48 protein-coding genes (1 of these 48 running past the window's edge) are annotated in these 57,671 nt (G+C 33.6%); 2 read left to right on the top strand and 46 right to left on the bottom strand.

The window, feature by feature from the left end; translation table 11 throughout:
- The 5 genes from DFR80_RS09405 to DFR80_RS09385 form a co-directional block, all read right to left on the bottom strand.
- Positions 1-2,043, bottom strand: the 5' portion of a protein-coding gene (locus DFR80_RS09405; protein WP_114489832.1) for a TIM-barrel domain-containing protein. 360 nt of this gene lie to the left of the window's left edge; only the first 2,043 of its 2,403 coding nucleotides appear in the window; it begins with the start codon at positions 2,041-2,043; its stop codon lies beyond the left edge, outside the window.
- A gap of 23 nt (positions 2,044-2,066) precedes the next feature.
- On the bottom strand, positions 2,067-2,888 hold the full coding sequence (locus tag DFR80_RS09400; RefSeq protein WP_114489831.1) for a carbohydrate ABC transporter permease: 822 nt from the start codon (positions 2,886-2,888) through the stop codon (positions 2,067-2,069).
- Positions 2,881-3,756: a carbohydrate ABC transporter permease gene (locus DFR80_RS09395; RefSeq protein WP_114489830.1), complete on the bottom strand. Its 876-nt coding sequence runs from the start codon at positions 3,754-3,756 to the stop codon at positions 2,881-2,883. The genes DFR80_RS09400 and DFR80_RS09395 overlap by 8 nt, the downstream gene beginning before the upstream one ends.
- Before the next feature lie 62 nt (positions 3,757-3,818).
- Complete coding sequence (locus tag DFR80_RS09390; protein WP_114489829.1) at positions 3,819-5,072, bottom strand: sugar ABC transporter substrate-binding protein; 1,254 nt, start codon at positions 5,070-5,072, stop codon at positions 3,819-3,821.
- A gap of 121 nt (positions 5,073-5,193) precedes the next feature.
- Positions 5,194-7,650, bottom strand: a complete 2,457-nt coding sequence (locus DFR80_RS09385; protein WP_114489828.1) for a hypothetical protein — start codon at positions 7,648-7,650, stop codon at positions 5,194-5,196.
- Positions 7,651-7,879: 229 nt separating this feature from the next.
- On the opposite strand from DFR80_RS09385, the gene DFR80_RS09380 reads away from it, so the two are divergent.
- Positions 7,880-8,752, top strand: a complete 873-nt coding sequence (locus tag DFR80_RS09380; RefSeq protein ID WP_114489827.1) for an AraC family transcriptional regulator — start codon at positions 7,880-7,882, stop codon at positions 8,750-8,752.
- 58 nt (positions 8,753-8,810) lie between these two features.
- Here DFR80_RS09380 and DFR80_RS09375 read toward each other — a convergent pair whose 3' ends face one another.
- From DFR80_RS09375 to DFR80_RS09310, 14 genes are all read right to left on the bottom strand, one after another.
- Positions 8,811-9,953 (bottom strand): amidohydrolase/deacetylase family metallohydrolase, encoded by a 1,143-nt coding sequence (locus DFR80_RS09375; RefSeq protein ID WP_114489826.1) that lies wholly within the window; start codon positions 9,951-9,953, stop codon positions 8,811-8,813.
- Positions 9,954-9,973: 20 nt separating this feature from the next.
- Positions 9,974-10,948, bottom strand: coding sequence for an ABC transporter ATP-binding protein (locus tag DFR80_RS09370; protein ID WP_114489825.1), 975 nt, complete (start codon positions 10,946-10,948; stop codon positions 9,974-9,976).
- Positions 10,948-11,976, bottom strand: a complete 1,029-nt coding sequence (locus tag DFR80_RS09365) for an ABC transporter ATP-binding protein (protein WP_114489824.1) — start codon at positions 11,974-11,976, stop codon at positions 10,948-10,950. The genes DFR80_RS09370 and DFR80_RS09365 overlap by 1 nt, the downstream gene beginning before the upstream one ends.
- 14 nt (positions 11,977-11,990) lie before the next feature.
- Positions 11,991-12,452 (bottom strand): RidA family protein, encoded by a 462-nt coding sequence (locus DFR80_RS09360; protein WP_114489823.1) that lies wholly within the window; start codon positions 12,450-12,452, stop codon positions 11,991-11,993.
- A gap of 3 nt (positions 12,453-12,455) precedes the next feature.
- Positions 12,456-13,577 carry an aminotransferase class V-fold PLP-dependent enzyme gene (locus DFR80_RS09355; protein ID WP_158537705.1) on the bottom strand — a complete coding sequence of 374 codons (1,122 nt, stop codon included), beginning with the start codon at positions 13,575-13,577 and terminating at the stop codon, positions 12,456-12,458.
- Positions 13,578-13,589: 12 nt separating this feature from the next.
- Positions 13,590-15,185, bottom strand: a complete 1,596-nt coding sequence (locus DFR80_RS09350; RefSeq protein ID WP_233493805.1) for an amidohydrolase family protein — start codon at positions 15,183-15,185, stop codon at positions 13,590-13,592.
- Positions 15,186-15,199: 14 nt separating this feature from the next.
- Positions 15,200-16,042 carry an ABC transporter permease gene (locus DFR80_RS09345; protein WP_114489820.1) on the bottom strand — a complete coding sequence of 281 codons (843 nt, stop codon included), beginning with the start codon at positions 16,040-16,042 and terminating at the stop codon, positions 15,200-15,202.
- Positions 16,043-16,058: 16 nt separating this feature from the next.
- Positions 16,059-17,006 carry an ABC transporter permease gene (locus tag DFR80_RS09340; RefSeq protein WP_114489819.1) on the bottom strand — a complete coding sequence of 316 codons (948 nt, stop codon included), beginning with the start codon at positions 17,004-17,006 and terminating at the stop codon, positions 16,059-16,061.
- Between the two features lie 58 nt (positions 17,007-17,064).
- Complete coding sequence (locus DFR80_RS09335) at positions 17,065-18,609, bottom strand: ABC transporter substrate-binding protein (RefSeq protein WP_114489818.1); 1,545 nt, start codon at positions 18,607-18,609, stop codon at positions 17,065-17,067.
- A gap of 121 nt (positions 18,610-18,730) precedes the next feature.
- The gene (locus tag DFR80_RS09330) at positions 18,731-19,747 is read right to left on the bottom strand and encodes a LacI family DNA-binding transcriptional regulator (protein WP_114489817.1); all 1,017 of its coding nucleotides are present in this window, start codon (positions 19,745-19,747) and stop codon (positions 18,731-18,733) included.
- Positions 19,748-20,035: 288 nt separating this feature from the next.
- Positions 20,036-20,920: a nickel transporter permease gene (gene nikC / locus DFR80_RS09325; RefSeq protein WP_233493803.1), complete on the bottom strand. Its 885-nt coding sequence runs from the start codon at positions 20,918-20,920 to the stop codon at positions 20,036-20,038.
- 41 nt (positions 20,921-20,961) lie between these two features.
- On the bottom strand, positions 20,962-21,966 hold the full coding sequence (locus DFR80_RS09320; RefSeq protein WP_114489816.1) for an ABC transporter permease: 1,005 nt from the start codon (positions 21,964-21,966) through the stop codon (positions 20,962-20,964).
- 56 nt (positions 21,967-22,022) lie between these two features.
- Positions 22,023-23,588, bottom strand: a complete 1,566-nt coding sequence (locus DFR80_RS09315; protein WP_199505800.1) for an ABC transporter substrate-binding protein — start codon at positions 23,586-23,588, stop codon at positions 22,023-22,025.
- A 210-nt stretch (positions 23,589-23,798) separates the two neighbouring features.
- Positions 23,799-24,512 carry an SDR family NAD(P)-dependent oxidoreductase gene (locus tag DFR80_RS09310; RefSeq protein WP_158537704.1) on the bottom strand — a complete coding sequence of 238 codons (714 nt, stop codon included), beginning with the start codon at positions 24,510-24,512 and terminating at the stop codon, positions 23,799-23,801.
- A 169-nt stretch (positions 24,513-24,681) separates the two neighbouring features.
- Here DFR80_RS09310 and DFR80_RS09305 point away from each other — a divergent pair, with 169 nt between their 5' ends.
- A complete protein-coding gene (locus DFR80_RS09305; protein WP_114489814.1) occupies positions 24,682-25,455 on the top strand; it encodes an HD domain-containing protein in 774 nt (257 codons plus the stop codon).
- 131 nt (positions 25,456-25,586) lie between these two features.
- On the opposite strand, the gene DFR80_RS09300 is transcribed toward DFR80_RS09305, so the two are convergent.
- The 27 genes from DFR80_RS09300 to DFR80_RS09170 all read right to left on the bottom strand — a co-directional run bounded on the left by DFR80_RS09300 (position 25,587) and on the right by DFR80_RS09170 (position 57,585).
- Complete coding sequence (locus DFR80_RS09300; RefSeq protein WP_114489813.1) at positions 25,587-26,324, bottom strand: glucosamine-6-phosphate deaminase; 738 nt, start codon at positions 26,322-26,324, stop codon at positions 25,587-25,589.
- A 31-nt stretch (positions 26,325-26,355) separates the two neighbouring features.
- The gene (locus tag DFR80_RS09295; protein WP_114489812.1) at positions 26,356-27,639 is read right to left on the bottom strand and encodes a TRAP transporter large permease; all 1,284 of its coding nucleotides are present in this window, start codon (positions 27,637-27,639) and stop codon (positions 26,356-26,358) included.
- Complete coding sequence (locus DFR80_RS09290; RefSeq protein WP_114489811.1) at positions 27,624-28,124, bottom strand: TRAP transporter small permease; 501 nt, start codon at positions 28,122-28,124, stop codon at positions 27,624-27,626. The genes DFR80_RS09295 and DFR80_RS09290 overlap by 16 nt, the downstream gene beginning before the upstream one ends.
- 70 nt (positions 28,125-28,194) lie before the next feature.
- Positions 28,195-29,163: a TRAP transporter substrate-binding protein gene (locus DFR80_RS09285; RefSeq protein ID WP_114489810.1), complete on the bottom strand. Its 969-nt coding sequence runs from the start codon at positions 29,161-29,163 to the stop codon at positions 28,195-28,197.
- A 133-nt stretch (positions 29,164-29,296) separates the two neighbouring features.
- Positions 29,297-30,469, bottom strand: coding sequence for an N-acetylglucosamine-6-phosphate deacetylase (gene nagA, locus DFR80_RS09280; RefSeq protein WP_199505799.1), 1,173 nt, complete (start codon positions 30,467-30,469; stop codon positions 29,297-29,299).
- A 26-nt stretch (positions 30,470-30,495) separates the two neighbouring features.
- On the bottom strand, positions 30,496-30,891 hold the full coding sequence (locus DFR80_RS09275) for a cupin domain-containing protein (RefSeq protein WP_114489808.1): 396 nt from the start codon (positions 30,889-30,891) through the stop codon (positions 30,496-30,498).
- Positions 30,892-30,896: 5 nt separating this feature from the next.
- The gene (locus DFR80_RS09270; protein WP_147270183.1) at positions 30,897-32,084 is read right to left on the bottom strand and encodes an ROK family protein; all 1,188 of its coding nucleotides are present in this window, start codon (positions 32,082-32,084) and stop codon (positions 30,897-30,899) included.
- Between the two features lie 276 nt (positions 32,085-32,360).
- Entirely contained in the window at positions 32,361-34,868 is a 2,508-nt protein-coding gene (locus DFR80_RS09265; protein WP_114489857.1) for a glycoside hydrolase family 2 protein, read from the bottom strand.
- A complete protein-coding gene (locus DFR80_RS09260) occupies positions 34,858-37,110 on the bottom strand; it encodes a glycoside hydrolase family 3 C-terminal domain-containing protein (protein ID WP_114489856.1) in 2,253 nt (750 codons plus the stop codon). The genes DFR80_RS09265 and DFR80_RS09260 overlap by 11 nt, the downstream gene beginning before the upstream one ends.
- 27 nt (positions 37,111-37,137) lie before the next feature.
- Positions 37,138-37,980, bottom strand: coding sequence for a carbohydrate ABC transporter permease (locus tag DFR80_RS09255; RefSeq protein ID WP_114489806.1), 843 nt, complete (start codon positions 37,978-37,980; stop codon positions 37,138-37,140).
- A gap of 17 nt (positions 37,981-37,997) precedes the next feature.
- Positions 37,998-38,876, bottom strand: a complete 879-nt coding sequence (locus DFR80_RS09250) for a carbohydrate ABC transporter permease (RefSeq protein WP_114489805.1) — start codon at positions 38,874-38,876, stop codon at positions 37,998-38,000.
- A 60-nt stretch (positions 38,877-38,936) separates the two neighbouring features.
- Positions 38,937-40,202: an extracellular solute-binding protein gene (locus tag DFR80_RS09245; protein WP_114489804.1), complete on the bottom strand. Its 1,266-nt coding sequence runs from the start codon at positions 40,200-40,202 to the stop codon at positions 38,937-38,939.
- Between the two features lie 112 nt (positions 40,203-40,314).
- Positions 40,315-41,337: a LacI family DNA-binding transcriptional regulator gene (locus DFR80_RS09240; RefSeq protein ID WP_158537703.1), complete on the bottom strand. Its 1,023-nt coding sequence runs from the start codon at positions 41,335-41,337 to the stop codon at positions 40,315-40,317.
- Between the two features lie 397 nt (positions 41,338-41,734).
- On the bottom strand, positions 41,735-42,742 hold the full coding sequence (gene ebgR / locus DFR80_RS09235; RefSeq protein WP_114489802.1) for a transcriptional regulator EbgR: 1,008 nt from the start codon (positions 42,740-42,742) through the stop codon (positions 41,735-41,737).
- Positions 42,743-42,842: 100 nt separating this feature from the next.
- Positions 42,843-45,161 carry a glycoside hydrolase family 65 protein gene (locus DFR80_RS09230; RefSeq protein WP_114489801.1) on the bottom strand — a complete coding sequence of 773 codons (2,319 nt, stop codon included), beginning with the start codon at positions 45,159-45,161 and terminating at the stop codon, positions 42,843-42,845.
- Between the two features lie 40 nt (positions 45,162-45,201).
- Positions 45,202-48,177, bottom strand: coding sequence for a glycoside hydrolase family 2 TIM barrel-domain containing protein (locus tag DFR80_RS09225; protein ID WP_147270182.1), 2,976 nt, complete (start codon positions 48,175-48,177; stop codon positions 45,202-45,204).
- 26 nt (positions 48,178-48,203) lie between these two features.
- The gene (locus DFR80_RS09220) at positions 48,204-49,028 is read right to left on the bottom strand and encodes a carbohydrate ABC transporter permease (protein WP_114489799.1); all 825 of its coding nucleotides are present in this window, start codon (positions 49,026-49,028) and stop codon (positions 48,204-48,206) included.
- Entirely contained in the window at positions 49,028-49,918 is an 891-nt protein-coding gene (locus DFR80_RS09215; RefSeq protein WP_114489798.1) for a carbohydrate ABC transporter permease, read from the bottom strand. Before DFR80_RS09215 ends, DFR80_RS09220 begins: the two co-directional genes overlap by 1 nt.
- 50 nt (positions 49,919-49,968) lie before the next feature.
- Positions 49,969-51,243 (bottom strand): ABC transporter substrate-binding protein, encoded by a 1,275-nt coding sequence (locus tag DFR80_RS09210; RefSeq protein ID WP_114489797.1) that lies wholly within the window; start codon positions 51,241-51,243, stop codon positions 49,969-49,971.
- Positions 51,244-51,345: 102 nt separating this feature from the next.
- A complete protein-coding gene (locus tag DFR80_RS09205) occupies positions 51,346-52,272 on the bottom strand; it encodes a lysine exporter LysO family protein (RefSeq protein WP_114489796.1) in 927 nt (308 codons plus the stop codon).
- A gap of 50 nt (positions 52,273-52,322) precedes the next feature.
- The gene (locus DFR80_RS15585; RefSeq protein WP_114489855.1) at positions 52,323-52,433 is read right to left on the bottom strand and encodes an ankyrin repeat domain-containing protein; all 111 of its coding nucleotides are present in this window, start codon (positions 52,431-52,433) and stop codon (positions 52,323-52,325) included.
- 339 nt (positions 52,434-52,772) lie between these two features.
- Entirely contained in the window at positions 52,773-53,423 is a 651-nt protein-coding gene (locus DFR80_RS09195) for a bifunctional 2-keto-4-hydroxyglutarate aldolase/2-keto-3-deoxy-6-phosphogluconate aldolase (protein WP_114489795.1), read from the bottom strand.
- A 44-nt stretch (positions 53,424-53,467) separates the two neighbouring features.
- Positions 53,468-54,400: a phosphotriesterase gene (locus DFR80_RS09190; RefSeq protein WP_114489794.1), complete on the bottom strand. Its 933-nt coding sequence runs from the start codon at positions 54,398-54,400 to the stop codon at positions 53,468-53,470.
- 1 nt (position 54,401) lies between these two features.
- Complete coding sequence (locus DFR80_RS09185) at positions 54,402-55,178, bottom strand: SDR family NAD(P)-dependent oxidoreductase (RefSeq protein ID WP_158537702.1); 777 nt, start codon at positions 55,176-55,178, stop codon at positions 54,402-54,404.
- Positions 55,171-56,169, bottom strand: a complete 999-nt coding sequence (locus DFR80_RS09180; protein ID WP_114489792.1) for an ABC transporter permease — start codon at positions 56,167-56,169, stop codon at positions 55,171-55,173. The genes DFR80_RS09185 and DFR80_RS09180 overlap by 8 nt, the downstream gene beginning before the upstream one ends.
- A gap of 7 nt (positions 56,170-56,176) precedes the next feature.
- Positions 56,177-57,136 (bottom strand): ABC transporter permease, encoded by a 960-nt coding sequence (locus DFR80_RS09175; RefSeq protein WP_114489791.1) that lies wholly within the window; start codon positions 57,134-57,136, stop codon positions 56,177-56,179.
- On the bottom strand, positions 57,133-57,585 hold the full coding sequence (locus DFR80_RS09170; RefSeq protein WP_114489854.1) for an ATP-binding cassette domain-containing protein: 453 nt from the start codon (positions 57,583-57,585) through the stop codon (positions 57,133-57,135). The genes DFR80_RS09175 and DFR80_RS09170 overlap by 4 nt, the downstream gene beginning before the upstream one ends.
- Positions 57,586-57,671 lie beyond the last annotated feature (86 nt).

Below are 57,671 nucleotides of genomic sequence, written 5' to 3'. Positions count from 1 at the left end.
AAAAAGTGGGATAGTGTCAAGCGAAACATCAACAGCTATTTGTTCTCCACCCTGGTAAATCTTATTTGTATTATAATCATACCAGGCAGTATTTTGGGGTAAATAAAGCTCTCTTTTTTTTGCGCCCTTTTCAAGTACATTAGCCACCAGCATATATTCCCCGAGCATAAACTCTAAATCCTGCTGATAGGTTTTTTGATCATCAAATTCATAGAAAGTTGGTTTAACAATCGGAGTATGCTCCACATGTGATTTATATAAAAGATTATATAAGTACGGTTTAATTTTTTCTCTAAACTTAATTGCCTTTCTAATTGAATCAACACTTTCTGGATACATCCAGGGTGTATTTACAGTCTGATCTTCATTCCAGGAGTGAATAGTAAATCTGGGATAAAAAATCCCATTTTGAACCCATCTGACAAGCAGTTCAGGCTCAGGTGCCGGTCCAGCAAAGCCACCCACATCATGACCAAAATTATAAACTCCAGACATCGTAAGTCCAAGCCCCATTTTTATATTGTATTTTAAAGTTTTCCAGCTGGTATAATTATCTCCGGACCAGGTCTGAACATATCGTTCCATTCCCGGACAGCCTGAGCGTGAAATTAAATAGGGTCTCTTATTGGGAGCATGTTCTCTTTGAGCTTCAAATGATGACTTCATCATCAGTAGAGATTGCAGAGGTCTGATAAGCTGCATATTAATTTTACTGCCAAAACCATCCGCATAAGCATTATCTGACCAGATCTCATATTCATTATTATCATTCCAGGTAGAATCAATTCCGAAATCAAGCAGCTGGTTTTTTACATTATCTTTCCACCAGTCTACTGTGTCCTGGTTAGTAAAATCAAGATAAGAACCTAAATTATCCCAAAACTGTGATACTTCCGGCTTATCATCTGTATTTTTAATAAAAAGCCCTTTTTCTTTTGCTTCCTCATATTTGGGATGATCTATCAACAAACATGGTTTTATATTGGCACAGAGTCTAATTCCATTCTTGTTAAAAGTCTCCGCCATTTTTTCTGGATCAGGTATTTTAGAATAATTCCAGTTAAAAACATATCTTTTATCATCAATAGAAGTATAACCAGATGATAATTGAAAAGAATCACAGGGAATATCGTGCCGATCACAGTCTGCAATAAAGTTCATTAATTCTTCCTGGGCATTGGGAGAATCAGTATAGCTCATTGTTGAACCTGAATAGCCCAGACTCCATTTTGGTTCAAAAATATTTTCACCGCTTAACCAGGAAAACTTTCTGGTCACATCTTTCATTTCAGGCCCTAAAATCATATAATAATCTAAATCCCCGGCTTCAGCAAAATAATATCTGTAATGGCCGTGATAGTTATCTTTTTCTTTAGCAAAATCAAATACTGCCTCACTCAGATTATCATAAAAAATACCATAGGAAATTTCACTTTTAGTATTTCTCGTAATATAAAATGGTATGTATTTATAAAGTGGATCTGATTTTTCTGCATCATATCCCATAGCATCAATAGTAGTCATTCGATAGCGCTTATCATTTTTTTCTATCTCTCCTGCTTTTTCTCCCAGACCATAATATATATCATTTTCATCTTTTTCTAGATAATGATAAATTCCTTTACCAAAATGCTGATTTAGATTATAACTTTGAGTTTTTCTATCAGCTGCAATTTTGATCCATTTATTATCCCAGCTGGCATACCAATTTACTTTAAAACCATTTAAATTTATTTTAGCTTTTAGCAGATCAGTTTCAATTACAAAAAAATTTTTCTGCTGATAATAATTATATTCCGGAAGAGAAAAAGGAGAAATATCAAGTCTGTCCCTACCCTGATAAGGAATGTCCTCTAAATTAGGTGCTACCATCCATGTTTTCTCTAAAGTTAATTTATCTCTGATAAACATTATTCTCATCATATCTTTTTCAAGCACAAATACTTTAACTTTTAAATTGTTTTGTTCTTTAAACTGATCTATAAATGTTATTATATTATTTTCAACTTTATCCATTTTAAATGGATATTCTTTTAAAATCATAACAAACCTCCAGACACCATTATTTACATTTTCATACCTGACATAGCAATTCCTTTAACAAAATATCTCTGGAAAAATAGGAATACTAATAATACGGGAATCATGGCAACAATATTCATTGCTAAGAGACTATTCCAGTCAACAGAAAATTGACCGACAAAATTGGCAATTGCTACCTGAATAGTATATTTACTTTCATTACTTAAGACTACAAAAGGCCAGAGGAAATCATTCCATCTCCACATAAATGAAAATATTGTTAAAGCTGTTAAAACAGGTTTGGATAAAGGTAAAATAATCATCGAGAATATTCTCCATTCAGATGCTCCATCAATTCTGGCCGACTCCAATACCTCATCTGGAATTGTGGTCATATACTGTCTAACCAGGAAAACTCCTGTAGGTGTAGCTGCTGGTGGTATTATAATTCCCCATAGTGAATTATATAAACCTAAATTTCTCAGTACTATAAATATTGGAACCATTATAACCTGCAGTGGAATCATTAAAGTTGCAATAAAAAGAAAAAAGATAAGCTTATTACCTTTAAAATCAAATTTTGCTAAAGCATATCCTGCCATTGAATTGATTAGCAAAGTTAAAGCTGTTGCCGCAACTGCTACAAAGATACTATTTTTAAAATAAGTAACAAAATTTCCTTTATTGAAGGCAGTAATATAATTTGAAAAAGTTACGTTATTCGGCAGAATAGTTGGTGGCCAGGAAAAAATTTCATTACTGGTTTTTAAAGAAGATATAAAAATCCAGATTATAGGTAGAACAAATATCAAACTAAATAACAATAAAACTGTATACCATAAAATATTTTTCAACTTATTATTCATATGCATTACCCCCTCTGTTGGATACTTTAAATTGAACTATAGTTAATAAACCAAGAATAATAAATAACATAACTGACATAGCAGAGGCATAACCCATATCTCCAACCTGAAAAGCCTGCTGATATATTTCCTGAACCAGATAAGTTGTGCTATCTCCGGGTCCTCCTGTAGTCATAACTTTAATTAAACCAAACATTTTAAAAGCCTGAATGGTTGATAAGACTACAACAACTAAACTGGTAGGTTTTAGAAGTGGAAAAGTAATATGTCTAAACTGCTGCCACTTGCTGGCTCCATCAATTTCTGCAGCTTCATAATATACCCCAGGAATACCCTGCAGTCCTGCAATAAACATGACCATAAAATATCCAACTCTGGCCCAAACAGTTGCAAAAATAACCATAATGGTTGCTGTTCTTGCATTGGTAAGCCAATTAACAGGTGCCATTCCGGCTAAATCTAGTAAATAATTTAAAATTCCAAAGTTATTACCAAGTATCCAGCGCCAGGAAACACCAATAACTATAAATGATAACATGGTAGGTAAATAAAAAATTGCTCTAAAAAATCCTTTTGCTTTAATATTTCTATCTAATATAATTGCTAAAACCATACTCAACCCAAAAGTAATTGGCACTACCGAAAAAACATAAATTAAAGTTCTGCTTAAAATAGTCCAAAATTCTGCACTCTGAAAAAGCTTGATAAAATTTCCCAGACCGATAAATTCAGGAGATGTAAGTACATCCCATTCTGTAAAAGAAACATAGAAGCCAAATAAAGCTGGGAAAACTATAAATATACCGAATATTATTAGATTGGGTAAAATAAATAAATATGGTGCTATCTTCTTTTTCCACCTGTACATAAAATACCTCCTTATTAGTTATCCTGGCCTGTTTAAAAACAGGCCAGGAAATATAATCTATTTTAATTTTCTATGTCTTCAATTTCTGATTTTGCAAGTTCTTCCATGTTTTCTACAGCTTCTTTTGGTGTTATTTTATGCTGAATTGATTTAACAATATTTTGTCTAATATCATCATAGATTCTTGACATAGCTTCGTTATATGCCCAGTCAGACCCTGCTTCTGGAGGAGATACTGCTAATTCATTACTGAAAATCTCAAACATATCAGAACCAAAAGAATAATTAAGTTTGCTGTTATCTTTTCTGGCACTTAAGAATAAAGAGTCTTCACAGAACTTAGCATTTACATCCTGGGAACTGAAATATTTCAAGAAATCTACAGCAGCTTCTTTATTATCTGAATCTTTAAACCCGGCGACAAATTTACCTCCAACTACTGAAGATCTAATCTTACCCTTAGGCATATAAGCTACTCCCCAGTCGAAATTCTCTATATTATCACGATAATTTGTCAGCATCCAATTTCCTGCAAAATGCATTGCTGTTAAACCTGAACGGAAAAGTGTATTGGGATTTTCTCCTCCCAGCCAGATAGATTCAGGTATTATATTTCTATCATGTAATTCAACAAAAAATTCTACTGCTTTTTCACCTTCAGGTGAGTTAATTGTAACTTCACTCCAGTCTTTGGAGAAGAAGGAACCTCCCGCCTGATAAAGTAGTGTAGACCAGCGATGAGGACTGTAATCATAAGCCAATCCATATCGTGCATTTGAGTTTTCAACAACTTTTTCAAGTGCGTTAGCCCATTCTTCCCAGGTCCATAAATCATCTAATTCTTCTTCAGTATCTGGCACATCGATTCCAGCAGCTTCGAAATAATCTTTATTATAAATAATACCATTTGCTGTTACGTCAATTGGTATAGCTAACATTTTACCATCTACCATTACGTAAGGATGGGTAGATTCGACAAAGTTATCTAAATAATCCTGACCAATACTATCATTAAGATTTAATAAGGCTGATGATAATTCACCTGGATTCGAGACTCTAGCAAGATCAGGAGGATTTCCACCGGCTACCATAGTCTTTATCTTAGTATTTAATTCATTATATGGCACCTCAATAATATTAAAATCAATATCAGGATGTTCTTCTTTATAATCTGCAATTATATCTTTTAATACTTCACCCTCTACTCCATCACTAAACCAGACGAAATCTAAAACAGTTTTTTGAGCAAAAACAGGAACAGCCATTAAACCAACTAAAAGCAAAGCAGTAATTGTAATAAATAATCTTTTTCTCATTAAATATAACCCCCTAAATTTTTTTGAAAACAAAAAGCTAAACCAGTATCCCTCCCTTCATTAAATTAATTTTTATAATAAATGGTTTCAACCATTTAATTAACATAATCTAAGCAGATAACTAAAGATTCTTCTCTATAATTAAATCTCCCATTGGATCTGTATGCTTTATTTTTATATATTCATCATTTAAAAGCAAACTTTCCCCCCAGTTAAAATAAAACTTACCATGCTCGGGATCATAAAATTCAATCTCTTCAGCCTTTATATCTAAATAAGCATTACTTATCTTATCGATAAAATACTCAAATGATTTAAATTCATCTCTATTCCCCACTCTAATCATCCAGCTATTTTTTCTGCCATAAGATTTTAACTCTCTATTCTGATTAATTCCTTTCTCTACCAGATTTAATTTACCGGCAGCAGTGATTGCAAAGAAGGCTTTATTCTTCCGAGCAAAATAATAATTATCTTTTTTTAAATACTCATCAAAAGCATAAGTGGGAAAATAAGCATGAGTGAAATCAACCGGATGCTCTTTTTTAATATCAAAAAGTAAGAACTGGATATTTTTATACTGAGCCACTCTGGGCAAATAACCATTTCCGGCCCAATACGATGGTCTTCCAAAACCAACTTTAACATTTTCACCTGGATGATTAATCCAGCATAATGCTTCAGCATCTATAGTTAATTGATTTATATGTTCTTGATAACCTTTTCCACCTGCTTTAAAATCTACGGCGGAAGTTAATAAGTAATCACTATTTTTATATAAATATAAATCTACAAAATTATCTTTTCCCTGAGAATTTTCAAAAATAATTCCAGCTGTATCATTCCAATCAACATATTTTTTTAATTCAGGATCAGGTTTATAGTCAGAAAGACAGAAAAGAACCTGAGCATTAGTAGCTTCATTTAAATAACCTACACCCCAGGAGACTCTACTAATTGCATTAGTATAATTAACATATCTTCCTTTAAGCTCTTTTTCATAACTTCTACCATGAGAACAGGCCATCAAACCGTGATGGCTGTTATAAGCAATCAATTTAAATGTCATATCTATAGCTTTTTTTGCTAGTTTTTTTAAATTTTCATCAGCAGCTAATTCATAGAGAGCAAAAAAACCGATTAAATCAATTGGAAAATAAGCAGTCGAATTCCACTCGGAAAATCCTTCAGCAAAAAATCTTTCAAACCAATCTTTCAGTCTTTTTTTTGCTTTTTCATAATGGTTTTTCCCTTTAATACCGGCATTAGTAAATTCTTTTTCCGGAAAAATTTGACCAGCAAGTAGTTCAGAGACATGAAAAAGCAGGGCGTGATTCTCACTGAAATACCACATAACATCACTGCCTTTTTCGTCTATCCAGTACCTAAAATCTCTTATGACTTTTTCAGTATAATTCCAGAAATCCGCTTCAAAAACATCATCTCGATATTTAATCCACAGCCATAAAATTGGTACCAAGTAAAAATCACTACAGTCCTTTCTTTTTTCTATTCCATTTAATTCAGTTCTTAATATCTTTTCTGCCTGATCAAGTTTTGTTTTTTGAGATACCATAGCCAGTGCTTTCTGGGCAATTGTTTCTCCATGTTCAATAATAAACTTTAGATTATTTTCTTTTCTCTTTTCTAGATTATCTGCCGGAGAATAAATAAGTTCTTTTTGGTAGATTTGTAAAGTTAGATACCTGCTTATTGTTATATTTTCAGCAATAGAAACCGTAATTTTAAAATGATTAAACCCCATTGGATATTCTAAAACATTACCAAGCTCAACAACTTTTTTATTTTTGGCCAGAACTACTTCTTTTTTAGCTCCATCAATAAAATCTATAAAATCACCACCAGCATTAATCTCAAGGTTTAAATCTTCGGCAAAAGACTCTGAAAAATATAATTTAATTTCTCTCTCTCGATAAGTATCAACTTTAAAATAGGCTGAATCTAAAAGATTTTCAATATCTCTTACTTTTGATAAATCTTTTTCTGTTTCTAAGAATTGTTTAATTCTGATATTACTTTTTAACTGCAGTGAAAAATAATATAGGGTGTCTCTTTCTGCTAAATCATTAAAAAACAAGCTTAATCTATGAGAACCTTTTTTAAGTTTAATTGTAAATTCCTCTGTTTTTTCAATATTTCTGGTATATGGTCTAAAATCAATAACTTCTTTTTCATCAATCCAGATTTTAACTCCTCCGCAGGTTTTTAATATAAATTTGTATTCTCCAGTTTTAGGAACATCAATCTGAGATTCAGCCCAACTTTCTAAATAGGTTGGTAGAAACCAAAAACCTGATCTTTCAACCTTGGGATTTTCAAAGGGAAAATAAATATTTTCTGCTGTTAAATCACTCTTAAAATCAATTTTCTTATTTCTATATTCAGCTAGAAATTCCTTTCGACAGGGATACTGATGAATAGAAAAGCCTTTATCCAACCATGAATTATCTATTTTAGCTTCCATTGTGTCTGATTCTGATTTATAATATCTTTCTTTTAATTTTGATATTTTCCAGTGATTTAAATAACCACCTTTTTCGATTATATACTCTAACAAGCTTATAGATTCTCCTTTCTCTGAATTAATTTATTAGTTTAGCTATAAATTAACCCCTATTAATTATCCAAATATTATTTCAAAAACTTATATCTATAATTATCCGAAAATTCATTCTGTAAATAATTATATAACAATAATTATGATTCCGCTTTGGGTTTTCTGCTTTAAATATTGCAAATCTTTAGGTATAATATAAATAAGATGGAGGAAAGCTGGTGAGATTAAGATGAATAACAAAGATTGCTATTTGAGCAACAGCCTTCTGGAAGTAACCTATAAAAAATCAGAAGAGATATCTGATTCTGATAAGTTTAATATGCATCTGCATGATTTTTATGAACTATTTTATTTTTTAGAGGGTGATGTAACTTATTATATTGAAGGGCATGCTTATAAATTAGAAAAAAATACTCTTTTAATTATGAACAACCGAGAACTACATAAACCAATCTTCAATCAGGATCTACCCTATAAAAGAATTGTTATCCATTTTTTCCCCTGGGTATTATCAAAATATGACTCATATGATTTTAATTTGTTGGAGTGTTTTGAAAACCGCAAAGAAGCACATCATAATAAAATATATGATAGTGATAAAAAAATTTTTAACTACTTTAAGCAAATAACTAAATACGCAGGTCAGAAAAACAAAGAATCGGAAATAATGATTGAAACAATCTTTGTTCAACTCTTAATATTGATCAATAAACTCTTTACTAAAAAAGAAAAAAATGAAAACAGTACTATAAAATATAATGAAAGGATTTTAGATATAATCACCTATATCAACGAAAATATTGACAAATCTCTTTCCCTGGATTTTTTATCAGATAAATTTTATTTAAATAAATCTTATTTATCTCATATTTTCAAAAAACATACCGGAGTTTCAATTATTCATTATATCCATTATAAAAAAATTATGACCGCTAAAAGACTATTGCTGGATGATAATAGCTGTAGTGAAGTTTCTTGTCAATTAAATTTTGGTGATTACTCAACTTTTTACAGAGCTTTTAAAAAAGAAGTTGGGATTTCACCTCAAGAATATCAAAAGGAGCGTTCATCCATAGATAGATATCAATTCTTTAATGATTAAAAATAAGTAATAATTATTTCAAAAAAATAACCCACATTTAAATGTGGGTTAAATTATTTTATTCAATTTTAAATCGAGTATCTGCTTCAATTATTTTAGATCCAATTATCGTCTTAACTGGTCTTAAATAATTATGCAGAATTAGCCTGTTATTATTTGAATCAAAAACTTCAAGTTCACACTCTTCTTTTCTAAAAACTGTAAACCTGGCCTGAGAATTATAAAATTTACTTTGAAAAGAATCAATTTTTAGGATATCAGCAGCATTAACTGTTACAGCTGCAATAACCTGTTCTAGATTCATTCCCAGTTCCAGTAATTTAGACATAGTTAAACTTAAATCCCAGACAGGACCATCGATATTTTCCGTGTGCAGATCAGTACTAATCGTATCAGGAAAATAGCCGGCAGCAAGAGCTTTTCTGGCAACTTCATAATTAAAACTCGCCACCCCATGTCCTACATCAAACTTTACTCCTTTATTTATTGCCTCCTTATATTCATCTAAAAATCTCCCGCTGCGGTAAATTCCCCAACGTTTACCGTGATAAATATGAGTTACAATATCTCCGGGATCTAGATATGGTAAAATATCTTCTAATAAGGGGAGTGGCTCTCCAACATGAACCATTAAAGGAAGTGAAACTTCTCTGGCAGCTGCTTTAGCAAGTTTAACAATATCAGAATTCATCCCTTTTAAAATCACTCCACTTGCCCTTAACTTAATCCCTTTTATATATTCTCTATTCTCTACAATTTGCTGATATAAATTATCAAGATCAATCATATTCAAACTATTAAGCTCACTTATTTGATTTGATTTAATAAGGCCGGTTGAACCCAGATTAATAAAAGAATAGATCGGATAAGCACGCGGCTCAATAATGTATTTTTTAAACCCCAAGAAGTTAGCTTCTCCAGCACTTCCGGTATCATTTAAAACTGTTACTCCAGTTTTAGGGCCAATTAAGTCAGGATTCAAACCCAGATTTGAAACTCCATAATAGATATGGGTATGCAGATCAATCCAGCCAGGAGAAAGGTAATCACCTTCAAGATTTAATATATTTAATTCAGTTTTAGCAGATTTTAAATTTTCTCTAACATATCCCTGTTCATCCAGATAAAATTCTTTTGATTCCTGCTGTTGAGGACCAAAACCTATTAACTTGAAGTTTTTTATTAATTTAATTTTCTTCACCTCCAGAGGCCTGCTTTTAACTACTTATCTAATAAATGACAGGCTGCAAAATGACCATCTCCATAGTCCTTATAGTCAGGTTCAATTTTGGGACAGGGTTCAAAGGCTTTGGGACAGCGGGGATGAAATCTACAGCCTGAAGGTGGATCTACTGGGGAAGGTACATCTCCTTCTAAAATTATCCTATCCTTTTTCTTTTTTGGATCTGCCTCTGGTATAGCAGATAAAAGTGATTGGGTATAGGGATGCATTGGGTTTTTAAATAATTCCTTTTTGTCAGTTAGTTCCACTATTTTACCAAGATACATTACTGCTACTCGATCACTAATGTGTTTTACTACACTTAAATCATGGGCAATAAATAAATAGGTAAGCCCAAATTCTTTCTGTAAATCCTGCAGCAAATTAATAACCTGAGCCTGAACTGATACATCAAGGGCAGATACCGGCTCATCAGCTATAATTAATTTGGGATCAACCGCTAACGCTCTAGCTACACCTATCCGCTGGCGCTGCCCTCCAGAAAATTCGTGAGGATAGCGGTTCATATACTCTTTCGCCATCCCCACATTTTCTAAAATTTCTTCTACTCTTCTATTTTTTTCTTCTTTACTCTCAACCAGCTTATGAATAACCAGTGGTTCTCCTACGATATCAGCTACAGTCATCCTTGGATTTAAAGAAGCATAAGGATCCTGAAAAATGATCTGCATGTCACGTCTGATTGCCCGCATTTCTTTTGGACCTAAATCCATTACACTTTTTCCTTCAAAAATTACCTCACCCGAAGTTGCTTCTAAAAGACGAAGGATAGTTCTGCCAGTTGTCGATTTACCACAACCGGATTCTCCAACCAGACCGAGTGTTTCTCCTGCTTCTACTGCAAAGGAAATATCATCGACAGCTTTTACCTGAGCAACTGTTCTTTTAAAAATACCTGCTTTAACGGGAAAGTATTTTTTTAAGTTCTTTACCTCTAATAAATTCTCAGCCATTAGTCTAAAACACCCCGATCCTCGTAAATTTTTTCTCCTCTTTTTTTAATCTCCTCCAGATCTTTGTATCTCCAGCAGCGAGCCAGATGCCCCCCACCTGTATCTTCTAATGGAGGCTCCTGATCAAAGCATTTATCTGCAGCTAAAGGACAGCGAGTATTAAACTTACAGCCTTCCGGAAAATTAAGAGGTGAAGGTACACTACCCGGAATTGCCTCCAGCCGGTCAACATCCTTATCTAATTTTGGAATTGAGTTCATTAAGCCCCAGGTATAGGGATGCTTAGGATCATCAAAAAGAGTATTTACCTCTGAATACTCTACTACTTTACCGGCATACATTACTGCTACTCGATCTGAAACCTCTGCAATCACACCTAAATCATGGGTAATCATCATAATTGCCATACCATAACTTTCTTTTAAGGAGTTCATTAACTCCAGTATTTGAGCCTGAATAGTTACATCAAGAGCAGTTGTTGGCTCATCTGCAATTAAAAGCTGTGGATCACAGCTTAAGGCCATCGCAATCATTACCCGCTGCCTCATACCACCTGACAGCTGGTGAGGATATTCGTCTACACGCTGTTCGGGAAGAGGAATACCTACTTTCTGCAGCATTTCAATCGCCTGGCGTCTTGCTTCCTTTTTATTCACACCTTTATGCAGTATAATTGCTTCCATAATCTGATCTCCAACAGTATAAACTGGATTTAAAGAAGTCATTGGTTCCTGGAAAATCATTGAAATATCATTACCGCGAATTTTTCGCATTTCTTTTTCAGATATTTTAATTAAATCTTTCCCTTTAAAAATAATTTCGCCAGCCTCTATTCTTCCAGGCGGAGACTCGACCAGCCTCATGATTGATAATGAAGTAACACTTTTACCACAGCCAGACTCGCCTACAACACCCAGAGTTTCGCCAGGATAAATTTCAAAATCAACTCCATCCACAGCCTTGACTATTCCTTCTTCTGTATAAAAGTAAGTTTTTAAATTTTTAACTTCTACCAGTTTTTCAACCATTTTTTACACCTCGATCATTTTTTTACTTTAACAATCATTTCTAATTCAACCGGAATATCATCAGGTAAAACAGAAGTCCCCAGAGCTGCTCTGGCATGACGTCCTTTTTCCCCAAAAATCTTGACCAATAATTCCGAGGCTCCATTAATTACTGCTGGCTGTTCTAAAAAATCAACTGCACTATTAACAAAACCTCTCAATTTAACAATCTCCTCTATCTCATCAAGTGAGCCGACAACTGATTTTACTGCTGCTAGAGCATTAAGACAGCACTGCTGAGCACACTGATAACCCTCATCCAGGCTTACACTATCTCCTACTTTACCTATATAAATAAACTCTCCCTTACTGATTGGCCCCTGACCGGAAACATAAACCAGATTATTTACCTTTTTTGCCGGTATATATTCTGCAATGGGGGTCGGAGTTTCCGGTAATTCTAAGCCGAGTTCTTTAATTTTTGTTTCAACAGCCATTGATTATCCCTCCTCGATGATTTCTTTTATTTTCTCTACAACAATTTGTTCTTCCCCTGGTTGAAGCATATGTGGATTAATCAGAAGGTGCTTTCTGTCGGATTCTACAATTACTGATGGTTCAGCCTGGGCCAACATATCTCTTAGCTCTTCCTTAGTGAATCCCAAAATTTCTTTATCAACTAAAATAAAAAGTCTGGGAATTGTAGCTGGTTGAGTCAGAGGTTGATCGGGATAACCAAGTTCTATTTTAAAGCCAGCGGTGTTTTTTAAATTTTCGTAAATATATTCTGCCTGTTTTTGCCACTGTTCCCTTCTTTTATTCTGATCTTCTTTTAAATAAAGTTCAATAGCTGTTGTTAACCCAATAATAGTTTCTTTATCCAATTTCATTGGCCTGCCTAAAGCGTGATTGGGATAACCATTAGAGCGACATTTATTAAGAAGATCTCGTTTACCAAGCATCAGCCCAGAAGATTGTGGCCCTCTTAAATCCTTGCCACCACTAAAAAGAACTATATCGGCTCCCAGTTCAACAAATTTAGTCAGATTCTCTACTGGAGGTAGTTCAGCTGCAGCATCGACTATAACTGGTAAGTCAAAGCGATGTGAGATTTCTATAACTTCTTCCAGCCCCAAAGATGAACGAAACATATCAGACTGAACAAAGAAAAACACACCAGCTGTTTTTTCTGAAATAGCTCCTTCCAGCTCCCAGCCAAAGGTCTCGATTGCATTTCCGATTTCCACAAATTTTCCACCGGCTGTAATCACCGCCTGATCATAGGGATTACGATGAGATTTCATTAGAATAAACTCATTTTTTAATCCTTCACTCAAAGGCAGCTGTCTAGAAATATATTTATTATCACCAGCAATACAGGCAGCTGTAGAAAGAGCCAGACCCGCCGCTGCTCCTGCAGTGATTAAGGCTGCTTCTACTCCCAAAAGATCGGCAATATACTCTCCACTTTTGCTCAGCAGTTGATCAATATCAACAAACTGTTTCGAAGCTGCTTTCATGGCAGCTAAAACTTCTGCTTTCATTAATGAACCACTGTATTTTGTATAGGTTCCAGCCGCATTAATAATTTTTTTAACGCCCAATTTATTATAAGTTACCATAATCATTCTCCTTTAGCTTAAGATTATTTTGCCAGCTCTAAGCTGCTGGTATTTACCATCTAAAACAGCAATTTTGCCATTAACTATTACTGTTAAAATTCCTTCAGGATATAAATCCGGTCTGGTAAAAGTGGCCGATTTTATTTGTTCCAGATCAAAAATAACGAGATCTGCCACCTTGTTTTGATCGATAATTCCTCGATTTTTCAAGTTAAATTTCTGAGCTGGTAGAGAGGTCATCTTTCTAATTGCCTCTTCCAGATTAAGAATTTTTTTATCCCGCACATAATTACTTAAAACTTCCGTATAACTGCCATAATTTCTTGGATGAGGATTGCCAGATGCCAAAACTCCAGAATTAGATAATGAAACTCCATCACTGCTGATCATCACTGCATAATACTGCATAAAGTTTAGCACATCTTCTTCATTTAAGGCTCTGGAAATCCAATCTCCGGCCAGGTATTCTGTCAGCATTTTAAATAAAGCATCTGCCGGCTCTAATTTCCAGTTGGCTGCAATTTCTTTTAAAGTCCGCCCCTCCAGACTGTGATCGGCCGGATAATTAGCTATAATCTGGTTTTCAGCTCCCCCTCTTCTCCTAATATTTAAAGCCACTGTATCTCTTAATTCTGACTGCACCTTTTTATCTTTTAGCTCGTCCATCGCCTCCTGATTACTTTTATTACTCAAAAATTCATTAGGCAGTACATCACTGGCCATTAATCCACCGGTAGCAAGATAAGGATACTGATCTGCTGTTAGCTCTACTCCCCTCATTCTTGCTTTTTCAATTAAATCCAGCACCTGTCTGGAGCTTCCCCAGACATCAGGTCCAAAAGCTTTAAGATGTGAAATTTCCAGGGAAACTTTTGCCTTCTCTGCAATATTAATGATCTCCTTTACCGCCCCGATAAAACCAATACTTTTAACTCCTTCATCCCTAATGTGACTGGTTAAAACTCCATTTTTAGAACTGATAACCTCTGCCAGCGCAATTAATTCTGATTGAGCTGCAAAATTACCCGGAGAAAAATAAAGACCTGTAGACATCCCCCTGTAACCTGACTCTAATGCCTGAGCCAGAATTTTTTTCATTTGTGCCAGCTCTGCAGCTGTAGCCACCCTATTTTCCATTCCCATTACATAGGCTCTCAGAGTACCATGACCTAAAAGCGGAGTTAAATTGACAGTTTTATCTACATTTTTTAAGGCAGTCAAAAATTGTCCCACACTCTCCCAGGTTGGATGATAACCATAGCTAAAACTCTTAACCTGATCAGCCGACAATTCATTATAAGGGGCTCCACTAATCCCACAGTTTCCAATCACCTCAGTTGTTACCCCCTGACGTAATTTGCTCTGGGCATCAGAATCAAGAAAAAAAACAAAATCCGAATGACTGTGAACATCAATAAAACCAGGACTTAAAAATTTATTTTGAGCATCAATTGTTTTCAATGCTTCGTAATTTTTCAATTTTTCAGGGCTGTCACCTCGAATAATACTAACAATTTTATCGTCCTTAATAGCTAGTCCCCCGTAATACCAGGGGTTTGAAGTACCATCAATTATTTTAGCATTTTTAATAAGCAGATCAACTTTCATATTTTTCATCTCCATTAGAGTTCATCTTTAAATTTAGGATCCAGTCTATCTCTTAAAGCATCACCAAATAAGTTAAAAGAGAGAACAGTAATTACAATAAAAATCCCGGGAAATAATAGCAGCCAGGGCGCTCTCGTAATATAATCCTGACTTGAGCTCAGCATGTTTCCCCAGCTTGGGATCTGAGGGGGAATGCCAACACCTAAAAAATCAAGAGCTGCCATCTGTAGTAAAGCAAAAGCAAAGGTAAAGGTGGCCTGAACAATGATTGGAGAAATTAAATTTGGAATAATATGCAGAAATAAAACTCTACCATTACCCGCTCCCTCTGCAACTGCTGCCTCCACAAAAGCATCTTTTCTAATTTTTAAAGTCAGACCATAGGTTATCCGGGCAGTTCGGGTAAGATAAACAGCACCAACAGCAACAATTACATTGATCAAACCCTGCCCCAAAATTGCAACTAAGGCCAGGGCCAGCATTATAGGAGGAAAAGCCATAACTACATCGATAACTCTCATAATAAACATCCCAAGTGTGTCAAAATAACCGGAAAGCGAACCTAAAACTACTCCAAAAACTATAGAAAATATCACTACCCCAAATCCACTGAGCACTGTGATTCTGGCTCCATATATTATTCTGCTAAAAATATCCCGCCCAAAATTGTCAGTTCCAAACCAGTGAGTAGAATTGGGTTTCTGCAGCCGGTCAATAGGATTAATTTTCATTGGATCATATGGTGCAATCAGGGGTGAAAGCAGAGCCATAGAAATTATAACAACCAGTATTACTGCTCCAACTATAGTTATTTTCCTTCTAAATAATTTTTTGAAAAAACTTTTACTCAAACGCATTTTTACACCACCTTAATTACTCATAACTTATTCTGGGATCTAAAAAAGCATAGGATAGATCAGTTAATAAGTTAATAAAGACATATAAAATTACTACCACAAATATTATTCCCTGAATCACCGGATAATCTCTTCTTAATACTGACTGAACAACCAGCCTGCCTACTCCGGGCAGAGAAAATACTGTTTCGGTAACAACTGTTCCGGAAAGCAGAGCAATAAAGGTAAATCCCAGAGCAGAAACAATGGATATAATAGCATTTCTAAAAATATGCTTTAAAATTACAATAGATTCCTTTAATCCTTTGGCTCTAGCTGTTTTAACATATTCTTCTTTCATAACATCAAGCATGCTGGAGCGAGTCAGCCTGATAATCAGGGCCGAATTAGGTGCTGCCAGGGTGACACAGGGTAAGATTAAATACTTTAGATTATTTAAGTTTCCACTTTCCACTACCGAGGGAAATCCTGATGAAGGCAGCCAGTTTAAATTTACGGAAAAAAGAATCATTAAATTAAGCCCCAGCCAGAAGGTTGGAATAGATGCTGCCAGCATAGCAAAGCCCATTGTCAGCTGATCAAGTACAGTATTATATTTAACAGCAGAAATAACGCCAATCGGGATCCCCAGAATTAAAATTATGAGCATCGAAAAAGTAGCAACAAAAATGCTGGTCTCTGCTCTGTTTTGAATAACAGAAAGCACAGGACTCTGAAAAAAAATTGAATCTCCCAGATCCCCTCTAAAAGCATCCTTAAACCAGGTAGCAAATTGGATATAAATTGGGCGATCCAGACCCAGCTGAACTCTTAGTTTCTCGACCTGTTCTGGAGTTGCATTTGTACCCAGCATTACTGCTGCCGGATCACCTGGCATGAGGTGCATAAATGAAAAAATTAAAATAGAAGCAATTAAAAGTGTTGGAATAATGGTCAGTAAACGTCTAAAAGTATATGCTAACATAATTCTTCCTCCTTGTAATTATAGGACTCCCAAAAAGGGAGTCCTATAACAAAGATAACTATTCAATCCAGACATTCCAGAATTTAGGCCAGATTAAAGAAGTTTGACCAAAACCTTTTACATTTGGACTTGTTATATCATAGGTATAAGTGTCTCCAGTTTTAGCAATAGGCACATGAGTATAAATCTGTTCCTGCAGTTGTGACCAGATTTCTGCTCGCTGTTGCTGATCCATTGTCTTAGTAAATTGTCCTACCAGATCACGTTTTTCCGGGGTATCCCACCAGCCGGGATAGGTTGGACTTAAGAACGTATAAAGAATAGGATCAGGAACAAATCCGTGCCAGGTATAGAAAAAGTCCCAGACTTCAGGATCATTTCTTCTGGTAGCCACTGTTGCCCAATCATAGATCTGTAAGTCAATATTAAATCCAGCTTCGGATAACTGCTGAGCTATTACAACACAGCTGTCATACATTGTTTGATAGGAAGTTGTGGTCATAAATCTAATTCTTTCATTATTATAGCCTGCCTCTTGAGCAAGTTTTTTAGCTAATTCTGGATCTCCCTGACTGTATTTATCAATACCTGCTTCTGAATACCAGATAGTACCCTCTGGCATAATTGAGCCATTTTGATCCCAGAGATCTGGATGACCATGAGCAGCCTGCAGTACTGGCTCCATATCAAGAGCAGCCAGAACTGCCTGTCTTAATTTAGTATTGGTCATCAGTCCTTCTTTCTGATTGAAAAATAGCTCCCCAAACTGAGCACCCTGATTTACTAAAACTTCAACTCTTTCGTCCTCTTTTAGACTCTCATACATGTCTCCCTGCATTCTTTGCGCATAATCATAATCTCCAGCTTTAACTCCATTAACTCTTGTTCCTGTTTCCGGTACAGGAATAAATCTCAACTCATCCAGATAAGCCATTCTCTGGCCGGCAAACCCATCTGATTCCTCTTCTCGCATTGCATAATCATCATATCTAGTCAGAGAAATATAACGACCAGTATTCCACTCATTAAACTGATATGGTCCTGTTCCAATATATTCTTCAGGACTAATCGGCTGTTCATTTGCATTTTCCATAATTTCTTTGGGAAGGATTACTGGTCCACCATTGATAAAAGCCAGCATTGACTTCCAGGGAGAAAAAGCTTCAGAAAAATAAAGATTTACTGAATACTTACCATCTGCTTCTACCTTATCGATATATTCAAATAAAACAGGTCCTCTAACCCCAAATTCTCCCCATCTTTCCAGAGAAGCAACTACATCTTCTGAAGTCATTTCTTTTCCATTATGAAAAGTAACTCCTTCTCTTAAGTTAATAGTAACCAACTTACCATCATCACTCACCTCTGAGCCACTGGCCAGCATTGGAACAGGCGCATACTCTGAATTAAAAGTATATAGTCCTTCAAAAATATGCTGAGCAATAATTGTGGCCAGGTCAGAAGTAATAACCTGTTGGTCTAAAGAGGGTGGTGTATCAATCATTGCAAAACGGAGAGTGCCACCTTTTTCCTGGGCCATCACCATAGAACTTCCGATCAATAAAAAAGCCAGCAACAGTATTAGAGTTACATTTTTACGCATTTTTTACCTCCCATGCTATTTAGAGATCACAAACAACAAATAAAAATCATTCCTCCTTCCTTAAATTTATTAATGAAATAAACAAAATTTGTTTGAAATATAATTTTCTTAAATTATAATATTAAATACTAGCTGTTGACTCTCTAATAACTAATTTTGGATTAAATATTTGTTGCTTTTTATATTCCGCTTTTTCAGCTTCAATTAAATCTACCAGCAGATTGATAGCAGCTCTTCCCATCTCTCTTCTTGGTTGAGAAACCGTCGTTAAACTGGGAGTGGAGTATCTACTCTGAATAATATTATCAAAACCAATTACAGAAATATCTTCCGGAATTCTCACCTTCATTTCATAAGCTGCTTTTAAAGCTCCCAGTGCCATCTGATCCTCAGCAGCAAAAACTGCTGTCGGTAATTCTTTTCTTTGCAGTATTTTTTTCATCTTCTGATAACCGCTGTGATAGGAGTAATTGCCTTCATAAATATAATCTTCTTTTAATGATATCAGGTTATCTGCCAGAGCCTTTTTATATCCCATTAAACGCTGTCTTGAATCTTTTCGATTTTGATAGTCAGGTCCGGTAATAATAGCAATTTTTTGATGGCCCAGTTCTATAAGGTGCTCTACTGCCAGATATCCTCCTTTAAAATCATCAATATTGATACTGGGAATGTCATTAAAATAATGAGCAATTAAAACTATTGGTACATTTAATTTTTTTAATTTATTGAAAATCTTATTTTTCTTAATCAATTTTTTAGTTCCACCAATTAAAATCCCTTCAATAGAACTCTGATACAGCAGGTTATTTATAATTTCTTCAAAAGACTTATTATTGAGCATTGATAAGATTAAATTATAATTTTTTTCCCTTGAACTTTTTTCTATACTATTAACGATATCGCTGAAATAGGGATCAAGATAGTCAAGTATTAAACCAAGGTTGTAGGATTTTTTGGTAGAAAGTGATCTGGCATTAATGTTGGGTCTGTAGTTTAATTCTGATGCTATTTCTAAAACTTTATTTTTAGTGTCTTCTTTAATTGGAATAACAGAGTCTTTATTATTAATAACTCGCGATACTGTAGTTATGGAGACTCCTGCTTTTTTAGCTATGTCTTTTAAAGTGACTGCCATTTGAAAAACCCCTCTATTTTATTAATATTCTGAATATTTAAAGTGAATCTTGACTTCCTCAAATTACTAAAACCTTAACAGTTAACGTTTTCATTTTTTTATATCATATTTAATATATTAGACGCTAACTTAATAAATCCTTTATTTTTTTAATATTTTTTATATTTTTAATATTTATTCTTGTTCGCTAATAAAAAAATAGGTCTGCATAAACCAAGGATTTTGCAGCAAAAAACCTCTTTTTATACAGGCTAGTTGCCCACTAAAAGAGGTTTAAAAAAGTTTATCTCACTTATGCAATCTCGGATCAAAAGCATCCCGGAAACCATCGCCCACCAGATTAAATCCAAGCACCAATAAGGCAATCGCAATCCCCGGAAAAGTTGCAATCCAGGGAGCATTTCTTAAAAAATCCTGGCCATTGCTGAGCATAGCTCCCCATTCCGGCGTAGGCGGCTGGGCTCCCAGGCCGAGAAAACTTAAACCAGCTGCATTGATAATTGCCCGGCCAATACTCAAAGTTGTCTGAATAATAATTGGAGCCATAGAATTCAAAAAAACATGTTTTAAAATAATCCGGAGATCATTTGCTCCCAGCGCCTGAGCTGCCAGCACATACTCTTTTTTCTTGACCGAAAGGACCGAACTGCGGACAATTCTGGCATACTGAGGAACATAAACAATTCCAATTGCAATCATCGCATTATAAATTCCTGGACCCAGGATCGACATTATTACAAGAGCTAATAAAATATAAGGAAAAGAAAGCATTAAATCCATAAACCTCATAATTAACATATCCAGCCAGCCACCGTAATAACCCGAGATAAGTCCCAGCGTCACTCCAATAATTAGAGAGATAAAAACAGCAATAAAACCAATTTGCAGAGAAATTCTGGCACCATAAATTATCCGGCTAAAAATATCTCTTCCAAATTCATCTGTACCCAGAAAATTTTCGGAAGATGGCGGCCTAAAAGACTTAATAAAATTTTGTTCTAAAGGATCATAAGGAGCAATCAGAGGAGCAAAAACAGCAATTACAGCAAATATAATCAGAATTATAATACCGGCAATTGCAGTTCTATTCTTACGCATTCTGCGCAACGAAATAGTCCATAAACTTTGGCTTTTAATCTTATTTTCTTCTGTTATTCCAGTTAATTTTGCCAAGATTTTCACCTCCCTTATTGAATCAAGTTTGTCTCTTCAGTTTAAGAATAATGAATCCGGGGATCCAGATAGGAATATAAAATATCTACAATCAAATTAATAAATACAAAAAATGAAGCAATAAAAATTACTGCTCCCTGAATCACTGGAAAATCTCTACCTAAAATTCCGTTGATTAGCAGTCTCCCTACTCCTGCTCTGGCAAAAACTGTTTCTGTCAGCACCGCACCTCCCAGAAAACTGCCAAACTGAAGGCCGATAATTGTAACAACTGGAATCAAGGCATTTTTAAGCACATGTTTTAAGATCACTACTTTTTCCGGTAATCCTTTGGCCCGGGCTGTTCTAATATAATCCTGGTTTAAAACCTCTAAAGTAGTAGATCTGGTCATTCGAGCAATCATAGCCACTGGAATTGTGGCCAGAGTAATCGCAGGCAAAATAAGATGAGAAAAAGCACTTCTAAAGGCGGCCCAATTACCGGTTACAATACTATCCAGAAGATAAAAATTTGTAATAACCTCTAAATCTGCCATTCTCGAAATACGCCCGGATATAGGCAGCCAGCCCAGCCGGGAGCCAAAAACCAGCATTAACATCATTCCCACCCAGAATACAGGCATCGAAATTCCAAGTAAGGCTCCAACCATAGTCAAATTATCAACCAGCGAATACTGTTTAATTGCTGAGACTATCCCGGCAGCTATCCCAATTAGACTGGCAAAAATCATACTTAAAATTGTGAGCTCTATTGTAGCAGGAAAAGCAGATCCAATCTCATTAATAACAGGATTTCTATTTCTAATTGATCTTCCCAGATCCCCCTGCGCTAAATTACTTAAAAACTTATAATATTGAACATAGAGAGGCTCATCAAAACCAAGCTCAGCCCTAAGTCGGGCAGCATCTTCTGCAGTTCCCTTATCTCCCAGCATAATCTGTACCGGATCACCAGGTATTAAATGTATCATCAAAAAAACTACAATTGAAATAGCAAGTAATAGTGGTATCAAAAGCAGCAGTCTTCTTAAAATGTAGCTAAGCATATTATATTCACCCCGAAAAATTAATGGGGGTAGAATTCTACCCCCATTTTAATTAATTACTGCTCCAACCAGACTTTATGAAAATATTTGTTATTGGTTGGGTAAAGCACATAATTCTTAACACTTTTTCTAATTGGAATCTGCATTTTCATGTGATTTAAGAATACAAATGGAGCATCATCTACAACTATCTGTTGAACTTCTTTATATAACTTTTCTCTTTCGGCTTCATCCGTAATCTGCTGGGCTTCTTCTAATAGTCTATCTACTTCTTCATTAACATAAAAAGCACGATTAGTTGACCCCCGGTTATCGGAATTGAAGAAAACATTTAAAAAGTTATCCGGATCACCATTATCCGCAATCCAGCCAAAAAAAGCAGCTGTATGTTTTCCGGCCTTACCTTCTTCAATATAGGTACCCCACTCTAACTGTTCAATATTTGCTTTAATGCCAACCTCACTTAAATACTGCTGAACAGCTGTAGCAAGCCTGGCTCCAACTGGATTGTATGATCTGGGAGCAGAATAAGTGCGGAGAGTAAATTCAAAACCATCACCATAACCTGCTTCTTCCAGTAAGCTTTTTGCTCTTTCTGGATTATAGGGATAACCTTCCAGACTTTCATCATAGGACCAGATTGTTGGAGGCAGTGGACCTCTGGCAACTGTTGCCTGACCGCCCATTAGATATTCCACAATTTCTTCTTTGTTGACTGCATAATTCATTGCCTTCCTTACCTTTTTATTATCAAATGGTTTTTTCTCATTATGGAGGGCAATATAACCAATATTCAAACCTGGTGCCTCTAAAAGTTCCAGCTCATCATTTTCTCTAACTCTGGCAATATCAGTTGGATTTAAGCCTTCCATTACATGCACATTACCATTTTCCATTTCTAAAAGTCGGGTCTGATTATTTGGAATTACTGTAAAGATCAGCTCATCTAAATAGGGACGTCCATCCCAGTAATCTTCGTTTGCTTTTAGAGTAATATGGTCATCTCTTACCCACTCTACAAATTTAAAAGCCCCGGTCCCAACAGGATTTTTAAAAATATCTTCTCCATATTCTTTAACCGCTTCTGGACTGACAATCATTGTTGCAAACATTGCCAGATTTTTTAAGAAAGGAGCATAGGGGTTTTTCAGAGTGAAACTAACTGTGTAATCATTAACTGCTTTGACCTGATCTATCATTCCCAGTGAGAAACCGGCGTAAGGATAGGAACCTTCCATATAATATGGATGTTCTGGATCCAGCTGCCGCTCAATATCAAAGACTACAGCCTCAGCATTAAAGGGACTGCCGTCATGAAAACTAACACCTTCTCTTAAGTGAAAAACATACTCCAGCCCATCATCAGAAATTTCCCAGTCAGTAGCAAGCGCAGGTTCTATTTCTGTTGTACCTGCTTTAAAACGTACCAGACCATCAAAAACATTGACAATCACATCGGCCGAATTACCCAGAGTCGTCATATGTGGGTCTAAGGCATCTGCATCCGCACCCTGAGCATAAATTAAAGTTCCTCCATACTGAGCTTCGTGATTATCTGCCAGAATCGGACTGATAAAAGTAAACATTAAAATCAGAACCATCAGCAAAACTCTTCTCAACATTTTCACTCCTCCTTGTTATTTGGTTAATTTATAAAAATATTATGAATATTTTTAATATAAAATACAAAAAAGACAGTACATGTTATATTTCGCTGTAAATTAATAAAATCCTGCTGATAAATAGAAAAAATCCCCACTTTAATCAGATCCACTAAAAGCTAAAGCAGGGCATTTAAAATTTGAAACTATCTTTAACTGTTTATAAGCTCCTTACCAGGGCAGCTTCTCCCCCTGATAATCATAGTATATCTCTTCGTACTGCTTACTGTTTTGAACAAAGTGCCTAAATATCTCTGCTGCTGACTCGGCTGCTTCAATATCGGCCTCTTCATTCTTTTCTCCCAGCATATAAGTTTTGAGATAACCTGGATGGAGGGCAAAAACTTTTAATCCCTTTGGCTGCAGGTGATTCTGGATAATTTTAGACTGCATATTGACTGCCGTTTTGGACATTGAATAACCGTACTCTTTTTTTCGACTGCAGTCAGCAATACTTCCAGCCTCTGAAGAAATATTTATTAAAAGCTTTTCTTCTCCTTTAAGCAGTAAGTCGATGACTGAATGGCTGACCTTAAGCGGGCCCAAAGAATTAACCCTATACATTTTTTCCATCATTTCAAAATCAAGTTCTCCCAGAATGTCATCAACATCAGGCGCAAAAATGCCGGCATTATTGACCAAAACATCAAGTGAGTCTGTCATTTTCCTTATTTCTCCTGCAGCATTTTTGATTGAGCTATCAGTTTCCAGATCTAATTTAAGCAGTTTTAATTTTTCCGGGCATTCAGCCTGCAGATCGTCAAGCCAGTTCCACTCATCCAAATACTGACCGGCAAAGGTAAGATAATCTGCTTCTAAAAATTTCTTGGTCAGGGCAAAACCCAGACCCCTATCCGCTCCTGTGATATAAACTGTTTTCTGCAACAAAATCCCTCCCAGATTTATTATCTTCAAATTAATTCCTGAAGCTATATTTCTCCAAAAAAAGAGATTTCCCTTTAAAAATTCTGTTCATGATAAATGTAAGATAATTAATTTACAATAAAGCTGAATTAAAATATAATGAAAAGGAGTATTGAAGGAGGTTTTTACGATGAGAGAGATATATCAAAAGACAAAAAGATTTTTTAATTCATATACTGATAAATTCAATTTAGAAGAGGAAAAAGATCAGAAAAATATCCAGCTAAAAATTGACCACAGCAAAAGAGTGGTTGCCAATATGGAAGAAATAATCAGCGCCATGGATGTAACTGATGAGCAAAAAAATATGGCCAGGATAATTGCTCTCCTCCATGATATCGGCCGCTTTAAGCAGTACAAAAAATATAAAACTTTTTCTGACTATAAATCTGAGGACCACGGAGAGCTGGGCGTGAAAATAATTAAGGAAAGTAATTTAACTGGCGCTTTAGCTGAAAATGAGCAGAATATAATTTTAAAAGCAGTTAAAGAGCACAATAAAGCTGATTTAAACCCGGAAAAATTTACAAATGAAAAAGAATTATTTTTTGCCCGGCTGATCAGGGATGCTGACAAACTGGATATTTTTAATATATTTGTGGAGAGATATAAGGCCCGCAGCCAGAAAGATTATGTGGTCAGGCTGTCAACTGAACCGAAAATCAATGATAAAATTTATTATAAGATCTTAAACCGGAAGTCAATTAACTATGACCTGTTAAAAACTATTAATGACTTAAAAGCCATGCAGCTCGGCTGGATCTATGATATTAATTTTAAGGAGACAATTGAAATTATTAAGCAGCGGGGCTACCTGGAGGTTATTTATAATTCGATGGATCTGAATGAGAGGGCTGAAGAGATTTATCAGCGGGTGAAGGAATATGTGGAAAACCCCTTTTAGATTGAGATTTTAAAATTTTTTCATTTGCAAATTTTTTCAATTTTATTTTGGACTAATAATTAGAAAGACTGCAGCCAGAAATACTTGGCTACAGTCTTTTTGACAAATAAACTTGTTAGTCATATTATAATTTATAATAATTGGGCTGAATCATCATCTAAAAACACTGACGTTTTATCATGTCTTTTTAAAATTGAAGATGGACAATTTGGAGAAACTTCATCATCACCTAAACAGTTTTTAACAGCTTCAGCTTTTCTGGCGCCGGGTACAGTACAAATAATATTCTCTGATTTTAAAATCTGTTTAACTGTCATAGTAATAGCCTTTTTAGGAACATCCTCAATTGTTTTAAACCATCCTTCTTTAACCTGTTGTTTCCGAGAAACATCATCCAATTCTACTATGATAAATGGATCTTCTTCTTCAAAATCTGCAGGCGGTTCATTAAAAGCCAAATGACCATTTTCTCCAATACCTACAAAAGCAGCATGAACTTTATCTTCTGATGCTATCTTTTTATTTAACTTAACACACTCTCTTTCTGGATCGTTTTTCCCATTGATTAAATTAACTTCTTTTAATTTTTCAACATGAGAAATAAAGTTTTCTTTAATATATTTTCTAAAACTTGCTTTATGGGTCTCATCTATACCAACATATTCATCTAAGTGGTAAAGCTTTGTTTTAGACCAATCAATATCATTAAATTTTACCAATTCTGCCAGAAAATCCAACTGAGAATTACCTGTAGCTATAATAAAAACGGCTTCACCATCTTCATCAATAGCTTTAATTAAAATTTCTCTGGCTTTCTCTGCCGCATGTTTACTTGTAGTTTTTTTGTCTTTATAAGTGTTTATTTTCATTTCTATTTCCTCCTAAAGAATTATTTTTTATTTAAAAAATTAAATCTGGTAAATATAAAGTAAATTCTGGCCAAAAAGTAGTTAATATTAATACTGAACCCATTACTATGTAAAATGGTACTAAAATCTTTAATGTTTGTTCAATTTTAATATCAGCAATTGCACATCCAATATATAGGGATGTTCCAACTGGAGGAGTATTTAAGCCAATCCCCAAGTTTAACATCATCATTATACCAAATTGAATGGGATTCATTCCTAACTGAACAACTATTGGTAATAATATTGGAGTTATGACCAGTATTATTATTCCCATATCCATTATCATTCCTAAGAAAAGCAAAAATAAATTGATTAATAAAAGTAAAATAATCTTATTTTCTGTAATTCCTAAAAGTGTATTGAGTAATAATTGAGGAACACTCAAATATGATAAAAGCCAGGCAAATGCACTCGAAGTACTAATTATCGCGATAATCATTGAGAGAGTTCCAATAGATTGATTAAAAATTTTAACAATTTGTTTCAATGATAAAGATTTATATACAAAAACAGATAAAAATAAAACATAAACTACAGCAACTGCAGCAGATTCTGTAGCTGTAAATACTCCAGCTACTATTCCCCCAATTATAATAATTATTGTAAAAAGTCCTAACATTGAATCAAAAATCACCTTTGGAACCTCTTTTAAAGCCACACCCTGTCCCGTTGGATAATCTCTTTTTCGAGCAAGAATATAACATAAAGCCATTAAAAATATTCCTAAAGTAATACCTGGTATATAGCCAGCGATAAAAAGTCTTCCAACAGATAAACCACCTGCTGCTAGTGAATAATATATAATATTTTGACTGGGAGGTATAATGACTCCCTGTACTGAAGATGTTGTAGTTACTGCTACTGAGAAATCATCATCATAACCCTCTTCCTGCATTAAAGGAATCAAAAGAGCTCCAATTGAAGATACATCTGCAGAAGAAGAACCTGAGATCCCTCCAAAAAGCATACTGGCCAAAACATTAACCATTGCCAGTCCACCTTTTATTCTGCCAATAAATATACTTGCAAACTTTATAATTTTTTCAGATATACCCGAATTCCCCATTATTAAACCAACTAAGATAAAAAAAGGCACAGCTAAAAAGGTAAAAGTTCTTAAACCAGAAATCATTCGCTGAAAAACCATAATTAATTGTATATCTAAATAATAGCTTGTTAATACCGAAGAAATTCCCATTGCAAATGCAATTGGTACATTTAGAAAGATTAAAATGAAAAATGATCCTAATAAAATCATTATTGCTGGGTCCATACTTCTCCCTCCCTAAACAACATAAAAAACATTTTAATTAAACTCTGTATTACTAACATAAAGCCTACAATAACTATTAAAGCTGCCAATGTTTTTGAAGGAATATTAGTAGCAGGTAAAGGGCTTATTATATCATAGTCATATAGTTTTAAACCTTGATAAAACATTGTTGCACTAAATAGCATAACCATTAATTCTGAAAATAAATTAATAATCTTTCTCCCTGTTTCAGACAATCTATCTGTAAAATAAGAAATACTAATATGATTCCCATCTCTATGCCCTTTTATAATTCCTAAAAATCCAAACCATAATAATAAATATATAGAAAATTCTTGTGCTCCTTTAATTGGAGAACTAAAAACATAACGCATAACAACTGATGCAAAAACTAATACAACTAAAAACATTAAAGAAGCCACACAGATAAAAGTAATAATTTTATAAATTGATTCATATATTATTTTCAATAAATTTCTAATCATAGTTTTACCTCCACATTTAGAGTGGTATAACCCCCACTTTTAAAAAGGGGGTTATACCATTAATTAATGATTATTGTAGCTCTATAATTCTTTCAATATAGCCCTGTAATTCTGGATATTCTTCGTAAAGTGGCATAACTGCTTCCTGGAACTCAGAAGTATCAACCTCTGTAATTTCAACTCCTGCTTCTAATACTTTTGCTTTTGATTCATCCTGGAAAGCTCTCATTTCACGTTTTTCAAACTCTTTTGCTTCTTCTGCAGCTTCCATTATTGCAGTTTGATGCTCTTCAGAAAGACTATCAAATTTAGCTTTGTTCATAATTATTATTGCTGGTGGATGTAAATGATTATCTACTGCATAATATGGAGCAACTTCGTAATGACTTGATGTATAATAACTTACAAAATCATTTTCAGCACCATCAATAACACCAGTTTGCAAACCACTATATACATCACCATAAGGCATAGGTGTTGGATTAGCACCTAAGAGTTCAACCATCTTCATCGGAAGTTCAGCTTCCTGAACTCTAATATTCATACCTTCTAAATCACTGAGTTCAGAAACTGGTTCAGTTGTATAGAAACTTCTAAAACCTGATTCAAACCAGGTTAATCCAACTAAACCTACGTTTTCAAGTTTCCCTTTAATTTCTTGACCAACATCACTTTCTAATACATTCCAGAGATGATCATAACCACTAAAGATAAATGGAAGGTTAAATACACCAACATCACTAACTACTTCTGCTAAAGGTACAGCATTAACTCTAGCCATTGCTACAACACCAGTACGAGCCATAGAAATAGTTTCTGCTTCTTGACCTAAAGTAGCTCCATAATGTACATCAACGATGACTTCCCCATTAGTTTTTTCTTTAACCAGTTCGGCAAAACGAATATCAGCTTTTGTTACAGGATTATTAGCTGGCTGATTTTCTGCTAATTTAAGAGTAATAGTATCCTGTCCCATTACAGATTGTCCTAAAGTTAATAGCAAAGCAAATACAAAAACAATAACTAAAATTCTTCTCATTTGTTATACCCCCATAATTTTTTAATATTAAGTAATTCATCCAAATAAACAAGCTTAATACCTAATTGATTCTATCACCTCCCCTAATTTAATTATAATTAATTAGGTTAACTAATTAATTAAACAAAAAATATTATTGTCTCTTTCTATATCTAATATCTCCTTCTACTACTGTTATCTCAACTTCTAGATCTTTGCTCAAGACAACTAAATCAGCATCTTTCCCCGGAGAAATTGAACCCTTTCTATCATCTATTCCCATTATTTTAGCAGGGGTTAAAGTTGCCATTTTTACAGACTCTATTAGCGGTACATCAGCCAGGTTTATCATATTACGAACAAGTCTATCCATAGTTGCCACACTACCTGCAAACGCCTGACGATCAGGCATTTTGGCAACCCCCCCTTCAATAATAACTTCTATTCCATTTTCTAAACTTCCTAAAATTGATTTCCCTTCGGGCATTCCTGAACCTCTCATTGCATCAGTAACTAAGGCAATATGGTCTGATCCTTTTATTTTATAAATCAATTTAAGTAATTCTGGAGGTAAATGATAACCATCAGCTATTATTTCCACATTAAATTCATCAAATAAATAACCTGACTCCACAGCCCCCAGAACTCTTTTCCCATTTACTCTTTTTAGCATACTCATACCAGAATAAAAATGAGTTAATAAGTCATAGCCATATTCAAGTGCATTTAACATATCTTTATATTCAGCATCAGTATGGCCAATAGAAGCAATAATCCCTTTTGTTTTTAAGAAAGCTCCTAACTCTAAAGCTCCATCAATTTCAGGTGCCGCTGTAATTCTAGCAATATCATCAGAACTATTAATAATTTTTTTATAATGGTCAACTTTAGCTTTTTTCAAAAAACGTTCATCCTGTGCTCCTTTTTGGTTGACAGATAAATAAGGCCCTTCGAGATGAACCCCCATAATTTTTGATCCATTTTCATTTTTCTGTTTTGCTATTTTTAAATTATCAAAAAGTCTATAAAGTTCTTCATCTTTTGCTGTTAAGGTGGTCGGATAAAAAGCTGTAGTTCCATATTTTACATGGTTGTCAGCGATTTTTAATATCGAATCTACATCACCATCCATTAAATCTGCCCCACCTCCACCATGGAGATGAATATCAATAAAACCTGGAACTATATACTTACCATTCAAATCTAAATGTTCAGCTTTTTCATTAACCAAATCATCAACTCTAACTATTTTTTTCCCATCTATTAAAATATTAGTTTTTCTTATTTGATAGGGAGTTACAATATTAGCATTTAATAGTTGTAGCAATTTGAAACACCTCGCTTTTAAGAAGATTAAGAAATTTCACTTATTAATTTTAAGACTTTATTATTTTGTTTTAAATAGTTAACTTCCCTTTCTTTTAATTTTATATTCTCTGTATTCGAATCATCAACATCGTTATTTTCAACAATAAATATCTCTGCATCTTTAAACATCAAATTAAAATGCCATTCATTTCTTTTTACTAAATAAAATTTGCCTTTTTCTAACCAGGTCAACTCTATTTTTTCTCCATCCTTAGTTAATAAGCAACATTCTCCTGATAAAAGAATAAATCCTTCGTCACTTTCGAAATGTCTCTGCCAAACTAAGCTCTGTTCTGGACTAAAGTTTTTATAACCAACTCCCCATCTTTGATTAGAGAAAATCATTTTATAACCCTTTTCATCACTTTCGAAAATATTCAATTAAATCACTCCATAAAATAATTTTTTACTAACTGTCTTTCAATATCCTGAAGGGAATTTGCAATTGCACCTAACACATATACTCCTTCTCCCAATTCTGATACTAGAATTTTAGCTGCAAAAGGTACATTTTTTAAAATTCGTTTTTCCAAATCTTCAATATAATGAGTAAGAATTTGACTATATTCTCCTCCAATAACTATTACTTCAGGATTTAAAATGCTAATCAGATTAATTAAAAGCATCGTAATATTTTGATTAGTATTTTTAATATAACTATTTATCTTTGGGTTGCTTTTTGTATAATTTTGCAAATTATTAAAGTCGGAAATTTCGATTCCAAAATTCTCATTTATTTTTTTAAGTATTATATCAGTATTAAATCTTTGCTCAAAGGAACCACTGTCTGTAACCGTATCATTTAGTTGACTATGATCAGTTACAGAAAAACCAACTTCACCTGCAAGACTATTATAACCTCTATATAATTGTCCATTAATTATAATCCCGGCTGCAATTCCATTTCCTATTTTTAAGTAAACTGAGTTGTTTTTATTGGCTATTTTACCCTGCCACTTTTCACCAAGTACTGCTGTGTTAACATTATTTTCCATTTTAACCTGACAATTATATTCTTCACTAAGACAACTAATTATTGGTTTATTCTGCCAATCGCCGCTATGGGGAGCAAATTTTATTTCCTGTTGATCATGATCATAAACCCCAGGAAAAGAAATACTAATACTTAAAAGTCGGTCTAAATTAATTTCATTAGTTTTTAGTAGTTGGCCAATACAATCAATTAAAAATTCCAAACTTTTTTTATTATTATCTTTATAATAAAAACTTTCTTCTTTAATAATTTCTCCTAAGTAATTAGCCAGGGCAATAGTTAATTTCTTCTCTGATATTAATACCCCTAACAAATAACCACAATCTTCATTCAATTTGAGTAAAATAGGTTTTCTGCCTACTGTATTTTCCAAACTCTCATCATCTGTTTCAATTATTATATCATTATCAATTAAAACACTCACTATTGATGATACACTTGGGGTGCTCAAAGATAATTCGCGTGCTATATCTGCTCTTGATAATTTTTTATTTGAATTTTTAAGTAGTTTAACTAGTTGTTTTATATTTTCATGTCTTATATTCAAAGGTTTATAAGATTTTCTTTTTTTATTATTCATAAATATCCACCCAATTATTTTAAAAATTATTTTTTTATTAGTTAACCTAATTAATAAATTCAACACCAAAATGAATTCTCCTGCAAAAAAAAACAAATTTTTTTAATAGATTTAAAACAAATAAAATTATTATTAATCAATCTATCTGACCCTACCCCAACTTACCTGACACTAAGTTAAGATATATAACTCAGTAGGCGATCAAATTAGGGAAGAGCCATTTTTTCTATCTTAGATATCAAAAAATTATTTTTTTACTATCAGTTTTATAAATTCTTATTTTTCGTTTATACTATTAATTGAACTAACACTCAATTTATCAATTTTAATTTTTTCTTCTCCAAGATTTTTAATCTTAACTTTTTTAGTTTTTCCAGCTATTAGATCAAAATAATTATCTGAAAAAACTACCCCCTCTTGAGGTATCTCTAACTTAACAAATCGAGCATGCTTATCTGAATTTATTTCTATAGTATTATTTAGTTTATCTACCTCAAATTCTAAATTGCATTCCGGAAATTCTAAATTCTTATTTTCTCTAATATAATATAATTTGTCAGGTGTTAATTCAGTAACTGAAGAAATCCTAATAACCACCTCAGATCCCGCTTTATTTTTTAATACTTTATTTTCTTTAAATTTCTTTATAAGTTTAGAATCTAGTTTATCGATCTCCAACTTAAATCTCTCTTCATAAATTATATTTCCACTAAAATCTAAAATCTCTAAAACGATGTGATCTTTTATCATTTCATTTAGATCATTAGTTATCCATAATTCAATATCTTTTCCTTCATCATAATTAATTGATAAAAGCAGGGGATGATAGAATTTTTTAGCATAATAATAAGAAGCTTTAGGTAATAAATAATAATCAATAACTGACCAGCTGGTGCCAGGCCAGGAATCATTTAATTGCCAGAAAAGGGTTCCACTAGTTTTAGGTCTTCTCCTCCTATAATGTTCAATTCCATACTGTAAGCCAACTGCTTGTGTAAGCATAGAAAAATTTAAATACTGATCTATAGTATTAGGCTTCCCAGTATAACCTTCCATTAATAAAATACCTTTTTCATGATGAACATCTTTGTTTCTATAGTCCATCTCATCACTACCCCAGTAATATTTTCCATCCGGTATATTATTATTTAAGGTATATTTATTTGCAGATGCATGCATACCAAATTCACTAACAAAATTTGCTTTATCTTTCTTAAAGTTTTTAAAGGATACCCCTTCAACACTAAAATCTTCTTTAACTTCTTCCCCAAATTTACGAGGCTCTATTAATCCATGCCATACCTGCCAGTTATGCTGGTCACCAACATTAGGGTCATTATGATCATTGCCTCCATAAGGTGAACTAGGCCAGTAAAGACGGTCTGGATCAAGTTCAGATAATAGCTCCGGCATTAATTCATTATAGATTTTTTCTCCATAAAATCTATAATCAACTTCTCCCATCGTATATTTTTTTTCATGAATCCAGTGGTTTTCATTATTACCACACCAGATAGCAAGACAGGTCTCATTTCTTAATCTTTTAACTACTGATTTAATCTCATTTTCTACATTTTTCATAAAGTTTTTATTATAATCTGGGTAAACTGCACAAGAAAACATAAAATCCTGCCAGACTAGAATACCATTTTTAGTACACTCTTTATAAAAAATATCTTTTTCATAGATTCCACCACCCCATACCCTTAACATATTCATATTAGCTTCTTTAGCAAGTTTAACTAATGATTTATAACGTGAATCCTCTACAGAAGCAAATAAATTATGGACAGGAATCCAGTTTGCACCCTTGGCAAACAACTTAACACCATTAAGCACAAAGGTAAAAACATCTTCACCTTCTTCATTTTTCTGTTCAATTTCTACTATCCTTATCCCAAAGTCTTTTTGATAAGAATCTAATTTTTGGTTCTCAGCAAAAATTTCTATCTTGAGTTCATACAAATAGGGGGCGCCCAAATCATTAGTCCACCACAACTTAGGATTTTCAACCTTTAACTTAAAACTTTCAGTATCTTTAGTTAATTTTTCTTCAATTTCATAATTATTTTCGTCTCCAATAAAACTTAATTTTATTTCTAAATCTTTACATTTAGAAAAATTATCAATTTTAATATCTACATTAATTTCTGCTTCATCATCTGAAATATATAATGTTTTTGCATATACATTATCTATTACTGCTTTCTTGATTTTTTTTAATTTAACCTCTTTCCAAATTCCAGCAGTCAGCAGACGAGGACCCCAATCCCAGCCAAAATTCATCTGGGCTTTTCTTGCCCAGGGACGCTCTTTACCATAATTGCCCCACATTTCAATATTATGCACTGTATGTTCACTAACTGGATCAAATTTTACTGCTAGTGTATTTTTTCCTTTAAGAATGTCATTAGTAACATCAAAGGAATGAGAGATAAACATATTGTCAGTACTGCCAATCTTAAGACCGTTCAAATACACATCAGCGAATGTATCTAAACCCTCAAATATCAGCTTTATCCGCTCTCCATCTTCTACCAGATCTTTATAATTAAAAGTTGTTCTATACCACCAGACCTGTTCTTCAACCCACTGACACTTTTGATCATTATGCCCATAAAATGGGTCCTCAATAATTTTATGCTCAATTAATGTGCTATGTACATCTCCTGGTACTTCAGCTGACATCCAAAATCTATCTAAAGTTTTTGGAGAAGCAATTTCTAAATCATTTTTTTCCCCCACTTTAAAATTTTTTAGTTTCCACCCTTTATTAATTAAAATAACAATCACCTCTAAAAATTCTATAGTTTAAAATTATTTTATTTATTTCTTTTTCAGTTATCATATTTTCACTTAGAAAATCAAGTCTATATAACGGTCTTTCGGTTACATAGATATTTTCTTTATCTTCTAGATAATCTATTTGATTATCATTTAAAGCTTCCATTAAAGCCTTTTTGCCTATTTGATCATTAAGCCAGTCAATTACAGGATCATTGACATCTAAATTATGTGCCGTATCTTTTGAATTTACTCTAATTTGTTTTTTTAATCTTATATCTTTCGAAGAACTTGCAAGTATAATTTCATATATATCATTTTCAACAATCCAGTCTCCTATTTCTGGATTATAATATGCAAAATCTCTATAAGATAAAGTGAATTCTATTTCTTTACTTTCACCAATATTTAAAACTACTTTTTTAAACTTTTTAAGTTCTTTAACAGGGCGATCATAATAGGGATTTTTCTGAGAAATATATAATTGTACTACCTCTTTACCCGCCCGGTTTCCGATATTTTTTATTTTTAAACTAACCTTTATTTTATTTCGAGCCTCAACTTCATTCTTTACATTTAAATTTTTATATTCAAATTCAGTATAAGAAAGACCATGACCAAAAGTAAATTGAGTAGTGATGTTTTTCTTTTCAAAATATCTATACCCGATATAAATCCCTTCTGCATAATTTACTTCTTCGTTAAATCCCGGAAAATTTAAATGTGAAGGATTATGTTCTAATGCCACCGGAAATGTCTCAGAAAGTTTTCCAGACGGATTAACCTTCCCACTTATTACATTAACTATTGCTTTAGCACCTGCCTGTCCTGGGAGCCAAGCTTCTAAGATAGCTGGAACTTCATTAATCCAGGATGACATGTTTACTGCTGAACCATTATTCAAAACTACAATAATATTTTCATTTACTTTCGCAACTTCATTAATTAGTTTATTTTGAATTTCTGGAAGATCTATATTTTTTCGATCAAAACCTTCTGATTCATATTCTTCAGGGATCCCTGCAAAAACAATAACATAATCAGATTTAGCTGCTTTATTTACAGCATCTTTTAATTGAATTTCTAATTTTTCGTCAGTTTTATAACCAGATGAATAATTAAATTCTGTAGATTTAGGAATTGAATTTTTTATCACAGTAAATCCATCAGATAAATTATAAGGTGTAACCTTTGAACTACCACTACCCTGATAGCGAGGGTTAACTGCCATTTCTCCAATTACTGTTATTGAGTTTAACTTAGCAAAATCAATTGGAAGTAAATTGTTCTCATTTTTCATTAATACAATTGATTCTTCTGCTGCTTTTTGTGCTATTTTATCATGTTCTTCATAATCTACTATAATTTTATTCTTTTTTGCTTTGAAAACTGTTTTTAAAATACGCTTAAGAGAATTATCTAGTATTTTTTCTTCTAAATCTTTTTTCTCTATTGCCTGCTTAATTTTTTCAGAGTTTACCCTTGCAGGACCAGGCATTTCTAAGTCTAACCCAGATTTTAGTGCTTTTATTCGATCATGTACAGCACCCCAGTCAGAAATAATCAATCCTTCATATCCCCACTCTTCTCTAAGGATTTGTTTTAAAAGATAATTATTTTGAGTTGCTGGAATACCATTAACTCTATTATAAGCAGCCATTATTGTCCATGGTTTTACTTCCTTTACTACTCTTTCAAAAGCATGTAGATAAATTTCTCTTAAAGCTCTTTCAGCTACCTTTACATTAATTGAAAACCTTTTATATTCCTGATTATTACAAACATAATGCTTTAAAGATGTTCCAACCCCCTGATCCTGAATACCTTTAATAAATTCGGATGCCATATCCGCTGTTAAAATTGGATCTTCAGAAAAATATTCAAAATTTCTGCCTCCTAATGGAGATCTTTTAATATTAATTCCTGGTCCCAGCAAAATATTAACACCTAAACTTTTAGCCTCTTCTGCTAAAGTTTTTCCAACTAAATATAATAAATCTTTATTCCAACTGGAAGCAAGAGCTGAAGATGTTGGAAAACAGGTTGTTCTCTTGTTAGAAGTTGCTCCAAATTCATTTTCTTCAACAACATAACGAAGACCATGCGGACCATCTGTCATTATAATTGCAGGTATACCCAATCTACTGATTTCTTCAGTAGTCCACATACTCGCACCACTACATAATTTAATTTTTTCATCTAATGTTAATTCCTCTATTAGATTATCTATTTTTATATCCATATAATCCAAAACATTTCCTCCTAACCATTAACCTTTTACTGCTCCAGCACTCATTCCTTTGACTAACTGATCTTCCATCAACAAGTATATAGCAATTATAGGAATTAATGCCATTGAAAGCCCAGCCATCTGCATACCATAATCAGTGCTAAATTGCCCTGAAAATAGAGAAAGGCTTAAAGGTAAAGTCATTAAGTCATTGTCATTTATTAATACCAGAGCAAAAGAAAACTCATTCCAGTTATAAACAAAGTTTAATATTCCCACAGTTGCAAGTGCTGGTCTACTCATAGGTAAAATGATTGACCAGAATATTCTTAAATAACCTGCCCCATCAACAATAGCTGCTTCTTCTACTGCTTTAGGTAAACTCTTCATAAAACTGCTCAATATAAAAATTGTCAACGGAAGATTAAAAGCAACGTATGGCAAAATCAAAGAAATTCTTGTATTTACTAGGCCAATGTTTCTCATTAATATAAAGATAGGTACTAAAGTACCATGAATCGGAACTAAAAGGCCAAAAATAAAAAAACTATAAATTAACTTTTTTCCTGGAAATTCAAAACGAGAAATAAAATATGCTGCCAGAGAACCAATAGAAACTGTAATTAATACGGAAATCCCAGCAACTATAAAACTATTCATAAAACTATTCCCAAGAGAAACAGCATTCCAAGCTTTAGTATAATTACTAAATATTAATGATTTGGGAAGTGAAAATGAATTAATTGATATTTGTTTTTCAGTTTTAAATGAATTCATAACCATCCAGAAAATAGGGTATATATTTATTAAAGCAAAAAATATTAAAATTGCATATGTAAAAAACTTTTTTAATTTATCTATTTTATTAATTTGATTATTCATAGTAACCTCCTTTTTCGTTAATCTTCAAATTTAGCAAATAGTTTTCTAACAATAGTAACTAAAACTATTCCAAATATAACAATAAATATTGATACTGCACTTCCATAGCCAAATTTCATGCCGTTAAAGGTATTATCATACATATGAATCGCCATAACTTCTGTGGCATGAGAAGGCCCCCCGTTTGTCATGACATAAATAAGGGCAAAAGTTTTAAGACTTCCACTAATGCACAAAACTATAGAAGCTAAAATTGAATCTTTTACTAAAGGAATTGTTACATATAATGTTCTTTTCCATCCCTGAGCTCCATCTATTTTTGCTGCTTCTAATATTTCGTCAGGAACTGTCTGCAATGCTGCTAGGAATATAATAAAATAAAGACCAACAAACTGCCAAATTATAACAGCAGCAACTGAAAACATTGCAATATCAGGATTGCTCAGCCAATTTTGAACCCATGATTCAAGCCCCACAAAATTTAAAATATTATTTAAGAGACCAAAATTATAATTATAAACCATACTCCAAACTAAAGAAATAATTACAGCTGATATTACTACTGGCATAAAAATAATGGTTCTAAAAAAATGTCTTCCTTTTATTTTTTGATTTACAAGTAGGGCTAACAAAAATCCAATTGGAACCTGACCTAAAACTGAAGCTAAAACTACCACCATATTATTTTTTAAAGAACGCCAAAAAACATTATTTCCAAACATTTCTGCATAGTTTTCTAAACCCACAAATGAAGGAGGAGAAAAACCATTCCACTCAACTAAAGAATATCGAGCTGAGATAAAAATTGGTACGATGACAAAACCCAAATAAAGTAAAAAAGCAGGTAAAATACCAAGATAGATTAATTTTTTCTTATGCTTATAAATGTGTTCCACTTACTAAACCTCCCTATATAAAAGGGGGAGATTATCCTCCCCCTTAATCAATAGTATATTTTATAGATTATCTTGCATTTCCTGAGCCAATTCTTCAGATGTGATTTCACCTGCGGTTAATGACTGAAGTCCATTATTAATTGTTTGAATTAAATTAATAGGTAATACAGCGTCATAAACAGGTCCGATTTGATGTTCATTAACTAAATTAATAACATCTTTGAACTGAGGAGAAATATCATCAGGTAGAGCAACTTTTGCAGGAACAAAAGATCCTGTTCTTAATAAATCTACATATGTTTCTTCAGAATAGAAGAATTTAAGGAACTTAATCGCAGCCTCTTTTTGTGCTTCTGAAAGCCCCGATCTAATTGAGAAAGCACTTCCTGTAACTCCAGATAAGGCCTTAGGATTCACTTCACCTTCAATTTGTGGGAAAGTTGCAATTCCAACATTCATATTTTCTTCTTTAGCAGTTTCTATAACTCCACCAATATCCCAAGCTCCACCAAAGAACATAGCTGCTCTTTTTTGATAAAATGCCTGTCTCATTTCCATATCGTTTAAACTATTAGCATCTTTATTGAAGTACTCTTTATCAGCAAGCTCTTTTATTACATCAAGTGCTTTTATAAATGCTGGGTCAGTAAATTTACGATCACCAGCTAAAACATCTTCTAAATAATCGATACCTGTCAATCTATCTCCTATAGTTGAAATATAAATTGACTGCAGTACCCACTTAGCTTTATTACCTAAAGAGATCGGAACAATATCATTTTCTTTAAGTGCATCAGCCATTTCTTTAAATTCTTTATATGTTTCAGGCCATTCAGTATAACCTGCCTCTTTGAGCATATCTTTATTATAAAAGGCAAAATGAGTATAATTTACTTTTGCTGGAATCGCATAAACTTTGTCATTAAAAGTATAGGCAGAAAGACTATCTCTTGGAATTAAGTCATCAGTCCAATAATCAATAATTCCTTCTAAATCCATTAATAATCCAGCTTCAACTAAAGGCTGTACTTCAGAGCCTGGATATGTCTGCATTATATCAGGTATTTGTCCACCAGCAGCTTGAGTTCTTAGTTTTGTTCTATAGCTGTCATTTGGGATAACCTGAATATTCAGCTTTATGTTAGGATTATTTTTCTGAAATTCTTCAATCTTTGGCAGCAGAACCTCACTGGCAAAAGCATCCTGTCCAGTCCAGGCATGCCACATTTCCAACTCAACAGCTTCCTGAGCCATAACTGAGCTTGTAAATAAAATTCCGACAATTAAAACTATAAAAATAATCAAACTATTTCTTTTAGTAATCAATTTATTACCTCCCAATTTTTTTGCAATAATTAATTCCCAAACTGATATTTAAAACCTGATATATCACCTCCGTTAAAATTAATTTGCTTATAAACTTATAAAATTATATTTTTTATATAGTATCTGTTGAATTTCGTTTAATAAGTTCAACAGGTATTACTATCTTTCTTGTTTTCTCATCGGGATTATTGATCAACTCATACAGCCTTTCCATTGCTGTAATACCCATCTCTTGCTTAAATATTTTTACAGTTGTCAAAGAAGGAGTAATATGTCTTCCAGTCTCAATATCATCAAATCCAGCAACAGAAAAATCTCCTGGAACTTTAAAACCTGCATCCTGAAGAGCTTTAATAACACCAATGGCTCTTGAATCATTGACAGCAAAAAAAGCTGTTGGAAGTTCTTTTTCTTCTTTTAACATTTTAGTTATTACTTTATATGCACTTTCTGTTCCATAGGTTGAGTCACCTATCTTTATAAATTTATCTTTGATTTCTAAAGAATGATTTCTTAGAGTATTTATATATCCCGTATATCTTTCCTCAAAAGAAGTATTATCTAAAGGTCCTGAGATAAACCCTATATTTTTATGCCCAAGTTCAATTAGATGATTCATCATCTTTTTTGATCCAGCAATATTGTCATTTAAAATACAATCAATATTTTCCTGCCAAAAATGATTATCTATTACAACCACTGGCATACCAGATTCTTTTATCTCCATAATTAATTTTTCATCTATCATATATCCGATAAAAATCATGCCTGCTATTTCCTGACTTGCTATCATTTCTTTAATTGTTTTTCTATCTCTTTTTCTTACCCCGGTAATTGATTTTATTAATAATTCATAATTATGTTCTTTTATAAAATTTTCTAAACCTAATGCTATTTGTGCATAAAAAGGGTTTCCTAAAATTCCTCCCTGTTTATCCAATCGATTATTAAATACTGTAGCAATATATTTAGATTTTTGATTTGTTTCTTTGTTATACTTTTTAAATTCATAACCCATTTCATTAGCAGCATTTAAAATTGCATCACGGGTTTGATTAGAAATATTTCCTTTTTTATTTATAACTCTTGACACTGTAGAAACTGAAAAACCTGTTTTATTTGCAATATCACTCAATGTAGTTGCCATAATTTAACCTCCACAAAAAATTATGCAAAACTTATATTTTTGCATAAAATATTAATTTAATTTTAAAATAATTTTAATTGCTATAATATCAGTAATAAAATGGTTTCTATTAATAAATAATAAATATAAAAATTTAAATTTCTCTCCTATACGCAAATAATAACACAACTTTTTATGCAAATCAAGCAATTTTATTGTTTTATTTGCGCAAATTTATAATTTATTTGCGCAAAATATATCGCATTATTCTGAAAGTTTAAATATAAAACCCCTTATAGCAGAAAGATTAAATTATATATCTATCTGCTATAAGGGGAAATTAGTTAATTACTTAAATTATCTAAAATTCAAATAAAGTAATAATAACTTTCTATATTTTATACTTCTAATCCACTTTAACACTACCACGAACAACCATCTCAGTTGGAATATTAACTGTAATTGGCAGAGCCCGCTTGTTTTCTATCCTCTCTTTAAGAGTCCTAACTGCCATCATTCCCATAAACTCAGTATGAATTTTAACAGTTGTCAAAGGAGGAATACTGAATTTGGAAGTTGGAATATCATTAATACTAATAATAGAGATATCCTCAGGCACCTTAATTCCTTTTTCATGTAGAGCTCTTAAAACTCCAATTGCCATTGAGTCATTTGCAACTACATAAGCCTCAGGAAGATTATCAGTATCAATCGATTCCTTTGCAATTTTGTAGCCGGAATCTATTGAAAATTCACCTAAGATGAGGTGATCTTCATTATAAAGTCCTTTATGATTCATATATTCAATAAAGGCTTTTTCTCTCTGGTCAAGCCGATCATTTTTATTGTCATCTCTCCCCCCAATAAATCCAATCTCTTTAAAACCGTTTTCAAATAAATAATCAAGAATTTTATCAATAACTTTTTTAAGGTTGACCACTATAGAATCAAATTTGCAGTTATCAACTTCGGTATCAACAAATACCAGATGATCGGTCATCTGACTAAAGTTTTCAATTTCATCATCAGTAAAACTTCCGATTGCTATAATTCCATTTATCTCTAATTCGGGATCAAAATCAAACTCTCCCCCACTGCGGTAGACCTTTTCCAGATTAATCTCTCTGTCCTTACATTCCAGTTCAATCCCATAAAATATCGATAAATAATAAGGATCCTCTATTTCTGTTTCCTGACTAAAGGCGGTAACAGTTAAAAAGGTCAGTTCTTCAGAAAGATTTTTGCGCTTAGAGTATTTTTCAATTAAAGGAACATATTCTAACTCTTCTACCGCTTCGTAAATTTTCTTCCTGGTTTCATCTTTAACTGAAATACTCTGATCCCCATTAAGAACTCGAGAAACTGTTGCCGGAGATACATTGGCCTTTTTTGCTATGTCAGTTATTGTCGCCATTTAATCACTCCTTTCCTGCTGCTTTTATTTATGATTTTTCTATTAATTAAAGAGTTATTTTAAGTTTATATCTAAAAAGTATCATAAAATACAATTTTTATCAATTAATTATTCGCTCTCGCCCATTAACTCTATATCTTATTTTCTGACCATCTGTACTGCTTCTTCTGCTTACTTTTAAATCATCCTCAAATACTTCAATATCCAGAATCTCACCCTGCCAGCTGATTGAATATTTAACTCGACTCCATTTAGCTAGTAATTTTGGTTCAAAACTGAGTACTCCATCTGGATCAATTTTCATACCACAGTAACCTAAAACAACCGACTGCCAGCTTCCACCGGCAGAAGCAGCGTGGATTCCTTCTCTGGTATTACCCTGATTATTATCAAGGTCTACATAAGCAGAACGCTCCAGATAATCATAGGCTCTCTGGTCATCTCCAACCCTTAGTCCCATCATGCAGTGAATACTGGGACTCAAAGATGAGCGGTGCAGGGTTCTTTTTTCATAGTAGTCAAAATTAGTCTGCTGGGTTTCTAAATCAAATTTATCATCCATTAGAAACATCAGCATTACCACATCAGCCTGTTTTAGAATACAGATTTCATTTTTATCTTTTCCTTTGAGCGACTCAGGCATTAGAGGCATCTTATTTTGATCCCATTCATTAATTGTCTCACATTCAAGCTCGAAATAGCCTTCAAACTGTTCTATTAATCCCTGATCAGCAACTGTATAGATTTTTTCGCTCAGCTGCTGCCAGCACTTAATTAATTTCTGATCAATACCATATTGCTGACAGAGCTTTTGATAAAGAGCAGGCTCTGCTTTTCTATATTCTTTGAGCTTCTCCAGGGCAAAATCAATATTCCATTTTGCCAGATGATTGGTGTAAGCATTATTATCAACCGGCTCGTGCCACTCATCCGGGCCGGTAACCTTTAAAATCTCATAGCGTTTTTTTTCCTGATTGTAGCTAAAACGACTGACCCAAAATTTAGCTGTTTCCAGTAAAATATGGATTCCCTTTTCTTTCATAAATCGCTGGTCACCAGTAACTTTAACATAATTGGCCATCCCCAGAGTTACGGCTGCTGTTACATGGTGCTCATAATCTGCAACATAACAGCGGTAACAGGTACCATCTGGTTCAATTGTCCAGGCAGGACATTCCTCATCACCGGTATCTGCAGATTCCCAGGGATATTTTGCGCCCCGGTAGCCATTTTCTCTGGCATTTTCTTTTGCCTTATCTAAAAGATTATATCTATATTCGACCAGATTTTTTGCTATCTCCGGGAAAGTCCAGTTAAAAAATGGAAGCACGAAAAGTTCAGTGTCCCAGAAAGCATGTCCGCCATACTCCTCCCCGTGCAGCAGCTTGGCCCCCACATTTGTCTGATTATCATCAGGGTTGGGAGTGCTCATCAGCTGAAAAATATTATACCGGATTGCCTGCTGCATCTTTTGATCTCCTTCTAAAATCAAATCAGCCTTAGACCACATTTTTTGGTACTCTTTAATATGCTCAGCAAGCTCACTATCCAGACCTTGCTGCTTAAATTCTTTTATATTTTTTAAACAGGCCTGATAAACATCTTCCTGATCCCGCTCAGTGCAAACTGCTGCCAGTTTATCAATTACGACAGTCTCTTTTTTCTGCAGCTCCAGATCAAAAAACTCACAGGCTATCTCGCCAAAAGCTCTAAATTGCTTTGACTTTAGAATATCTTCTCCTGCCAGATTCTTTACATCTACCACAGCTGCTGTACCTATTTCCATGCCAAAATCTCTGGTTTCACTTTTTAAAAAGGCACCCTCAGCTTCCAGATCATTTATCTCTAGAGTATCAAGATGTTTGACACGGAATCTTGGAAAGTCAGCAAAATTTGTTACTGTACCATCAATTCTATTTTCAAACTCAAATAAACCGCCGTAGTTTAGGGGAGTAATATAGGTTCTGACTGCCCCTAAATAACTGTTGGCCCGACTTAAGAATTTCATTTTTTCAATCTTTGTCTTTCTCCCTGACTCAGTTATTACCGTATAACTGCGAAAAAGTATTCCTTTTTTCATATCTAAAACTGAAATAAAATCATTCAATTCCTGATTATCTTCAATTCCAAAAGGCTCTCTGAGATAATACATCTTTAACTCCAGCCAGTTGGGGGTATTGGCAAGCTCACGCATAAATGCCTCTGATTTATCAAATACTCCGTGAATATAGTTCGCAGGAAGTGTTTTTTTATTTCCACCTTCCTCAAAAGCAGCGCGATTGCCCATTCTGCCGTTCGCCAGGCCAAATAATGATTCATAAGCCAGATTCTCTTCCGGCATATATTCCTCTCTGACAATTAACCACTCTTCAGCTGAGATCAATTCTCTCAGTTCTTTATTAAAATGATCTTTTATCATCTTTATCACCAGTTCCTCTATTCCAAAATATATTAGCGCTCTATTCCACTTCCATATTTAGATCAAAAATAAAATTGACTGCAGTTAAGCGGTGTTTGCCCATCTGCTCAGGGCCACAGCTGTTGCTGCCCAGTCCATTCTGCCTGTAGTCCAGTTTCAAAAAGATTCTGTCCCGTACTTTTAACTCATTAAGATGCTCTGCCTTTTCAAAATCTTCTTCACTGTACTGATGGGCACTGAAGTTTAACTTTTTGCTACCTGTAAATTTAATCTTTCTTCTGCCATTTGTCAGCTCAAGCCAGCTGACATCACTGCGGTTACCATTGGCCTGAGGAAAAGGATAGGGAGTATATAAATCTTCCAATTCTAATTGATAAAGATCAACTAAGGCACTCTCTTTGCTGTCACTGTAATTTTCATGAGGTCCCCTGCCCAGCCATTTAAAATCTTTAAAAGACTGATCGAGCTCATAATTTAGTCCGATTCTCGGAAGCATTGTCTGCATAGCTCCAGCCGGGTCATTGAGTTTAGCTGAAATTTTCAAGTCAACTCCACCTTTAGTAGCAATTCTATATTCTGTCTTAAGTTCATAAAACCACTCCTGATTGGGAGCTCCAAAAATACTTTCTGTTCTAATTATAACTTCATTATCTTTAGCTTTCCAGCTGAACCGCTGATTATATTCCTCCATTAAATTTAAAAAATATTTTTCTTTCCATTCTTTCAGAATATACATGTCATTATCAATTGGAGCCCGCCAGCAGCTAAATTTGGGACCATCCAAAAGAAGTTCTTCTCCCTGATAAGAGTAAGATTCTAAATGTCCAGTTACTTTATCAAAAATTATTTCTGCCTCTGCTGCTTTGATAGTCAATCTATCCAGGCTTTCTTCTGTCAATATTATTTTATCTGCAGCTGCTGCAGAATTATTTTCTTCAGTCAGCTTTTCTGCCTTTTTAAGCTCAAAGCCTGACCGGGTAATGATATGTCCGGCTTCAGCCCAATTTTTATCCTGAATCAGTCTAACAGTAAAATAAATATAAGTTGCTGCAGCTGAAATTTTAAAGTTAATGCTATTTAGGTCAACCCTGATTTCTTTCTGCTCACGGGCTTCAATTTCTTTTAAATCGAGACTACCTTCTGCAATTTTTTTGCCGTCGGCTTTAACTACCCATTCCAGCTGATAATCATCCAGACTGATAAAGTCATACTTATTTTTAACTTTAAAAATTCCTTTTTCTGCATCAACTTCCTCAATACTGACAGGTTCAATCACCTTTTTATACTCTTTTAAAGCTGGTGAAGGTGTGCGGTCAGGAAATAATAATCCGTCAAGATTGAAGTTGCCGTTATGAGGGCGGTCCCCATAGTCACCACCATATTTGTAAAACAGCTGGCCCTCCTCATCATAAGAACGAATTCCGTGGTCAATCCATTCCCAGACAAAACCACCATGGAGGCGCTCATATTTTTCGTAAACATCCCAGTAATCTTTTAAGCCACCCGGGCCATTGCCCATTGCATGGCCAAACTCACAGTGCAGATGCGGCTTTGTATTTTCTGAATTTCTGCCGATCTCAATCAGCTGCTCAACTGAAGAATACATTGTACTATAAATATCAGTTGACTGCACATTCTTATCTCCTTCATAGTGGAGAGGTCTTGTCGGATCTGCTTTTTTGGCATAATCAGCCATCGCTGCAAAGTTACTGCCGTATTCTGATTCATTACCCAGTGACCAGATAATTACTGAAGCTCGATTTTTATCTCTTTCCACCAGCCGCTCCATTCGATCAACAAAGGCTTTTTCCCAGTTTTGATCTGCAGTTATCATTTTATAGTCACTTGTCAATTCAAATCCGTGGCATTCTAAGTCAGCTTCATCGATTACATAGAGGCCGTACTGATCACAGAGCTCGTAAAAATATGGTAAGTCTGGATAATGGGCGGTTCTGACTGCATTGATATTATGTTTTTTCATCATCAGTACATCTTCGAGCATTTCTTCTTTGGTAATTGTCCTACCTGTATCCTGGTTAAACTCATGTCTGTTGACACCTCTAAACATTATCTGTTTTCCATTAAGCAGAATTCTACCATTTTTAATTTCTATTTTTCTAAATCCGAGCTGATCTTTAAGCTGGTCCCGCAGATTACCCTCTGCATCATAAAGACTGATTTCCAGCTGGTATAAGAAGGGGCTTTCTGCTGTCCATTTTTTAACATCTAAATCTTTAAAATTAAGCTCGACTTCTGGTCTGAGTTCCAGTTCAGCTGCTGCCAGCTCCTTATCTTCAGCAGAGATAGCTGCTTTTAACTGCCAGCCTTTAGTCTCAACAAGCTCAGTTCCATTTATTTTGATTTCTAAAGCTGCTTCTGCCTTTTTATATTCAGCATCAAAATCACTTTCAAAGTTATAATCCCAGATATTTACCCGGTCTGTGAGCTCAAGTTCTACATCTCTAAAAATCCCGCTGAACCACCACATATCCTGGTCTTCTAAATAGCTGCCATCAGACCATTTATAGACAACAACAACCAGTTCATTTTCTTCTTTTAAGTACTTTTCAACCTTAAATTCGCTGATCATCCCGCTGCCCTGGCTGTAGCCAATATATTCTCCATTCAAATAAAGATCAAAGGCACTGTCCACTCCATGAAATCTGAGCACCGCCTCTTTATCTTTTAAATCATCATTGATGTAAAAATCTCTTCGGTAGACTCCGCTAGGATTAAGCACAGGTACTTCTGGCGGCTTTAAGGGAAATTGATAGTATAGATCGGTATAATGCATCTGACCATAACCCTCTAACTGCCAGCAGGAAGGAACATTAATCTCATCCCAGCTCTGATCAAGTTCAGCAAAAAGAAGCTCTTTAGCAATCCGCCTGGGTGAGTCAAAAAATTTAAAATCCCAGACCCCATTCAAACTTTTTACCGGCCTTTTAAAATATGAGCGAGCCGGCAGTCTATTTTTTTCTAATGTCTTTAAATCATTAAAATATTCATTCAACACAAAATCCACTCCAATCTATAAAAATACTACTTAATGCCCGACATTGAAATCCCTTCAACAAATCGCTTCTGAAACATAAAATAAACTATTACAACCGGTAAAATTGTCACCAGAGAGGTTGCAAAAAGACCTCCATAATTGGTTGTATTCTGACCACTAAACATGTTTAACGCAACTGCCAGTGGAAATTTATCCTGGGTATTTAAGACCAGATAGGGCCAGAGAAAATCTTCCCAGTTCCAGAGAAATAAGAAAATAGTGAGGGCTGAAATCATATTCACACATAGAGGAATAACTATTGTATGGAAAATCCTGAATTCCCCTGCTCCATCAATTCTTGCTGCTTCTAAAAGCTCATCCGGTACTCCGGATTTAATATACTGCCTCATCATAAAAATTCCAAAGCTGGAGAGGATGGTGGGAGCAATAATTGCTATGTACTGATCTTTCCAGCCAAAATCAGTGATCATCTGATAAACCGGGATTACGGTAATTATATAGGGGACCATCATTGTAAAAAGTACAATTTTAAAGAGAAAGTTCTTCAGGAAAAAATTAAATTTAGCCAGCACATAACCACAGAGCAGACTTGTATAGACTGCAAGTACAGTCTTGACTGTTGAAAGAAAAACTGAATTTAAAAAATATCTACCAATATTAAAGCGGGAATTTAAATTCAAATAATGAGTTAAGGTAAATGTTTCCGGAAAAAAGGTCGGTGGATAACCAATAATCTCTTTATTATGTTTAAAAGAAGAAAATAAAAGCCAGATAAAGGGAATTGACATTGCAATCCCACCTATTAATAAGAGGGTATAGATTAAGCCCTTTGAAAGTTTAGCTTTAGTCATTAAACTTCTCCTCCTTTCATAATTTTAAACTGAATAAAGGTTACAATCATAATCACAATAAATAAACAGACAGTAATTGCCGAAGCATAGCCAAAGCGATAATACTGGAAAGCCTCACGATAAATCATATATAAAAGCACATGGGTCGAGGTGCCGGGTCCACCTTTTGTCATAATAAATATCTGAGTAAAGGTCTGGAAATATGAAATAATAGAAGTTATAATTACAAAAATCAAGGTTGGTTTTAGAGTTGGAATAATTATATTCCAGAGCTGCTGTCTTTTATTGGCTCCATCTATTTCTGAAGCTTCGATAATACTCTGTGGTACGTCCATTAAACCTGCTAAAAATATAATAACTGCATAACCAACATCTTTCCAGATAGTCATCAGCATAATTGAAGGTAAAGCCAGATCCTTGTCAAAGAGAAACTTTACATTTGTGATTCCAAATGCAGATAATAGCATCTGAAAAAAGCCAATGTTAGGATCATATAACCACTTCCAGACTAAAGCAACCGCCACTATCGGCATAATAACCGGCAAAAAGTAGAGTGAGCGCATCATGCTCTTATATTTTTTGATAGAATTAAGTCCAAGAGCAATTAAAAAACCCAGAACTACTCTTCCTGTAACAACAACTACAACAAAATAAATTGTGTTTTTTAATGATGTCCAGAACAGAGGATTATTAAATAAGTGGATATAATTATTAAATTGAATAAATTGGAAAGTGTCTTTAATCGGATTCCAGTTTGCAAAACTTCCTACAAAAGCATAAATCATTGGTCCAATCGAAAATACACTGTAAAATGAAATCATCAAAATACTGACCAGGATAATTAATGCTTTCTGAGAAGCTATCTGAGAATTTGTTTTAATCTTAATCACCTCATTTTGAAGGTGCCCTCAAAAAAACTATTGAAGGCACCTTTTAAATATTATTTTATTTCTTCAGCATGTTCATAATTATTTTCATAATAATTGACACTTGTTAAATCCGATAGACTTAACTGCTGAACAGCATTACTTAAAGCATCTTCTATAGGTAGATCCATAACAGCTACTTCTTCCATAGTCTGTCTGATTACTGTTTCATATTCACGAGGGAAAACCATCGGGATCATTTTATCCATCTGAGCATTAATTGCATTAATTGTGGAAGTATCATCACCTTTTCCGACTAAATCTTTACGAGAAGAAACCCCACTAAAGCCATTGGCAATATCAAGCATTATCTGATCGTTATTTAGCACAAATTCAGTAAAATCAACCAGTACTTCATACTGTTTGTCATTAACATTTTTACTGATTCCAAATGTTAATTCCATATCAGCCCGAGTAATTACCGGTGCATCCTCACTCCAGACTGGAATTGGAAAAGCTTTGAAGTTTAATTCTTCATCTGTAGAAGCAAACCAGTTGGCCATCCAGGCATGTCCGTAAATAATTGAAGACTGATATCTTAAGAATGAATCTTCAGGTGAACCATTACCCAGAGTGAAATCACTAATTCTTAAATCATCTTCCCATTTTTTAATTCTTTCTAAAACATTTATCCCAGCTTCAGAATCAATTGTTGTTTCTCCATTTTCATCTACCAGGCCCTGTCCCTGCTGATAGATTAAATCAGCCAATGTATACCAGGTGCTGTAATCAAAACCTGATCTAACAACTTTATCTCCATCATAAACTGTTAACTTTTGAGCAACTTCTTCCAGCTCATCCCAGGTTGCTGGAATATCTGCTTCTGTTAAGCCGGCTTCCTGCCAGTGGTCAACATTGTAGTACATTACAGCTCCATAATAGACTAAAGGAATAAATACAGGTCTTCCATTTTCACCTAAAAAGATACCAGGGTTATTGAAATTTTCTTCTAATTCACTGACTTCAAAAGGCAGCTCTTTAGAATTAGGTAATAAAACATCAGAATAAGCAGTATGGGTCATAAATAACTCTGGTCCTCTTCCGGACTGAAGTTCTAAAGGAAGCTTGGTCCAGTAATCACCCCAGGGCTGCTGTTCAATCTTAAAATCAACATTTTCATTCACCTTTTCATATTCTTCGAACATCTTATAAAAAAATGAATATTCTACTTCATCTCCAGGAATCCAGACTGTGATCTCCTCTGCTTCCTCAGCAGCCGCCACACTACCAGCAAACATCACTACAGTCATCATCAAAACTAATCCCATCAAAAGCAAAACTTTTTTCATGTTACCCCTCCATAATTTTAATTTTTAAATATTGGAACAATTAAATTTTACTAATTATTTTACTAAAAGTCAAGTAAAAATATTATTAATTTAATAAAATTCTTATAATTTTATTAAAAAAGGCACTAATATTGGAACCAGAGTAGTTAAAACCATTCCGCTGACAAGAGCCGGAACCACCATCTCTTCTCCCCCGACTTTTTTGATCACCGGTAAAGTTACATCCATTGCCGTTGCTCCTCCAGGAGCTATAGATGCTGGTCTACCAAATTTTTTGACCACTAAAGGCAGGATTAAAAAAGTTAAAAATTCTCTAAAGATATTTGATAAAAAGGCTATTGAACCAAGTTCTACACTGTGCAGCTGAGATAGTATAATCCCAGAAAGACTATACCAGCCAAAACCCGCTCCAACCGCTGCTGCTTCATTAAAGTTAAAGCCGATTAAATAACCAATTATCACAGTTCCTAATATACTGCCTACCGCTATCAAAATAGGGAAAACCATGATATTCCAACCGTATTTAACTAAATAACTCATCATCTCTTTATTTAAACCTATATCGATTCCGACTCCAAATAGGAGCACTATCAAGGCATAATTACTGATCTGATTCATTACAGAAATATACGTCATATCCAGAAAAAATACAGCAATTATCAAGCCGGCTGTTACTGTTAAACCGATAATGATAGTATCTTTATGACTTACAACTTCGCTTTCTCCACCCTCACTGCTGAAACTATCACTGCTGAAATTTTTTGAATCTTTTTTGAAAAACAGATAGATCATCAGCACACTTCCCAGAATAGCACTTAGGGCAAACAAAAATGCTTTAAAACCAATTTGACTAATCTGGGATAAAACCCGATCATCCATCCCGATCTTTGCCCCCATGGAAAAAAGCAAAATTAACAAAGCTCCATTCATTAAATACTTATTGTATTTAATCTGTCTGCTATTAAGCAGCAAAAAATAGCCAATTAAAAAACCCAAACCAATACTTAAAAATATAAGCCAGGTTGCCAAATTACCCCCTCCTTGTTTATTTTAATATATTTTATATTTTAATAATTATTTTACCTTAAGTCAAGTAAAATTTTTAGTAAAATCTCAACAACGTTAAGATCTGCTCCATTTGCAATTAGATATTCTACTATTTCTAAGTGATCATTTTTTATGGCATTAATTAAAGCAGATTACAGCTAGAGCAATTAATTCCATATAAATAATAACCAGTCTCTTTCTATTTATATAATTCTACTTTTTGAAAATTTTTTCTTTAAAATCAGCTCTCTTTACTTTATGTAACTTAAAGGTAAATTTAATTACTAAAATTGTAGTATAATTAAAAATTATTATTTTCTTGATTAATAATAATCTTGAATTGCAATGACAAAAGATGTTAAACCTGATAATCTATATACTTTGAATTATTTACCTTTAAAAAAATCTCCCACCAAAATTAAAAATTCTAGTGAGAGTGAAAGTTTAACTATTATTAATGTTTTATCAAACTTTTAAAATTATCATTCCATTTCTGCTCTGGCTTCCTTAATCAAACGAATAAATTCTTTAGCAGTTTCTGTTACCTGCTCATAGTCACCTGTTTTAGCACCCTTACTTAAAGAACTACCTACACCAACAGCTAAACTACCAGCTTTAATCCAGTCTTTAACATTGTCTAAGCTAACTCCACCAGTAGGCATTAGAGGTGCCTGTGGTAAAGGTCCTTTAAGAGCTTTAATAATCTTAAGACCAAATAAAGTAGCCGGGAAAACCTTAACAATATCTGCACCATATTTCATAGCTTTTACTACTTCAGTTACACTCATTGCACCTGGCATAACAGCTTTTTGATAGCGGTTACACATAGCAATTGTTTCTTCATCTAAGGAAGGAGAAACAATATACTCAGCTCCAGCTAAAATACAGGCACGAGCAGTTTCTGCATCTAATACAGAACCTGCACCAATTAAAATTTCATCTTTACTGTACTCATCAGTTAACTGCTTAATTACATCAACTGCTCCAGGAACTGTCATTGTAATTTCAATGGTATCAATACCACCTTTTTTTATCGCTTCTGTAGTCTTTAATGCTTTTTCGAATGTTTTTGTCCTTACAATTGCAATAATACCATTATTTTTAATTCTGTTTAAGTCATTTAATTTACTCATAATATCACCTTTACAAGTATTGTTTTAAAAAATATTACTTAGACTCAATTCTTTAATTCAAAAGCCAGATATTCAGCTGGATTTTTAACCCAAATCTGATCTATTTCTTCCTGATTCATTCCTTCATCTAAGAGCCTGTTCACAAATTTTTTGATTATAAATTCAAATCCTGGACCGCCTCCATATGATTTCAAATATGATTTACGACCCATATCACCAGAAACAAGAAGCTTTTCACCATAACCAGCTTCAAACATACCTTTTATCAATTCCACTCGAACAGAGTCAGGATAATATTTGACTTTAGAAGGACCATCATATCCAACATAAGCTCCTCTAGATGCCATTTTTTTGTGATACCATAAATCTGCATTACGATCAGAATGGCCAACACAAACATTTTTATCTAATGTTACTCCTTCATCTTCTAAAATATCCAACTGTTCTAATCCCATTGTTCCAGCTTCAGTATGAATCCAGATGGGGGCACCTGTTTTTAAATGGGCTCGTGCAACCGCTCTTGTAACTTTTTCTTCATCTTTTGTTATTACATTATACCAGGAGCCACACTTTAAGATACCTGGTTTAATATCACTTTCAGCTACTCCATTTCTAATTTCATCTGTAAGCAAATCAGCTAATTCATCAGCAGAAGCTTTTTTTACCCAATCAGGATAAAATCTTCCTTTATTAAAACCAGAAGTAAAGACTATATTAACTGAAGTATTATTTGCAATATCTAAATATGCTTCAGGAGATCGTCCATAATCAATAGCAGTACCTTCGACCAGACAGCCTCCTCCAGCTGCTTCAAATAATTTTATTTCAGCAAGTGCTTTATCTTTATGAGGTAATTCAAAGTCTGGATCCTCCTTCATTGCAACTGAAGGTGGATAACAAACTAAGTGTTCATGAGTATATGTGAAACCTAATTTCGAAGGATCTATCCCTCCCTTAACTGTTTGAATTCTTTTCATATTAATCATCCTTTCCTTTTTTTAGTAAATTAGTTTTATAGTCTAAATCATTATGCCACTTACTGGCATTAATAGCTTGTCCTGTCAATTTTCCTGGTGATAATGAAAGAAGAAAAAGCAGAGGATCAATTATTATCTCAGGAGATTTAAGTTCTTTTTTTTCAACTTCAGACAAATAAGAAAAAAACTTTGTATTAACTTTAGCAGCTGGAAAAAGCGAATTAACATTTACATTATGAACTTTCATTTCTTCAGCAAGAACTTCTTTAAAACCTTCAATTCCGAATTTAGAGGCACAATAAGGAGCATCATTTTTTTTGCCATAATTTTTTTGTCCCAATAACGAAGTTATAAATATTATGTTGCCCTTTGTTGCAGCTATTTCTTCTAAAAAAGTTTTAACTGTATTAAATGTTCCATTTAAATTTATATCAATAATTTTTTGCCAAATCTTATATTCAAGATCTTTAATTGAATGGTGTTTTAAATCCGTAACTCCTGCATTAGCTATTAAGAAATTAATATCTTCAAATTTGTCTTTTAAAGAATAATAGAAACTTTGCATCTCATCTCCACTTCTAATATCTGCTTTTTTTAATAAATAATTATCTTTAGAATATATTGAGTTAAGTTCATCAGCAAGTTCTTCTAATTCCTCTTCAGATAAAGAACAAACCCCAATTTTCACTCCTTTCTTTGCTAATTCTAAACTAATTTTTTTACCAATACCACTGCTTCCACCTGTAATTACAGCTACTTTTCCTTTTATCTTATCCAATTTCTGGCGCTTCATTCTGATCATCCTTTTTAAATTTACTAACTATTGAACTAAATTTAAATCCTTTATTAGTATATAGTGTTACCATGACAATAATTATTAATCCCCTCATTATTAACTTGCCTGTTTCAGCAATTCCCAATGAGGTTAATACACTACTTAATACTGTCATAATAAGAGCACCAAATGCAGAACCAGCAATATTACCTACTCCATTAAAAGTGTTGCCTCCAACAACAGATGAAGCAATTGAGTTAAGATCATAACCACTTCCAATATCAAAATTACCAACACCAATATAACCAGATAAAATCAATCCCGAAATAACTGCCATAACTGCACTAAAAGCATAAATCATAATTATTCTTTTATTAACAGGAACACCACTATAAAGAGCAGCTTTCTCATTATTACCTATGTAATAAATTGAGCGGCCCAACTTGTTTTTCTGAAAAAAATATATTACAAAGGCTATTATGATTAAATAAACAATTAAAGAAGCTGGGATTATACCTATTCTTTTTGAACCTATAAATCTAATAATATCACTTACTCTTCCTTTAGGCGCTCCTCCACTATAAAGCAAATATCCCCCTCTAACAATTGAAGCCATAGCAAAAGTCATTACCATTGGAGGGATTTTAGTTTTAGATATTAAATAACCATTTAATGACCCAATAAATGCACCTAAAAATAATAAAAATATTACTACTGGAATAGTTCGAATAGATTGGCTAGATATCAAATCAGCTGCCAGAATATTTGTCATTGTTATAATCTCACCAACTGATAGATCAATACCCCCACTTAAAATAACTGCAGATTGGCCAATTGATGTAATGCCTAAGGGCACACTCTGTTTAACAATTTCAAGTAGATGATATGGGTCAAAAGTTCCAGGTTTAATAATACCAGTTATAGTAATTAATACAATTATAATTATTATTAAAGAAGAATAAATTCTTGTATTCCTACTCATTTTATTTTTCATCTCTACTTCACCCCTTTTCTTTATTCTTTTTTTTCGAACTATAAATTACTGCAGCAACTATAATCATACCGGTCAATACGTTTTGATAAAAAGGAGATACACCAAAAATGTTTAGTATTACACTTAAAACTCCAAGAATAATTACGCCAGCTAGAGTCTGCAAAACTCCACCGCGTCCTCCACTAAATGTAGTTCCACCTACCAATACAGCTGCTACAGACATTAATGTAAAAGAATCTCCAGCAAGAGGATCACCAGATCTCATTCTTGCAGCAAGAGATAAACCAGAAAGAGATGCAAGAAATGCACTCATCATATAAACTTTTATCAAAACCTTATCGACATTTATTCCTGAAAGTTTTGATTTTTTAGAGCTTCCTCCAACAGAATATATGTATCTACCAAAGGCTGTTTGACTTAAAATTAGATAAACAATGAAAAATATGATCAAAAAATAAATGAAAGCGAGAGGTAAAAAGTCCATAACTTTATATAACAAAAAATCAGTAAAACAATTAGGACAAAAACCACCTGGATACGGTAAAATAAGTAAAGTTAATCCGGTAATTATACTTCCTGTTGCTAAAGTAACAATTAACGGTTCTAATTCTAATTTTGATATTATTAAACCATTTATAAAACCAATAAAAAGAGCTGCTGCAAAAATATAGAAAATTGATATTATTACTGAATTCATATCTCCGTAATTCATCTGAGTAGCTGCAATTGCCGTAGTCATACTCATAACTGCACCTACAGATAAATCAATACCTGTGGTAATAATAACTAAAGTCTGTCCTAATGCTACAAATCCAACTGGAGCAAGCTGATTTAAAATATTTATCAAATTTTGTTTACTCCTAAATTGTGGAGAAATCAATATAGGTATTAGTATTACTAAAAAAACTAAGGTATATAAAGAAAATAATTCTTTGTTTTTTGCTTTAATTTTTCTATTAAAAATCATATATTACACCCCACCCCATCTGGATCTAATGTACACATTGTTTTTAGCAGTTTTTCACGATTTGCTTCTTCTATTTCAAAATGACCACTTAGCTGTCCCTCATAAAGAACAATTATTCTATCACTAATAGTTAATAGTTCAGGCAATTCTGAAGAAACAACTATAATTCCAACCCCTTCTTTATTTAGTTTATACAATAATTTATAAATTTCTGTTTTCGCAGAAACATCTATTCCCCTAGTTGGTTCATTAACAAGTAAGAGATCCATTTCTGCAAGCATCCATCGAGCTAAAATTGCCTTTTGTTTATTCCCACCACTTAAATTTTTGATTTTTGCTTCAATAGAAGGAGTAACTATATTGAGGTCTTCTATTAGCAATTGAATATCAGGCTCAATTTCATTTTCATTCGCAGTAAATTCTTTTTTTTCAACATAAGTCACTAGCATTGCATAAAAATATTTAAGAAAAGTCAAGTTCTATTTTCAGCGAGAATACTTGCTTAAAATAGAAAAACTCCTTATAATTGGGATTA

It is taken from the genome of Halanaerobium sp. ST460_2HS_T2 (assembly GCF_003337665.1).
GTDB classification, from domain to species: Bacteria; Bacillota; Halanaerobiia; order Halanaerobiales; family Halanaerobiaceae; genus Halanaerobium; species Halanaerobium kushneri.
Note: the sequence above shows the minus strand (reverse complement) of the source record. Positions and strands in the feature narration are given on the sequence as shown.

Bases quoted from the DNA above. Each gene is read 5' to 3' on its own strand.
- DFR80_RS09315 (WP_199505800.1), bottom strand. From the start codon at position 23,588: ATGTTGAGAAGAGTTTTGCTGATGGTTCTGATTTTAATGTTTACTTTT.
- DFR80_RS09255 (WP_114489806.1), bottom strand. From the start codon at position 37,980: ATGAATAATCAAATTAATAAAATAGATAAATTAAAAAAGTTTTTTACA.
- ebgR (WP_114489802.1), bottom strand. From the start codon at position 42,742: ATGGCGACAATAACTGACATAGCAAAAAAGGCCAATGTATCTCCGGCA.
- DFR80_RS09175 (WP_114489791.1), bottom strand. From the start codon at position 57,136: ATGATTTTTAATAGAAAAATTAAAGCAAAAAACAAAGAATTATTTTCT.
- DFR80_RS09190 (WP_114489794.1), bottom strand. From the start codon at position 54,400: ATGAAAAGAATTCAAACAGTTAAGGGAGGGATAGATCCTTCGAAATTA.
- DFR80_RS09270 (WP_147270183.1), bottom strand. From the start codon at position 32,084: ATGAATAATAAAAAAAGAAAATCTTATAAACCTTTGAATATAAGACAT.
- DFR80_RS09355 (WP_158537705.1), bottom strand. From the start codon at position 13,577: ATGGTAACTTATAATAAATTGGGCGTTAAAAAAATTATTAATGCGGCT.
- DFR80_RS09305 (WP_114489814.1), top strand. From the start codon at position 24,682: ATGAGAGAGATATATCAAAAGACAAAAAGATTTTTTAATTCATATACT.
- DFR80_RS09300 (WP_114489813.1), bottom strand. From the start codon at position 26,324: ATGAAAATAAACACTTATAAAGACAAAAAAACTACAAGTAAACATGCG.
- DFR80_RS09365 (WP_114489824.1), bottom strand. From the start codon at position 11,976: ATGGTTGAAAAACTGGTAGAAGTTAAAAATTTAAAAACTTACTTTTAT.
- DFR80_RS09345 (WP_114489820.1), bottom strand. From the start codon at position 16,042: ATGCGTTTGAGTAAAAGTTTTTTCAAAAAATTATTTAGAAGGAAAATA.
- DFR80_RS09170 (WP_114489854.1), bottom strand. From the start codon at position 57,585: ATGCTAGTGACTTATGTTGAAAAAAAAGAATTTACTGCGAATGAAAAT.
- DFR80_RS09290 (WP_114489811.1), bottom strand. From the start codon at position 28,124: ATGATTAGAAATTTATTGAAAATAATATATGAATCAATTTATAAAATT.
- DFR80_RS09400 (WP_114489831.1), bottom strand. From the start codon at position 2,888: ATGAATAATAAGTTGAAAAATATTTTATGGTATACAGTTTTATTGTTA.
- DFR80_RS09210 (WP_114489797.1), bottom strand. From the start codon at position 51,243: ATGAAAAAAGTTTTGCTTTTGATGGGATTAGTTTTGATGATGACTGTA.
- DFR80_RS09335 (WP_114489818.1), bottom strand. From the start codon at position 18,609: ATGCGTAAAAATGTAACTCTAATACTGTTGCTGGCTTTTTTATTGATC.
- DFR80_RS09360 (WP_114489823.1), bottom strand. From the start codon at position 12,452: ATGGCTGTTGAAACAAAAATTAAAGAACTCGGCTTAGAATTACCGGAA.
- DFR80_RS09390 (WP_114489829.1), bottom strand. From the start codon at position 5,072: ATGAGAAAAAGATTATTTATTACAATTACTGCTTTGCTTTTAGTTGGT.
- DFR80_RS09295 (WP_114489812.1), bottom strand. From the start codon at position 27,639: ATGGACCCAGCAATAATGATTTTATTAGGATCATTTTTCATTTTAATC.
- DFR80_RS09370 (WP_114489825.1), bottom strand. From the start codon at position 10,948: ATGGCTGAGAATTTATTAGAGGTAAAGAACTTAAAAAAATACTTTCCC.
- DFR80_RS09220 (WP_114489799.1), bottom strand. From the start codon at position 49,028: ATGACTAAAGCTAAACTTTCAAAGGGCTTAATCTATACCCTCTTATTA.
- DFR80_RS09195 (WP_114489795.1), bottom strand. From the start codon at position 53,423: ATGAGTAAATTAAATGACTTAAACAGAATTAAAAATAATGGTATTATT.
- DFR80_RS09180 (WP_114489792.1), bottom strand. From the start codon at position 56,169: ATGAAAAATAAAATGAGTAGGAATACAAGAATTTATTCTTCTTTAATA.
- DFR80_RS09330 (WP_114489817.1), bottom strand. From the start codon at position 19,747: ATGGCAGTCACTTTAAAAGACATAGCTAAAAAAGCAGGAGTCTCCATA.
- DFR80_RS09350 (WP_233493805.1), bottom strand. From the start codon at position 15,185: ATGAAAGTTGATCTGCTTATTAAAAATGCTAAAATAATTGATGGTACT.
- DFR80_RS09395 (WP_114489830.1), bottom strand. From the start codon at position 3,756: ATGTACAGGTGGAAAAAGAAGATAGCACCATATTTATTTATTTTACCC.
- DFR80_RS09230 (WP_114489801.1), bottom strand. From the start codon at position 45,161: ATGATAAAAGATCATTTTAATAAAGAACTGAGAGAATTGATCTCAGCT.
- DFR80_RS09285 (WP_114489810.1), bottom strand. From the start codon at position 29,163: ATGAGAAGAATTTTAGTTATTGTTTTTGTATTTGCTTTGCTATTAACT.
- DFR80_RS09340 (WP_114489819.1), bottom strand. From the start codon at position 17,006: ATGTTAGCATATACTTTTAGACGTTTACTGACCATTATTCCAACACTT.
- DFR80_RS09380 (WP_114489827.1), top strand. From the start codon at position 7,880: ATGAATAACAAAGATTGCTATTTGAGCAACAGCCTTCTGGAAGTAACC.
- DFR80_RS09260 (WP_114489856.1), bottom strand. From the start codon at position 37,110: ATGGATATAAAAATAGATAATCTAATAGAGGAATTAACATTAGATGAA.
- DFR80_RS09320 (WP_114489816.1), bottom strand. From the start codon at position 21,966: ATGCTTAGCTACATTTTAAGAAGACTGCTGCTTTTGATACCACTATTA.